61 protein-coding genes and 1 tRNA gene (1 of these 62 running past the window's edge) are annotated in these 54,195 nt (G+C 63.2%); 21 read left to right on the plus strand and 41 right to left on the minus strand.

Annotation, left to right across the window (positions count from 1 at the left end; all coding sequences use genetic code 11):
* The 5 genes in view from gatB to gatC are tightly spaced (at most 3 nt apart) and all read right to left on the minus strand, a layout consistent with a single transcriptional unit that may run on beyond the window.
* Positions 1-1,139, minus strand: partial view of an Asp-tRNA(Asn)/Glu-tRNA(Gln) amidotransferase subunit GatB gene (gene gatB, locus AWH62_RS12320; RefSeq protein WP_075190795.1) — the 5' portion only. 355 nt of this gene lie to the left of the window's left edge; the window shows 1,139 of its 1,494 coding nt (coding positions 1-1,139); the start codon lies at positions 1,137-1,139; its stop codon lies beyond the left edge, outside the window.
* Positions 1,132-1,410, minus strand: a complete 279-nt coding sequence (locus AWH62_RS12325) for a hypothetical protein (RefSeq protein WP_075190796.1) — start codon at positions 1,408-1,410, stop codon at positions 1,132-1,134. Before AWH62_RS12325 ends, gatB begins: the two co-directional genes overlap by 8 nt.
* Positions 1,397-1,681 carry a hypothetical protein gene (locus AWH62_RS12330; RefSeq protein WP_075190797.1) on the minus strand — a complete coding sequence of 95 codons (285 nt, stop codon included), beginning with the start codon at positions 1,679-1,681 and terminating at the stop codon, positions 1,397-1,399. The genes AWH62_RS12325 and AWH62_RS12330 overlap by 14 nt, the downstream gene beginning before the upstream one ends.
* Positions 1,681-3,156, minus strand: coding sequence for an Asp-tRNA(Asn)/Glu-tRNA(Gln) amidotransferase subunit GatA (gene gatA / locus AWH62_RS12335; protein WP_075190798.1), 1,476 nt, complete (start codon positions 3,154-3,156; stop codon positions 1,681-1,683). Before gatA ends, AWH62_RS12330 begins: the two co-directional genes overlap by 1 nt.
* A 3-nt stretch (positions 3,157-3,159) precedes the next feature.
* On the minus strand, positions 3,160-3,447 hold the full coding sequence (gene gatC, locus AWH62_RS12340) for an Asp-tRNA(Asn)/Glu-tRNA(Gln) amidotransferase subunit GatC (RefSeq protein ID WP_075190799.1): 288 nt from the start codon (positions 3,445-3,447) through the stop codon (positions 3,160-3,162).
* Between the two features lie 100 nt (positions 3,448-3,547).
* Between gatC and ruvX the strand changes: the two genes are divergently transcribed.
* The 3 genes from ruvX to AWH62_RS12355 all read left to right on the plus strand — a co-directional run bounded on the left by ruvX (position 3,548) and on the right by AWH62_RS12355 (position 5,772).
* On the plus strand, positions 3,548-4,003 hold the full coding sequence (ruvX, locus tag AWH62_RS12345; RefSeq protein WP_075190800.1) for a Holliday junction resolvase RuvX: 456 nt from the start codon (positions 3,548-3,550) through the stop codon (positions 4,001-4,003).
* 165 nt (positions 4,004-4,168) lie between these two features.
* Positions 4,169-5,083 carry an AEC family transporter gene (locus AWH62_RS12350; protein ID WP_075190801.1) on the plus strand — a complete coding sequence of 305 codons (915 nt, stop codon included), beginning with the start codon at positions 4,169-4,171 and terminating at the stop codon, positions 5,081-5,083.
* Positions 5,084-5,355: 272 nt separating this feature from the next.
* On the plus strand, positions 5,356-5,772 hold the full coding sequence (locus AWH62_RS12355; protein WP_075190802.1) for a hypothetical protein: 417 nt from the start codon (positions 5,356-5,358) through the stop codon (positions 5,770-5,772).
* On the opposite strand, the gene AWH62_RS12360 is transcribed toward AWH62_RS12355, so the two are convergent.
* The 4 genes from AWH62_RS12360 to kdsA form a co-directional block, all read right to left on the minus strand.
* Positions 5,769-6,734 carry an MBL fold metallo-hydrolase gene (locus AWH62_RS12360; protein WP_075190894.1) on the minus strand — a complete coding sequence of 322 codons (966 nt, stop codon included), beginning with the start codon at positions 6,732-6,734 and terminating at the stop codon, positions 5,769-5,771. The genes AWH62_RS12355 and AWH62_RS12360 overlap by 4 nt on opposite strands.
* 39 nt (positions 6,735-6,773) lie before the next feature.
* The gene (locus AWH62_RS12365; protein WP_075190803.1) at positions 6,774-7,217 is read right to left on the minus strand and encodes a hypothetical protein; all 444 of its coding nucleotides are present in this window, start codon (positions 7,215-7,217) and stop codon (positions 6,774-6,776) included.
* Positions 7,217-7,729, minus strand: coding sequence for a GNAT family N-acetyltransferase (locus tag AWH62_RS12370; protein WP_075190804.1), 513 nt, complete (start codon positions 7,727-7,729; stop codon positions 7,217-7,219). The genes AWH62_RS12365 and AWH62_RS12370 overlap by 1 nt, the downstream gene beginning before the upstream one ends.
* A 252-nt stretch (positions 7,730-7,981) precedes the next feature.
* On the minus strand, positions 7,982-8,827 hold the full coding sequence (gene kdsA / locus AWH62_RS12375) for a 3-deoxy-8-phosphooctulonate synthase (protein ID WP_075190895.1): 846 nt from the start codon (positions 8,825-8,827) through the stop codon (positions 7,982-7,984).
* 172 nt (positions 8,828-8,999) lie between these two features.
* Here kdsA and AWH62_RS12380 point away from each other — a divergent pair, with 172 nt between their 5' ends.
* From AWH62_RS12380 to dprA, 4 genes are read left to right on the plus strand one after another with little or no spacing between them, the layout of a single operon-like run.
* Positions 9,000-9,962, plus strand: coding sequence for an aspartate carbamoyltransferase catalytic subunit (locus tag AWH62_RS12380; protein WP_075190805.1), 963 nt, complete (start codon positions 9,000-9,002; stop codon positions 9,960-9,962).
* Positions 9,959-11,236, plus strand: a complete 1,278-nt coding sequence (locus AWH62_RS12385) for a dihydroorotase family protein (protein WP_075190806.1) — start codon at positions 9,959-9,961, stop codon at positions 11,234-11,236. Before AWH62_RS12380 ends, AWH62_RS12385 begins: the two co-directional genes overlap by 4 nt.
* Before the next feature lie 12 nt (positions 11,237-11,248).
* Positions 11,249-11,899: a glycerol-3-phosphate 1-O-acyltransferase PlsY gene (gene plsY / locus AWH62_RS12390; RefSeq protein WP_075190896.1), complete on the plus strand. Its 651-nt coding sequence runs from the start codon at positions 11,249-11,251 to the stop codon at positions 11,897-11,899.
* Positions 11,896-13,056, plus strand: a complete 1,161-nt coding sequence (dprA, locus tag AWH62_RS12395) for a DNA-processing protein DprA (RefSeq protein ID WP_075190807.1) — start codon at positions 11,896-11,898, stop codon at positions 13,054-13,056. Before plsY ends, dprA begins: the two co-directional genes overlap by 4 nt.
* Here the strand turns inward: dprA and AWH62_RS12400 are convergent.
* The 4 genes from AWH62_RS12400 to AWH62_RS12415 form a co-directional block, all read right to left on the minus strand.
* On the minus strand, positions 13,035-13,256 hold the full coding sequence (locus AWH62_RS12400) for a hypothetical protein (protein ID WP_075190808.1): 222 nt from the start codon (positions 13,254-13,256) through the stop codon (positions 13,035-13,037). The two genes, dprA and AWH62_RS12400, sit on opposite strands and share 22 nt — an antisense overlap.
* Before the next feature lie 73 nt (positions 13,257-13,329).
* The gene (locus tag AWH62_RS12405) at positions 13,330-13,707 is read right to left on the minus strand and encodes a DnaJ domain-containing protein (RefSeq protein ID WP_143743050.1); all 378 of its coding nucleotides are present in this window, start codon (positions 13,705-13,707) and stop codon (positions 13,330-13,332) included.
* 92 nt (positions 13,708-13,799) lie between these two features.
* Positions 13,800-14,687, minus strand: a complete 888-nt coding sequence (locus AWH62_RS12410; RefSeq protein ID WP_075190897.1) for a division plane positioning ATPase MipZ — start codon at positions 14,685-14,687, stop codon at positions 13,800-13,802.
* Between the two features lie 60 nt (positions 14,688-14,747).
* Entirely contained in the window at positions 14,748-15,368 is a 621-nt protein-coding gene (locus AWH62_RS12415; protein WP_075190810.1) for an SPOR domain-containing protein, read from the minus strand.
* An 84-nt stretch (positions 15,369-15,452) separates the two neighbouring features.
* Between AWH62_RS12415 and panC the strand changes: the two genes are divergently transcribed.
* From panC to AWH62_RS12430, 3 genes are read left to right on the plus strand one after another with little or no spacing between them, the layout of a single operon-like run.
* The gene (gene panC, locus AWH62_RS12420) at positions 15,453-16,319 is read left to right on the plus strand and encodes a pantoate--beta-alanine ligase (RefSeq protein WP_075190811.1); all 867 of its coding nucleotides are present in this window, start codon (positions 15,453-15,455) and stop codon (positions 16,317-16,319) included.
* Positions 16,320-16,372: 53 nt separating this feature from the next.
* Complete coding sequence (locus AWH62_RS12425) at positions 16,373-17,143, plus strand: glutaminyl-peptide cyclotransferase (RefSeq protein WP_075190812.1); 771 nt, start codon at positions 16,373-16,375, stop codon at positions 17,141-17,143.
* Positions 17,144-17,160: 17 nt separating this feature from the next.
* Entirely contained in the window at positions 17,161-17,592 is a 432-nt protein-coding gene (locus AWH62_RS12430) for a hypothetical protein (RefSeq protein ID WP_143743043.1), read from the plus strand.
* Positions 17,593-17,680: 88 nt separating this feature from the next.
* On the opposite strand, the gene AWH62_RS12435 is transcribed toward AWH62_RS12430, so the two are convergent.
* The 9 genes from AWH62_RS12435 to AWH62_RS12475 all read right to left on the minus strand — a co-directional run bounded on the left by AWH62_RS12435 (position 17,681) and on the right by AWH62_RS12475 (position 26,723).
* On the minus strand, positions 17,681-18,118 hold the full coding sequence (locus tag AWH62_RS12435) for a DUF1489 family protein (protein WP_075190814.1): 438 nt from the start codon (positions 18,116-18,118) through the stop codon (positions 17,681-17,683).
* A 64-nt stretch (positions 18,119-18,182) separates the two neighbouring features.
* On the minus strand, positions 18,183-18,902 hold the full coding sequence (locus AWH62_RS12440) for a hypothetical protein (RefSeq protein ID WP_075190815.1): 720 nt from the start codon (positions 18,900-18,902) through the stop codon (positions 18,183-18,185).
* 127 nt (positions 18,903-19,029) lie between these two features.
* Positions 19,030-19,983 carry a hypothetical protein gene (locus AWH62_RS12445; RefSeq protein WP_075190816.1) on the minus strand — a complete coding sequence of 318 codons (954 nt, stop codon included), beginning with the start codon at positions 19,981-19,983 and terminating at the stop codon, positions 19,030-19,032.
* A 301-nt stretch (positions 19,984-20,284) separates the two neighbouring features.
* Positions 20,285-22,291: a biotin carboxylase N-terminal domain-containing protein gene (locus AWH62_RS12450; RefSeq protein WP_075190817.1), complete on the minus strand. Its 2,007-nt coding sequence runs from the start codon at positions 22,289-22,291 to the stop codon at positions 20,285-20,287.
* A 7-nt stretch (positions 22,292-22,298) separates the two neighbouring features.
* Positions 22,299-23,108 carry a DUF817 domain-containing protein gene (locus AWH62_RS12455; RefSeq protein WP_075190818.1) on the minus strand — a complete coding sequence of 270 codons (810 nt, stop codon included), beginning with the start codon at positions 23,106-23,108 and terminating at the stop codon, positions 22,299-22,301.
* A gap of 62 nt (positions 23,109-23,170) precedes the next feature.
* Positions 23,171-23,965 carry an enoyl-CoA hydratase-related protein gene (locus tag AWH62_RS12460; protein ID WP_075190819.1) on the minus strand — a complete coding sequence of 265 codons (795 nt, stop codon included), beginning with the start codon at positions 23,963-23,965 and terminating at the stop codon, positions 23,171-23,173.
* 183 nt (positions 23,966-24,148) lie between these two features.
* On the minus strand, positions 24,149-24,541 hold the full coding sequence (locus AWH62_RS12465; protein ID WP_075190820.1) for a hypothetical protein: 393 nt from the start codon (positions 24,539-24,541) through the stop codon (positions 24,149-24,151).
* A gap of 121 nt (positions 24,542-24,662) precedes the next feature.
* Positions 24,663-24,983: a hypothetical protein gene (locus AWH62_RS12470; protein ID WP_075190821.1), complete on the minus strand. Its 321-nt coding sequence runs from the start codon at positions 24,981-24,983 to the stop codon at positions 24,663-24,665.
* A 132-nt stretch (positions 24,984-25,115) separates the two neighbouring features.
* A complete protein-coding gene (locus AWH62_RS12475) occupies positions 25,116-26,723 on the minus strand; it encodes a carboxyl transferase domain-containing protein (protein ID WP_075190822.1) in 1,608 nt (535 codons plus the stop codon).
* A 130-nt stretch (positions 26,724-26,853) separates the two neighbouring features.
* On the opposite strand from AWH62_RS12475, the gene AWH62_RS12480 reads away from it, so the two are divergent.
* From AWH62_RS12480 to AWH62_RS12490, 3 genes are all read left to right on the plus strand, one after another.
* Entirely contained in the window at positions 26,854-27,693 is an 840-nt protein-coding gene (locus AWH62_RS12480) for a DUF5694 domain-containing protein (protein WP_075190823.1), read from the plus strand.
* 189 nt (positions 27,694-27,882) lie between these two features.
* Positions 27,883-28,518 carry a hypothetical protein gene (locus AWH62_RS12485; RefSeq protein ID WP_143743044.1) on the plus strand — a complete coding sequence of 212 codons (636 nt, stop codon included), beginning with the start codon at positions 27,883-27,885 and terminating at the stop codon, positions 28,516-28,518.
* Positions 28,519-28,616: 98 nt separating this feature from the next.
* A complete protein-coding gene (locus tag AWH62_RS12490; protein WP_075190825.1) occupies positions 28,617-30,371 on the plus strand; it encodes a patatin-like phospholipase family protein in 1,755 nt (584 codons plus the stop codon).
* Here the strand turns inward: AWH62_RS12490 and AWH62_RS12495 are convergent.
* The 6 genes from AWH62_RS12495 to mgtE all read right to left on the minus strand — a co-directional run bounded on the left by AWH62_RS12495 (position 30,356) and on the right by mgtE (position 37,338).
* Positions 30,356-30,856, minus strand: a complete 501-nt coding sequence (locus tag AWH62_RS12495) for a lysozyme inhibitor LprI family protein (protein ID WP_075190826.1) — start codon at positions 30,854-30,856, stop codon at positions 30,356-30,358. The two genes, AWH62_RS12490 and AWH62_RS12495, sit on opposite strands and share 16 nt — an antisense overlap.
* Positions 30,857-30,886: 30 nt before the next feature.
* The gene (locus AWH62_RS12500) at positions 30,887-31,591 is read right to left on the minus strand and encodes a flavodoxin family protein (protein WP_075190827.1); all 705 of its coding nucleotides are present in this window, start codon (positions 31,589-31,591) and stop codon (positions 30,887-30,889) included.
* Between the two features lie 61 nt (positions 31,592-31,652).
* Positions 31,653-32,825 carry an isovaleryl-CoA dehydrogenase gene (locus tag AWH62_RS12505; protein WP_075190828.1) on the minus strand — a complete coding sequence of 391 codons (1,173 nt, stop codon included), beginning with the start codon at positions 32,823-32,825 and terminating at the stop codon, positions 31,653-31,655.
* Between the two features lie 78 nt (positions 32,826-32,903).
* A complete protein-coding gene (locus AWH62_RS12510) occupies positions 32,904-34,874 on the minus strand; it encodes a hypothetical protein (RefSeq protein ID WP_143743045.1) in 1,971 nt (656 codons plus the stop codon).
* 78 nt (positions 34,875-34,952) lie between these two features.
* Positions 34,953-35,897 carry a kelch repeat-containing protein gene (locus tag AWH62_RS12515; protein WP_158025627.1) on the minus strand — a complete coding sequence of 315 codons (945 nt, stop codon included), beginning with the start codon at positions 35,895-35,897 and terminating at the stop codon, positions 34,953-34,955.
* A gap of 49 nt (positions 35,898-35,946) precedes the next feature.
* A complete protein-coding gene (gene mgtE / locus AWH62_RS12520) occupies positions 35,947-37,338 on the minus strand; it encodes a magnesium transporter (RefSeq protein ID WP_075190831.1) in 1,392 nt (463 codons plus the stop codon).
* Positions 37,339-37,495: 157 nt separating this feature from the next.
* On the opposite strand from mgtE, the gene AWH62_RS12525 reads away from it, so the two are divergent.
* Positions 37,496-38,431, plus strand: a complete 936-nt coding sequence (locus tag AWH62_RS12525) for a hypothetical protein (RefSeq protein WP_075190832.1) — start codon at positions 37,496-37,498, stop codon at positions 38,429-38,431.
* Positions 38,432-38,471: 40 nt separating this feature from the next.
* Here the strand turns inward: AWH62_RS12525 and AWH62_RS12530 are convergent.
* Together AWH62_RS12530 and AWH62_RS12535 are read right to left on the minus strand one after the other, a co-directional pair.
* Positions 38,472-38,558: transfer RNA gene (locus AWH62_RS12530), tRNA-Leu, on the minus strand.
* 63 nt (positions 38,559-38,621) lie between these two features.
* Positions 38,622-38,870 (minus strand): FliM/FliN family flagellar motor switch protein, encoded by a 249-nt coding sequence (locus AWH62_RS12535; protein WP_041637474.1) that lies wholly within the window; start codon positions 38,868-38,870, stop codon positions 38,622-38,624.
* 82 nt (positions 38,871-38,952) lie between these two features.
* Between AWH62_RS12535 and lipB the strand changes: the two genes are divergently transcribed.
* Positions 38,953-39,639, plus strand: coding sequence for a lipoyl(octanoyl) transferase LipB (gene lipB, locus AWH62_RS12540; protein ID WP_075190833.1), 687 nt, complete (start codon positions 38,953-38,955; stop codon positions 39,637-39,639).
* Here the strand turns inward: lipB and AWH62_RS12545 are convergent.
* The 5 genes from AWH62_RS12545 to AWH62_RS12565 form a co-directional block, all read right to left on the minus strand.
* On the minus strand, positions 39,630-40,166 hold the full coding sequence (locus tag AWH62_RS12545; RefSeq protein WP_075190834.1) for a hypothetical protein: 537 nt from the start codon (positions 40,164-40,166) through the stop codon (positions 39,630-39,632). The genes lipB and AWH62_RS12545 overlap by 10 nt on opposite strands.
* Before the next feature lie 103 nt (positions 40,167-40,269).
* Complete coding sequence (locus AWH62_RS12550) at positions 40,270-40,722, minus strand: DUF805 domain-containing protein (RefSeq protein WP_075190835.1); 453 nt, start codon at positions 40,720-40,722, stop codon at positions 40,270-40,272.
* Positions 40,723-40,812: 90 nt separating this feature from the next.
* A complete protein-coding gene (locus AWH62_RS12555; protein WP_075190836.1) occupies positions 40,813-41,325 on the minus strand; it encodes a DUF805 domain-containing protein in 513 nt (170 codons plus the stop codon).
* A gap of 31 nt (positions 41,326-41,356) precedes the next feature.
* Entirely contained in the window at positions 41,357-43,366 is a 2,010-nt protein-coding gene (locus AWH62_RS12560; RefSeq protein ID WP_075190837.1) for an acetyl/propionyl/methylcrotonyl-CoA carboxylase subunit alpha, read from the minus strand.
* A gap of 109 nt (positions 43,367-43,475) precedes the next feature.
* On the minus strand, positions 43,476-43,928 hold the full coding sequence (locus tag AWH62_RS12565) for a potassium channel family protein (protein ID WP_075190838.1): 453 nt from the start codon (positions 43,926-43,928) through the stop codon (positions 43,476-43,478).
* A gap of 69 nt (positions 43,929-43,997) precedes the next feature.
* Between AWH62_RS12565 and AWH62_RS12570 the strand changes: the two genes are divergently transcribed.
* On the plus strand, positions 43,998-44,861 hold the full coding sequence (locus AWH62_RS12570) for a hypothetical protein (RefSeq protein WP_075190839.1): 864 nt from the start codon (positions 43,998-44,000) through the stop codon (positions 44,859-44,861).
* A gap of 93 nt (positions 44,862-44,954) precedes the next feature.
* The gene (locus AWH62_RS12575) at positions 44,955-45,863 is read left to right on the plus strand and encodes a fatty acid desaturase family protein (RefSeq protein WP_075190840.1); all 909 of its coding nucleotides are present in this window, start codon (positions 44,955-44,957) and stop codon (positions 45,861-45,863) included.
* Position 45,864: 1 nt separating this feature from the next.
* Here the strand turns inward: AWH62_RS12575 and AWH62_RS12580 are convergent, their stop codons facing one another.
* Positions 45,865-46,383 (minus strand): hypothetical protein, encoded by a 519-nt coding sequence (locus AWH62_RS12580; RefSeq protein ID WP_075190841.1) that lies wholly within the window; start codon positions 46,381-46,383, stop codon positions 45,865-45,867.
* A gap of 348 nt (positions 46,384-46,731) precedes the next feature.
* Between AWH62_RS12580 and AWH62_RS12585 the strand changes: the two genes are divergently transcribed.
* Complete coding sequence (locus tag AWH62_RS12585; protein WP_075190842.1) at positions 46,732-47,070, plus strand: type II toxin-antitoxin system Phd/YefM family antitoxin; 339 nt, start codon at positions 46,732-46,734, stop codon at positions 47,068-47,070.
* Positions 47,067-47,333, plus strand: coding sequence for a Txe/YoeB family addiction module toxin (locus AWH62_RS12590; RefSeq protein WP_075190843.1), 267 nt, complete (start codon positions 47,067-47,069; stop codon positions 47,331-47,333). Before AWH62_RS12585 ends, AWH62_RS12590 begins: the two co-directional genes overlap by 4 nt.
* 37 nt (positions 47,334-47,370) lie before the next feature.
* Here the strand turns inward: AWH62_RS12590 and AWH62_RS16865 are convergent, their stop codons facing one another.
* Both AWH62_RS16865 and AWH62_RS12595 read right to left on the minus strand, forming a co-directional pair.
* The gene (locus tag AWH62_RS16865; protein WP_143743046.1) at positions 47,371-48,279 is read right to left on the minus strand and encodes a hypothetical protein; all 909 of its coding nucleotides are present in this window, start codon (positions 48,277-48,279) and stop codon (positions 47,371-47,373) included.
* Between the two features lie 9 nt (positions 48,280-48,288).
* Positions 48,289-49,821: an acyl-CoA carboxylase subunit beta gene (locus tag AWH62_RS12595; protein WP_075190844.1), complete on the minus strand. Its 1,533-nt coding sequence runs from the start codon at positions 49,819-49,821 to the stop codon at positions 48,289-48,291.
* A 156-nt stretch (positions 49,822-49,977) separates the two neighbouring features.
* Between AWH62_RS12595 and AWH62_RS12600 the strand changes: the two genes are divergently transcribed.
* Together AWH62_RS12600 and AWH62_RS12605 are read left to right on the plus strand one after the other, a co-directional pair.
* Positions 49,978-51,072, plus strand: coding sequence for a GNAT family N-acetyltransferase (locus tag AWH62_RS12600; RefSeq protein ID WP_075190845.1), 1,095 nt, complete (start codon positions 49,978-49,980; stop codon positions 51,070-51,072).
* 13 nt (positions 51,073-51,085) lie between these two features.
* Complete coding sequence (locus AWH62_RS12605; RefSeq protein ID WP_075190846.1) at positions 51,086-51,874, plus strand: hypothetical protein; 789 nt, start codon at positions 51,086-51,088, stop codon at positions 51,872-51,874.
* A 33-nt stretch (positions 51,875-51,907) separates the two neighbouring features.
* Here AWH62_RS12605 and AWH62_RS12610 read toward each other — a convergent pair whose 3' ends face one another.
* The 3 genes from AWH62_RS12610 to AWH62_RS12620 are packed head-to-tail and all read right to left on the minus strand — an operon-like array spanning position 51,908 to position 54,104.
* Positions 51,908-52,576 (minus strand): 2OG-Fe(II) oxygenase, encoded by a 669-nt coding sequence (locus AWH62_RS12610; protein WP_075190847.1) that lies wholly within the window; start codon positions 52,574-52,576, stop codon positions 51,908-51,910.
* Positions 52,577-52,629: 53 nt separating this feature from the next.
* Positions 52,630-53,397, minus strand: coding sequence for an ATP12 family chaperone protein (locus tag AWH62_RS12615; RefSeq protein WP_075190848.1), 768 nt, complete (start codon positions 53,395-53,397; stop codon positions 52,630-52,632).
* Entirely contained in the window at positions 53,394-54,104 is a 711-nt protein-coding gene (locus tag AWH62_RS12620; protein WP_075190898.1) for an HAD-IA family hydrolase, read from the minus strand. The genes AWH62_RS12615 and AWH62_RS12620 overlap by 4 nt, the downstream gene beginning before the upstream one ends.
* Positions 54,105-54,195 lie beyond the last annotated feature (91 nt).

Consider the following 54,195-nt stretch of genomic DNA (forward strand, 5'->3'; position numbering starts at 1 on the left):
CCTTCCTTGTTGAGGCGGCCATAGAGCTCGTTATTGACCCAGGAGGAGGCCAGCTTGGCGTCCCGGCCCTCGGCCACGATCTCGAAATAATCGGCGCGGTCCTTGTCGGCGGACAGGACGGCGGCGTCATAATCGGACAGGCCGAGTTCGGAGACGAGGCGCACGCGCTTCTGGTCTGGCAGTTCGGGCAGGCCGGCCTTGATCTCGTCGACCCAGGTCTGCTGCAGCTCGAGCGGCAGCAGGTCGGGGTCGGGGAAGTAGCGGTAGTCGTGCGCTTCTTCCTTGGAGCGCATGGAGCGGGTCACACCGGTGCCTGCGTCGAACAGGCGGGTTTCCTGATCGATCTTGCCGCCCTCCTCGATGATGTCGATCTGGCGCTTGGCCTCGTATTCGATGGCCTGGCGGATGAAGCGCAGCGAGTTGACATTCTTGATCTCGCAGCGCGTTCCCAGATGCGAGAAATCACCGGTCTCGCGGAATTTCTCATACTGGCCCGGGCGGCAGACAGACACATTCACATCGGCGCGCAGCTGACCCTTCTCCATATCGCCGCCGCACGTGCCCAGATAGCGCAATATGGTGCGCAGCTTGGCGACATAGGCCGAGGCTTCCTCGGGCGAGCGGATATGCGGGCGCGAGACGATTTCCATCAGCGCGACGCCGGAGCGGTTGAGGTCGACATAGGTCGAATTGGGGTCGAGATCATGGATCGACTTGCCGGCATCCTGCTCGAGATGCAGGCGCTCGATACCGACGGTAAAGCGCGAGCCGTCATCACGCTCGCACTCGATCTCGCCCTCGCCGACGATCGGGAATTGGAACTGGCTGATCTGATAGCCCTGCGGCAGATCCGGGTAGAAATAATTCTTGCGATCAAAGCGGGACCAGAGATTGATCTGGGCATTGAGGCCAAGACCGGTCTTCACCGCCTGTTCGACCACGCGCTCATTGATCACCGGCAACATGCCCGGCATCGCCGCATCGACCAGGGAGACCTGGGTGTTGGGCGCCGCACCAAAAGCCGTCGCCGCGCCGGAGAACAGCTTGGCATTCGAGACCACCTGGGCATGGATCTCCAGACCCATGACAACTTCCCAGTCACCGGTCGCGCCCGGCAGGATATAGCTGTGATCACTCATCTCGATCTTCCTCGTCGTCATCCCAAGCGGGACGCTCGTCTTCCGGCGTGTTCATCGCCGCAACCAGGACCCGTCCCGCCATGGCGACGGTCAGGCCGAAAAACAAAAAACCGATGCCCGGTACGACCAGGAAAACGGTCCAGATGGTGCGCGGCTCCAGCGGCACGAGGCCGCGAAACACCACGACCGCCGCCAGCACGAAGAGCGCGCCAAGAAGAAAACTCGGGCGTGCGAGTTTCATGGCTGGGTGGGCGGGTTCAGCCTTGGCCATCGGACTTTCCCGCAAAGCTTTTCACCACGGCCAGCATCGCCGCCAGCCCGAAACCGGCCAGCATCAACCCCAGCGACAGTTGGATGATGAAGCCGATGGCCGGGAACTCGCCCGTCCCGAAAGCCTGCCCCACCATCACGCCGCCGGAATAAACAGTCGGCAGGCCGAAGGCGAGGCCAAGCACGGCCATCATGATCATGAAGCCGCGATTGGGCTTTTTCGGGCCTTCGGGTTGCGGCGTGTCAGGTGTCGGTGTTTCGGGCGTGCTCATCAGGACCACCAATTCTCCGGCTTGGCGACGAAGCCCGCCGAATCCTCGATCGCCGCGCCGACCTTGAACATGGTTTCCTCGTCCAGCGCCGGGGTGATGATCTGCAACCCCAGCGGCAGGCCGTCCTTGTCGACGCCGGCCGGGACCGACATGGCCGGCAGGCCGGCCAAATTGGCGGTGACGGTGAAGACGTCATTGAGATACATGGCGATCGGATCGTCCGACTTGGAACCCAGTTCGAACGCCGCCGATGGCGCTGACGGCGTCAGCACGGCATCGACCTTTTCAAACGCCTGTTCGAAATCCTGCAGGATGCGCGTGCGCACTTTCTGGGCGCGCAGATAATAGGCATCGTAATAGCCGGCAGAGAGCACATAGGTGCCGATCATGATGCGGCGCTGCACCTCATGGCCGAAACCGGCACCGCGCGTGTTTTCATAGGTCGCATTGAGGTTTTCCCCCTCGACGCGATTGCCATAGCGCATGCCGTCATAGCGGGCGAGGTTGGACGAGGCTTCCGCCGGCGCGACGATGTAATAGGCCGGCAGGGCGTATTTGGTGTGCGGCAGGGAGATGTCGACGATCTCGCAGCCGGCGGCCTTGAGCCAGTCAATGCCCTTTTGCCAGGCCTCATCGATCTCGGCCGGCATGCCGTCGACCCGATATTCCTTGGGCACACCGATGCGCAGGCCCTTCACCGAACCGCCCACGGCGGCGACAAAGTCCGGCACGTCGTTTGGCAAGGATGTCGAATCCTTGGGGTCATGGCCCGACATGGCCTGCAGCATCAAGGCCGAGTCCTTCACCGTCTTGGCAAACGGGCCCGGATGGTCGAGCGAGGAGGCAAAGGCCACCGTGCCCCAGCGCGAGGTGCGGCCATAGGTGGCTTTGACGCCGACCGTACCGGTGAAGGCGGCCGGTTGGCGGATCGAACCGCCGGTATCGGTACCGGTCGCGCCGAAGCAGAGATCAGCCGCCACAGCCGCTGCAGACCCGCCCGAGGAGCCGCCCGGCGTCAGCATTTCGCCGTTCGGACCCTTCCAGGGATTGTTGACCGGGCCGGTGTTCGAGGTCTCGTTCGACGAGCCCATGGCGAACTCGTCCATCGAGGTCTTGCACAGGAAGACGCCGCCATTTTCCCACAGCTTGGCTGTGACGCTGGACTCATAGGTCGGCTTGAAGCCCTTGAGGATGTTCGAGGAGGCCGCCGTGTCGACGCCCTCGACCGCGAACAAGTCCTTGATCGCCAAAGGCGCGCCCTCGATGAGACCGCCCTCGCCGCGTGCGAGTTTCTCGTCCGAGGCCTTCGCCATGGCCAGCGTCTTGTCGGCATCAAAGGCGGTAAAGGCATTCAGCTTGGGCTGCGCCGCTTCGCACAGGGCGAGGCCTTCGGTGGCCAGTTCGACCGCGGAAACCTCACGCGCCTTCAGCTTGGCGGTGATGTCGGACAGGGTGAGTTTGAAAAGCTCGCTCATGACCTACTCCACCGATTTGGGAACAACGAAGAAGCCTTCGTCGGAGCTGGGCGCATTGGCCAGGACCTTGTCGCGGCAATTGCCGTCGGTGACTTCGTCGGCGCGCTGCGGCAGCGGGAATTTCACCGGTGTGGTCATGGCTTCGACGCCCTCGACATCCACTTCATTGAGCTGTTCGATCCAGCTCAGAATGCCATTGAGTTCGCCAACCAGCGCCTCGACGCGGTCAGTGGGTTCGGCAATGCGGGCGAGACGCGCGATGCGGCGCACATCATCAGCGGTGACGGACATGGGAAATCACTCCGGATAGTCGAAGCCGCTTGAGTAGCAATCGCCTTTCGCAGGTGCAAGAAAGCTTGACGGTGGCGCGTGCAAGGCGCATCCCGCAATCATGCCGATTGTAACGCTGGAAGACCTGCCCGATGGCCCGTTGATCGCTCTTGATCCGGGCAGCAAGACCATCGGGGTCGCCGCCTGCGGTGCTTCGCGCGGTCTTTCGACACCGGTGGAAACCATCAAGCGGACCAAGTTCACCAACGACGCGGAACGCATCTTCGCCCTGCTGGACGAGCGCCAGGCCACCGCCATCGTGCTGGGACTGCCGGTCAATATGGACGGGTCGGAAGGCCCGCGCGTGCAGTCCGTCCGCGCCATGGCCCGCAATCTGATGCGCCTGCGCGATCTGCCGATTGTCTTCCAGGACGAACGCCTGTCGACCTTTGAGGCCGAGGAAAAGCTGATCGCCGTCGGCGTGCGCCGCGACAAGCGCAAGGACATCATCGACGCCCACGCCGCCGCCAACATATTGCAAAGCGCCCTCGATCGGCTGGAGATGCTGGGTGAGTAGCGCCACCATCTTCCTTCTCCCTTGGGAGAAGGTCCCCGCAGGGGGGATGAGGGGGTTCGGCGAGACACCCGATCAAGACCGGGCTTTTCCCCTCACCCTTGATCCCTCTCCCCGGGGAGAGGGAAAACAGCGCCTGCCCTTTTTGACGACGCGAGGCTGTTCCGCATGAACCCCATCATCTCCGCCCTCGTGCCGGTCTTCGGCGTGATCTTTGTCGGCTGGCTGCTGCGCCGCTCCAATCTTCTGCCGGATGACAGCTGGGGCCCGATCTCGCGGCTGGCCTATCTCGGCCTGTCGCCGGCCCTGCTGTTTTCCTCGATCAGTCATGCCGACCTGTCGGATATCCAGCTGGGCAGCTTCATGGGGGCGGCGATGCTGGGCTTTCTCGGCATGGCGGCGATCACGCTGGCGATCAAGCCGCTGCTGAAAATCCCCGACCCGACCTATACCAGCCTCTTCCAGGCGACCTGCCGCTGGAATGGCCTTTTGATCCTCGCCCTAGGCATTGCCCTCTTCGGCGAGGAGGGTGAGATCCTGGTGGCGCTGATCATGGTCGCCTCCATCCCGCTGGTGAACATGGAGTGCGTCGCCACCCTGTCGATCTGGGGCGATGGCGCAGCGCCGAACTGGCGGTCGATCATCTATCGCATCCTGACCAATCCGCTCATCCTCGGCTCGGCGGCGGGCGGCATCGTCAATCTCGGCGGCATCCCGCTGCCCGGCATGCTGACCGACACGGTCGACCTGATCGGCCAGGCCGCCCTGCCGCTGATCCTGCTGGCTGTGGGCGCCGGTCTCAACTTCACCGCCATGAAAGCCCGGCCGCGCCTTCTGGGACTGTCGGTCTTCATCAAGCTGATGATCGGACCGCTGGTGTTTTACGGGATCGGCGTCGCCATGGGGATTGACGGCGTACCGCTGACCATCCTCTTGCTGACGGGTGCCTCACCGGGTGCCGCCTCGGCCTATGTGCTGGCCAAGCAGATGGGCGGCGACGCGCCCTACTCCGCTGGCGACATAACCGCGAGCGCGCTCTTCTGCTTCATCACGATCCCGTTCTGGCTGTGGCTTTTGGGGTAGCGAGTATTTTGCACGCAACGCCGCGGCGCACACCGGCCCATTATTGTCTTGTCGAGACCAAGCCTCAGTCGGTTTTCAAGCTCAAGGGGCATGCCCGCGAAGCGGCGCCTGCGGCGCCCTTGACCTTGAAAACCGACTGAGGCCGACTGGCTGCCAAGACAACAATGACGGGTCATGCGCGAATGCGCGCAAGTCGTTCATCTCGAGGTCAGGCCAGCTTCACCCATACTCACCATCCCTGATCAGTGTTCACACCTCACCGGAGGCAGAAAATGCGGCACGTCATTCTGGCCACACTCCTCATCAGCATCGCGACGCCCGCGGTCGAGGCTCAGGACCTGCCGGGTTGGGCGGACAGCCTGAATGCTAACCTTCCTGAGGACACGAGCGAATTCTACGCCTCGGACGCCGTGATCCTGCCACCGGGGACGGCGCCGAGTGGCGGGCGCGACGCCATCGCCCGGTATTGGAGCCATTTGATGACGGTCGGACTGTCCGACGTCGACATCCTGTCGCGCGAAACACTCGCGGCCGGGCCGGACCGGATTTACGAGACAGCCCTGATATTCTGGCGCGGCGCTGATGGCGCTCGACGGCTCCAGCGCTCGGTCATTCTCTGGGAATTGCGATCAGGCGAATGGCAAATCTTGAGACATACCTGGAATTACGGCCCACAACGGTTCGACTAATCCGCTAGGCAATACCGCTCCCCCTCATCCGCCAGCCCGAAACCGGCCTCGATCACCACATCCCGCTCCGGCGCGTCGGGATAGCGGACCGGGTTGGTGTGGTTGAAATGGATAAAGCGGATCTTGGCCCGCTCGCTGGCGGGCAGATCGGCGAAACGTTCCATGGAATGGGTGATGAAGGGATGCGGGAAACCTGACATGTCGCGGCCCGGGATTTCGCCATTGGCGTAGAAAGTCGCATCGACATAGGCGATATCGACGGTGGCGATGAGATCCTCGATCCGCATGGCCTCGCCATCCTCCCACGTCTCCCACTCTTCCCAGCTGTCGATGTCCGGCAGGAAGATCGCCGAACGGGTCGGCCCGGCGATATGATAGCCCACAACCTCGGTGTATTCCTGGCGGTGCGGCACCTCAAAGGCCGTCACACGGACATCACCCAGCTCGACCGGCTGGCCAGCCCAAATCTCTTCCAGCTCGATATTGTCATAGCGGACCAGCTGGTCCCAGGGACCATTGGAGAAGAGGAAGGCCGACATGGAGGGCATGGCGTAGACCGGTACATCCTGCGCGCCCATGCTTTCATGCCCAAGGAACATCAGGCCGGTATAATGGCCGATATGACCATGGGTCAGGAAGATACCGTCCAGCCCGGGCTGCGCCTCGCTCGGCATGGCCTGGTCGAGCCGATAAAGCTGTTCGCGCATATCCGGCGTCGCTTCGAAGAGATAGCGGGCGCCTGCCTCACGGTCGAGCACGGCAATCGAAGTCGCCAAGCGTCGCAGGGACGGGTCTTCCCAGGCCGGGTCCGCGCTGTTGCCCAATTGCGGTGCACCGGCATCCTGGCTGACGCCGAGGACGACGAGTTCTAGCGTGCAGGATTCGGTTTCAGTGACGGACTGAGCAGCGGCTGGGGCCGCGGCGAGAATCAGGGCGCCGAGCGCCAAGCTGCATGTTTTCATGACCAAACGAAACGAGAGCTGGGCGCACACGTCAAGCATTCATCGTTTCAATAACTTCAGATCGGGCAAGGACCACAGCGACGTGTTTCCGTCAAAATCCTCATACCTCAAGCCTTCAGGCGCGACCGACCAATTATTTGGAATGTCACCCGGCATCGCCGACGCCAATTCGGCACCCTCATATGAGAATGTGCGTAACCCCAACTCCTCGACGACCAGGATGCTCCCATTGGCACTCGCCGCGCCCCAAATGGGAAAATCACCATGGACCACCCAAATGGCTTCGCTGGTGGCGAGTACCATTCGCCTTCCAAATACAAGCGCCTCGAACTTTGCGTCCGAGATGATCTGGGGGTCCCCACTACTCGCGAGATCGCGGGTTGACCATGTCTCCTCAATCTCTCCCAAGGACACCAATGCGACGTCCTGATAGAGCTCGAACGAGAAACCGAAGCGCTTGGAGCAGAACCTCAACCCGGCCATCAATCAACACCCACAAGGTCACTCCGGCGCTCCATCTGGACCACATCGCGCCATTGCCCGGCCATGGGGCCATGGCCCATCTTGCCAAGCCCGCGCCTGACGCCAAGCCGCTCGAACCCGCACTGCTCGTGCAAGCGGATGGAGGCGGTGTTCTCGGCGAAGATGCCGGCGGTCAGCGTCCACAGGCCTTCGGCCTCGGAGGCTTCGATCAAGGCCTGCAATAGCGTCCGACCGAGCCCTTGGCCACGCGCGGCTTCCGCGACATAGACCGAGACCTCACCCACTCCGCCATAGACACAGCGCGAAGACACCGGGCTGAGCGCCGCCCAGCCGGTCACTGCGCCGTCAGCGTCCAGCGCAACCAGGCGCGGCGCGGCAAGCTTGCTGTCATCGAAATGAACCCAGTCCGGCGCGGCGCTCTCGAAGCTCGCGTGACCGGTGGCGATGCCCTCGGCATAGATTGCGAGGACGTCTGCCGCGTCGGCGGGTGTCATGGTGCGCAGTGTGGTCATGGCGTGTCGTTGAGCAGGCGCGCGAGCGGAATGATCCATGGATCACGTGTCAGCCAGCAGGCCGCAGGTCGCTTCGCACGTCAAGGGTGGAACCGCGAAGCGGCGCGTCGCGCCCTTGACGTGCGAAGCGACCTGCGGCGCCATCCCGGCAAGTGATGAATGGGCGAGTGGGCGCCAAGGCGCCGTCAGCGACTCCCGTACCGTGCCCCGGGGTGCGAAGGAGTGTCGTCGTGAACGTCGCCAAGACGCCCGCTACAAAACAGACCTTATGTCCCGCAATTGCCGCAGCAGGCCGGCAGCCGCATCCAGCGGCAGGCAGGATGGCCCGTCACACAGGGCCGCGTCGGGATCGGGGTGAAACTCCAGGAAGACGCCGTCGGCACCGGCAGCAACAGCCGCTCTGGCGATAATCGGGACGCCCTCGCGGCGGCCGCCGGTGGACGCCCCTGCCGTACGGGCATCCGCGCCGGGCAGCTGCACCGCATGCGTGGCATCAATGGTGACCGGCACACCGAGCGCGCGCATCGCCTGGATGCCAAGCATGTCGACGATCAAGTTGTTGTAGCCGAAACTGGCGCCCCGCTCGCACATGATGACGCCGGGCGAGGTTGTGACTTCACCAATCTTCGCGAGGATATTGCGCGTATCCCACGGTGCCATGAATTGCGCCTTCTTCACGTGAATGAGCGAGCCGCGTGCGTCCGCCGCCCGGGCAATCGCGGTCACAAGGTCGGTCTGCCGGCACAGGAAGGCCGGAATCTGGACGATCTCGGCAATCTCGGCGACCGGCCCGGCCTGGTCGATCTCGTGCACATCCGTGCAAATCGGTACATCCAGCTCGGCCTTCACCTTGGCCAACATCTCCAGACCCGCGTCCAGCCCCGGCCCGCGATAGGATTTCACCGAGGAACGGTTGGCCTTGTCGAAGCTTGCCTTGAATGCGTAAGGCAGGCCGAGCTCCTCACAGACTGCCTTGAGATGAGCACCAACCTTCAGGGCCAGGTCCAGGTCCTCCAGGACATTCAAGCCGGCGATGACGGCGAGCGGCTGGTCATCTCCGATGGCCCAGGAGGCGCGAGCGGACTGCAATTGAATCATGAGCGGCATCCTCGATGTGAACGGCATCAGGCGTGGCATTGCGCGATGGGCGCGTCAATATCGCAACATGGCAGCGCCCTTGCCTCCGCGCACCCTCCCTTGCTCACGCCCCCAACTCCCCCTATACCGCCGAACACTTTATCTGTGTGCCCTTGGCGACCCAGGAGACGGGATGAGCCGCGCGGAATTTTCCTACGACTTCCCCCACCGCCACCTCGTTTCGGTGGCCGACCTCAACCCCGTTGATATCCAGATCATTTTCGAGCGCGCCGCGCATCATCTGGCGACCAACCGGACGCCGGACAAGCGCTCTGACGTGCTGCGCGGCCTGACCGTGCTCAACCTCTTCTTCGAGGCGTCAACGCGAACGCAAGGCTCGTTCGAGATGGCCGGCAAGCGACTCGGCGCCGATGTAGTCAATTTCGCGGTGGCCCACTCATCCGCGTCCAAGGGCGAAAGCCTGTCCGACACGGCGCGGACCCTGGCCGCCATGAAGCCCGACATCATGGTCGTGCGGCATTCGGCGACCGGGGCGCCGCAGTTTCTCGCCGATCATACCGGCCTGTCCGTGGTCAATGCCGGCGACGGCATGCACGAGCACCCGACCCAGGCCCTGCTCGACAGTTTCACCCTAGCCCAGCATTGGGGCTCGGTCGGCGGACGGCGCATCCTGATCGTCGGCGATATCCTGCATTCGCGGGTCGCCCGCTCGAATATCGGCCTGCTCAATATTCTCGGCGCCGAAATCCGCCTGTGCGCCCCGCCGACACTGTTGCCGTCCGATGTCGACCAGTGGGGCTGCGACGTCTTCCACGATCTCGACGAGGCCCTGAAAGGCTGCGACGCGGTCATGGCATTGCGCCAGCAACGCGAACGCATGACCGGCGGTTTCGTGCCGTCCGAGCGCGAGTTCTTCCATCTCTTCGGCCTGACCCATGAACGGCTGGAAGCCGCCTCGCCCGACGTGCTGGTCATGCATCCCGGACCGATGAATCGCGGCGTCGAAATCCATACCAAGCTGGCCGATGACCCCGACAAGAGTGTGATCCTCGACCAGGTCGAAAGCGGCGTGGCCGTCCGCATGGCAATCCTCGAGCTGATCGGCGGCAATATCCGCAAGGAGGCTGCGGCATGAGTACGACCCGCGCCATCATCAATGCCCGCTTGGTCGACCCCGCCTCCGGCCATGACGGCCCCGGCGGGGTCCTCATCGAGGACGGTTTGATCGCCCAGACCGGCAACGAGCTGGACCTGGATGCCGCCGATGACGTGATCGACGCCAGGGGTTGCATCCTCGCCCCGGCGCTCATTGACCTGCGCTGCGCCAAGGAAGCCGCCCTCACCCCGGACGGCGAGACCCTGGACACGCTGTGCGCCTCGGCCATGACCGGCGGGTTCGGAACGATCGTGCTGGCGCCCAATGCGCGCAGCCCGCTCGACAAGGCGGACGGGTTTGCCGGCATGAACCGGGGCCTCGCCCAGCGTGGTGTGCGGGTTCTTTCGGCCTGCGGCGCGACCCAGGGCCTGGCGGGTGAGCAGATGGCCGAGATCGGCCTGATGGTGCGTGGCGGCGCGATCTATGCCGGTTGCGGCGACGCCCCCATCCACGACGCCCGACTGATGCGCCGCCTGTTGAGCTATACCAGCCAGTTCGATGTCTGGCTGGCCTGCCGCCCGGCCGATGCCCATCTCACCAAGGGCGCTGTGGCGCTTGAGAGCGACTGGTCAGCCCGTTTCGGCCTGCCTGCCGAACCGGCGGTATCGGAACGCATTGCCATCGAACGCGATGCGGCGCTGGCAGAACTCTCGGGCGGCAAGCTGATGATTGACCGGCTGTCGACCGCGGCCGGCCTGGATGCGCTGCGCCATGTCCGCAGCCGCGATCTCGAGATCGCCACCACCGTCGCCATCGCCCATCTCACCCTCAACGAGGTTGATGCCGGGGGGCTGGACAGTGCCTTCCGCATGGACCCGCCCCTGAGAAGTGAAGCCGACCGACTGGCCCTGGTCGACGCCATCATCTCCGGCGAGATCGACGCGGTGGTTTCCGATCACCGGCCGACACCGTTTGACGACAAGGGCGAACCCTTTGCCCTGGCCATTGCCGGCACGCTGAGCCTCGAGACCATGCTCGGCGCCATGCTGGGCCTGGTGCATGACGACGAGCTCGAACTGGTTGACGCGCTGCGCGTGATGACCAGCGGCCCGGCTGACCTCATCGGTCTGCCGCAGGGTCGCATCGCGGTCGGCGCCCCGGCCGATCTCATCCTCATCGATGGCGACAAGCCCTGGGTCTGCCAGCCCGACGCTTTTGCCTCGGCACGGGGCAATTCGGCCTGGGCCGGACGCCGTTTCCAGGGACGGGTCTTGCAAACCATCGTCGCCGGAGACACATTATACAACTCTTAGGTGCAAATTGACATGGCCAGCCTCTTGATCGTGCTTGCCGCCGCCGGTGGCTATCTCTTCGGCTCCATTCCCTTCGGACTGGTGCTGACACGCATGGCCGGGCTGGGCGATATCCGTGCCATCGGCTCGGGCAATATCGGCGCCACCAATGTGCTGCGCACGGGCCGCAAGGACCTAGCGGCCCTCACCCTCATCCTCGACGCCGGCAAGGCCGGGATCGCGGCGGCGGTGTTGGGCTATTTTCTGGGTACCACGGCGGGTCTTGTGGCGGGCGGATTCGCCTTCGCCGGCCATTGCTTCCCGGTCTGGCTGGGTTTCAAGGGCGGCAAGGGTGTGGCCACCTTTGTCGGCACCATGCTGGCCGTGTTCTGGCCGGTCGGTCTGACCGTGATCGCAACCTGGCTGATCATGGCCGCGATCTTCCGCATCTCCTCGCTTGCGGCGCTGGCCGCCGCCCTGGTGGCGCCCTTTGCCGCCTATGCCTGGGGGCGACCGGATGTTGCCATCATGGCCGCTGTGTTGACCGTGCTGATCTACTGGCTGCACCGCGCCAATATCCAGCGCCTGCTCAAGGGCGATGAACCGCGCATCGGCGGCAAGAAGGACAAGGCCGAAACTGACGCCTCGGCCGACAGCGAAGACCCGGACACACCTGTGACATGACCGATGCCGGGGCCAGCCACACCGACAGGGTGATGTGGCTGCGCCTCGCGCGGACGAGGGGGCTGGGCGCAACCGGTTTTGCCCGCGCCATCGCCCGCTATGGCAGCGCCGAAGACGCGCTCGATGACCTGCCGGCCCGCGCCCGCGCGGCCGGGCGACGCAATCTCGACATTCCGCCGGTCGACCGGGTCGAGGCCGAGCTTGAACAGGTCAACCGGGCCGGCGCCCGGCTCATCTGCGGTTTCGAACCGGATTATCCGGCCCTGCTGACGGCCATCCCCGATCCGCCGCCCGCCATCATCGTCCGCGGTGACACAAGGCTTTTCCAGCGCCCGGCCTGTGCCCTGGTCGGCGCCCGCAATGCCTCGGCGGTGGGATTGCGTTTCGCCCGCGAGCTGGCCAACGGGCTGGGACGCGAGGATGTGGTGATCGTCTCCGGCCTGGCCCGCGGGATTGACGGCGCGGCCCATGCCGGCGCGCTCAGCAGCGGTACGATCGCCGTCCTGGCGGGCGGGATCGATCATGTCTATCCGCCGGAACACGCGGCCCTGCATGCACAAATCGCCGAACGCGGCCTGCTGCTCTCGGAAATGCCGCTGGGCCGGACCCCGACAGCGCGCGACTTCCCGCGCCGCAACCGGATCATTTCCGGCCTGTCGCTCGGCTCGCTGGTGGTCGAGGCGGCGCTGCGTTCGGGGTCGCTGATTACAGCGCGCTATGCCGGCGAACAGGGCCGCGAGGTAATGTCGGTGCCGGGCTCCCCGCTCGACCCGCGTGCCCGCGGCTCGAACCAGCTTCTGCGAGATGGCGCCCACCTGATTGAAACCGTCGATGATGTGCTCGCCGTCCTGGCTGAGGCCCGGCCACCTTCGACGCCAACCCGGCATGTTGAGGATTGCAGCCCCCCCGATCCTGACGATTTTTTTGACGAAGCGACGGAGGAGATCGAGATGTCGATGGAAGCGGTACCGGCCCGGGCCAATCCACTCGACCGGCTGCGCGCCCTGTTGTCGCCCGCGCCTGTCTCAAGCGACGAGCTGGCCCGCGCCGCGTCCCTGCCGGCGGGACAGGTCCAGGCGTTGCTGATGGAAATGGAGATGCGCGGCGAGATTGCCAGCCTGCCAGGCGGGCTGGTTCAGCGTCGCCGCCGCAGCTGATCGAGGCGTGCCGATTCCATTTCGATGTAATTGGCCGCGAGTTCAATCAGACAGGCACTTTGGCCATAGCCATGATGGAAGGCATCCTCGCTCAGCCCGCGCAGCGCCCGGGACAAGCGGTCCGATTCCTCGCTGAGCGGCAGGGTGCCGGGCAAGGGATGGCCGAACAGGTCATGGCCGGGTCGGATTTTTCGCCGCATTCCCCCCTCCCTCGACACCCGGACGATAGGTCAGGATTGATGCAAATACAACCTTGGGTGAAAACCCTGCCTGTCAACCCAATTGCGCGAGCAAAAGATCACGGGCTTCCTGGACCTGACGAGCCAGGGCCGCCGAGCCTTCGCCGGTATCGGGATGGAGCTTTTTCATCAAACGGCGATGGGCGGCGCGGATGGTTTCGGCATCCGCGCCGGCATCGACACCGAGTATTTCACGCGCTTCTTGCACACTCATATCGCCCCGGCTTGGCGGTGTGGCGCTGCCGGAGCCATGCCCCTTGCCAGCGTCCGCCCCGGACGGTCGCGGCCGCAGCACATCCCCCAGCAGACCAAGGCCGAACAGACCGATCGGCCCGCCCAGAATAACTCCGCCGCGCAGACTGATGATCACCCCGGCCAGCAAGGCACCGCCGCCGAGAATGATCCGGACCATGCGCGCCGCCTTGGCGGTCTTCTGTCGCGAAAACCACCACGCCGCCCCCAAAAGGGCGATCAGGGCGAGGGTTCCAAGGACAAAGGGCGCCATTAAAACGGAATGGTTTCGCCCTGCAGACCGGGCAATTTGAGCACGATCAACAGGTCACGCAGCTCCTGGCGGGCCGCCACATGGCTCATGGTGAAAGTCACCGTGGAGCCGCTTTCAGTGAGGTCGAGCAAGGTCAGCCCAAGCGGGAAAAGCTCGCGGTAGATCACCCGCTCCGCAAAACCCGGCGCCAGACGGAAGCCGATCCGCTGCGACAGCATTTTCAGCCCGTCGCCGACGCGCCGCTTATTGCGGGCATCGAGCATGGAAATGCGATTGCGCATGACGACCCAGTCGATCGAGCGCTTCTCCAGCTGGGCCTTGCGCTTGCGGCACTCCCACAGCATTTCCGAGTAAACGCTCGGCGTGCCGACCTGGAAGGTCTCCGGGTCGATCTCGGCAAGCAGGTCAAAATCGACGAAACTGTCATTGACCGGCGTGATCACCGTGTCGGCACAGGAATGGGCCAAACGCGAATACAGCGTGTCAGCACCCGGCGCATCGATGATGATGAAGTCGCAATTGGTCTTCAGCCGGCTCAGGGCCTCGGAAAAGCGCTCGGTCTCCTCGTCCTCGACAAGATCGAGATCGCGCTGGGCGCTCGGCGTAAGAACCGCCTCTTCCGGTCGCGGCAGGGACAGGCGATGGCGCTCGCACCAGCGTTCACGATTGGCAAGATAGCGGCCGAAACTGCGCTGGCGCAGGTCGAGATCAATGGCACCGACACTCTTGCCCATCCGCAGCAGCGCGACGGCGAGGTGCATGGCCACGGTCGACTTGCCGGCCCCACCCTTCTCATTGCCAACCACAATGATGTGCGCCGCGCGGACACCGTCGCGGACCCGGCCAAGCGGCCGTGTTGGCAAACGAAAACCGGTCTGACTTGTCATCTTGCCCCAATTCTGGACCACGGTCCCGGCACATGAAACTCACGCGCGGGCACGGCGATTCTATTCGCCCGCAGCCGACGCCATATCCGCCATGCGCAGACCGGAGAAGTCAACCACGGCACAGTAATCGCCGCTGTTCGTGATCTGCTGACACACCGCCTGCGCGGCGGCGGCGCTGTCGAACGGCCCCGCTTTCAAACGCAGATACTGTCCCTGTCCGGCAATCTCGGCCTGGCTGAGGCGCGGCTCAAGCCCGGTCAGGACATCGCCGTGCGCAACCATCAATGCGTGCCAGCCACTCTGCGCGGTCTCGACGCGGCGGTAGGAGGCCAGATGAATGGCATGCTGCAGGCTCGGCGCGTCGAGCATGTCGGCCGGTGGCGGCGGCAGGTGATGCTGCGCCGGGACTGGCGTGACCGGCAGATCCGGTGCGTCACCAGGATCATTGAGGCCGACGATCGCTGTCGCCAAGGCGCGCAATTCCGGCGCCACACGCTCAACCGCATCCGGATCGAAGCGGGCCAGATGCGCCAATTCCCGCGACATGGCCTCGGCCAGCTGGGCATTGCGGGTCGGCGCCACCATCGCTTCCGGTTCGCCGGCAGCGGCTGATGGTTCCCGGCTCGTCGTCGCGCAACCGCAAAGCGCCAGGGCGGCAAGAAAAACAGTCAGTTGTTTCATGTCATTGTCTCTGACGGGATCGGATCGCTTGCCTGTATCATCGCATGAGATTATCCCCAAGCGACCCGTTTTGTGGACCCTTTCATGATTACCCAGCAAATTCCCCACGCCACCACGATTTCCGCGCTGCGCACGCGGGTGCGAACTTGGCGCGACGACCGCCTGAGTGTTGGCTTCGTGCCGACCATGGGCGCGCTGCACGATGGGCATCTGTCCCTCGTCCGGCTGGCCAAGGCACAATGTGATCGCGTGGTGACGAGTATTTTCGTCAATCCAAAACAATTCGCCGCCGGCGAAGATCTCGACGCTTATCCGCGCACGCTGATTCCCGACGCGGAAAAACTCACGGACGCGAAATGCGACCTCATCTATCTGCCGACACCGGAGATCATGTATCCCGAGGGCTATAGTGCCAATCTCATCTTGAAGGGGCCGGCCATCGGGCTGGAAGCGGCCGTGCGGCCGCACTTTTTCGACGGCGTCGCGACCGTGGTCGCCAAATTATTCAACCAGGTCCGGCCGGACATGGCCTTCTTCGGCGAGAAGGATTACCAGCAATTATTGGTAATCCGGCAATTGGTGAAGGATCTGGACTTCCCGGTCGAGATCCTGGCCGGCGAAACCGGTCGCGACAAAGATGGCCTCGCCCTGTCCTCACGCAATGTCTATCTCGATGCCGATCAACGCGCCCGTGCCGGCCAGCTCAACCTGATCCTGAAGGATTTCGCGGCGGCGCTCAGCGCCGGCAGCACGGTGTCGGCGTCGCAGGCGACAGCGCTTGCCAAGGCCAATGATGTATTCGACGCGGTTGACTACGTCGAAGCGCGTTGCGCTACCAGCCTGGCCGAATTGGGTGACGGCGTGATCGATCGCCCGACCCGCGTGCTGGCGGCAGTCAGGCTGGGTTCAACCCGGCTGATCGACAACATGGCAGCAAAACCGCCTTCTTGACGCCGGATTTCCCGCTAAGCTGGCCAACGCACCCACAGGGGGAGACCCGCTTGATGATTGCCCGCACTCTCACCGCTCTTGCCCTTTGGGCAACTCTGCCACTGGTTGCGTGCGCGCAAGCGCCCGAGATCATCCGGCCGGAAGTGGTGGCCCGCTATCCGCACGATGCCAATGCCTTCACCCAGGGCCTGTTCATCCATGAAGGCGAGCTGTTCGAGAGCACCGGCCGGGTCGGCCAGTCGAGCCTGCGCCGGGTGGCACTGGAAACCGGGATTGTTGAACAGAGCGTCGCCATTGCCCCGCCGATCTTCGGCGAGGGGTCGGCCCGGATCGGCGACCACATCTACATGCTCAGCTGGGTGTCGGAACGCGGCTTCATCTTTGATGCCGACACGTTCGAACAGGTCGACAGCTTCACTTATCCCGGTGAGGGCTGGGGGCTGACCCATGACGGCACTCATCTCATCCTGTCGGACGGCACACCGGAGCTGCGCTTCCTCGACCCCGAAACGATGACGCTCGCGCACTCGATCCAAGTCACACTGAACGGGCGCCCGGTGCGCCGGCTCAACGAGCTGGAATGGATTGACGGCCGCATCTGGGCGAATATCTGGGAAACACGCTCCATTGTGCGTATCGATCCGGAGACCGGGATCGTCGATGCCATGATCGACCTTGCCGCCCTGATCCCGGCCGAGGTTGCCGGGCGCCGCGACGCCGTCGCCAACGGGATTGCGTGGAATGCACAGACAGGCCAGATTTATGTCACCGGCAAGTTATGGCCCACCCTGTTTGAAATTCGTTTGCCGGAATCGACTGAATAAGCCGGCCAGGACCGTCAATGACACGCGCAGCATCGGCCAGATACAGGCATCCCCGACGGGTCGAGATCGCCGCGCACGTGCTGGCAACGCTTTTCAGTCTCTACGCCGCCGCCTGGTTGCTCGGTGTGACCCTCACCCAGTCAGGCATAGGCGGCGGAATTTTCTTCGGTATCAATATCCGCGTCGCCCTCAACCATATAGGCCTCTTCGAACTCGTACTCTTCTATATGTTATGCGCGTTGGGCTTTGCGGCCCAAGCCCTGCTGATCCTGCGCAACAAGGCGGCCGTGCTGGCTATCGGCGGGGCTGTCGTCAGCCATCTGGTTCTCTGGGTTCGGATGGGGGACAATCCGGCCTGGGACAGCCCGATCGGCCTAGTTGTCATTTCCATCGAAGCCTTGATCCTGGTCTTGATGCTGCGGCTACAACACGCCGGAGCGCTGCGTTGACAAGGTCCGGCGCGAGTTCCGGACACGTGCGGCGACGACTGTCCCTCTGACAAGGCCCAACGGCGCCATCGACATGCTGGCACAGGCCCTACCAGGCGCCGAGCTCCAACAATTTCGCACGCAATTCCCCAGGCAGTCCGTCGCCACCCTCGCCGCCGCCACTGATGTCACGCGGGGCATCCTCGGATTTGAGATAACGCCAGCCCTGAAAAGGACGGCGCGGCGCCGCGGCGGTCCGGATGATCTGCGGTGACATGATGATAGCGCAACGCTTGATACCGTCATCGCCGGTCACCGCCTCCAGGGCAATAATCTCGGAGCGGCACTGGATGGCCCCGGACATCACCCAGTAGAGCGATCCACCGGCCTCGACGTCGTCCTTGCGGGCTGGGAACATGCGGGTGACATGCATGGCGACTTCCGGCTCGCCAGCGGCCCGACGCGCCGCCATTTCGCGGTCGCGATGGGCTTCCAGCTCCTCAACCGAAGCGACGCCGACGCAGAGTTTGACGATGTGAATGGTCATGGGGAGCAAGTAGGGCGACTCCGCGCCGCGGTCAAAACCGCAGCGCGGCGCCCACGCTTCAGCTCTAGTCGACGGTCACCGTCCCCAGATACTCGATATCGGTGAAGGTGAGCTCGAAGCTCTGCTCGAATGTCTGGAAGGCGGCGCGGCCACTGATTTCCTGCGACATGCGCGTCAGCACCGGCGCTGGCAGACCGTCGAGCTGGTCGAATTGCTGCACCATCTCGAACCGGTTGAGACGCACCGCAAAATGCGGCTTGAAACTCTCGGGCGCCCAGACCCGCAATTGCGTCACGGCGAGCTGGTCTCGCGATACGGTGAGCGCCCCCTGGACATGATCGGCCATCGCCTGGTCGTCCTCATCGAGTTGGGGATCAAAATTGAAGACCAGCCTGTCGCCGGCCTCGTCGGCCAAGGTCAGGGATCCCGGCACGATGTCACTCCCGTCGGCCGAGAAGAACAGCCCGGAGTCATCCTCATCCTCATCAGGTTCCTGCAGTCCGGTCCACATGCCCGACTGCATCTCGGACAAATCATCGAGCGCCGGAGAAACGAGCTGCCAGCGTTCGGCTTCGGGCCGGGTACCGTCGAATCGACCGACCATGACCCCGTCCTCATTGGTCATGGTGATGGTGAAGCGCCACTCGGACTTGTCGGTCGGGACGGCGCTTCGGGACAGCGTGGCGTCAAGGACGGGATGTACCGGGGCCATGCCCGATTGGCCCAGTGCAGGCGCGCTGAAAAGCACGCTGGCAGCGGCAAGCAAAACAGAAACAGATTTCATGGTTTTTGTTCCAGACAGGTTGGTTGCAACAATCACCCCCGCCCCAACCCTGTGCCACAAACGGACACGCGAGGGGACTGCAATCCCCTCGCCTTACAACATTGTCATGCTGATGAATGCGCCCTGCTCAGGCCGCTTGGCGATCGACGAAACCGTCCGGCGCGTCGGGATCGATATCGAAGGTCCGCTCGGACTTCGGCATCACCCGCACCGGCTCGCCCAGAAGTTTGAACTTCAACTTCACGGCAAAGCTCAAAACCCGCTTCATCAATGCGCCAAGCCCATCGGTCCGGGTCTCTTTCGGCACATAACCGAACTGGCGTCGCAGCACGCCATTGGCGTAGAGGATCGAGTTCTGGAGCCGCGATTGCGGGGTCGAAATCTCGAATGGCACGGAGACATTCACGCCCGACTGGTTTTCAATCCGGTGCGGCCCGTGCAAGGGCCAATTTGTTGCCATGCCCGGATGCAGATCAACCGTGAAGGCGTCCTTGTCCCAGGCCGGATCAAAATGGATATCCTCGGTCTTGTCCTTGTGCAGGACGCCCTCGACATCATCGTGATTCAAATAAGGCAACCTCGCCGGATAGGTCCGAAAACGCTTCACACCGCGCATGTGCCACAACATGGTTTCGGACACATCCGAATGGGCGAACACCTGGGCGGACGGCGAGGAAATCAGGATGCCGGCCTCGGCCACCAGCGGCCGGAAAGACGGATCGGCCTTTTTCATGTCGGCCAGCATCGCGTCGTAGATCGGGCGATACTCCGGATCAGTATCCATGGCGTGGCGCAGATTGATCCAAAGCCTGCCCTTGCGGACGGCCTCGATCAGTTCCAGCCCGCTCAGGGCACCCGGGTCACCCGCTCGCCAGCTGTCATGGTCGGTCGCATCGTCACCCATGGTGCAAAAATCGATCATGTCACGCGGATGGCGTTCAATCAGGGCCGCCAGGGCGACGTCGGAGAAGGCATGATGTTCGTGGTAGTTGTGACGTACCGTCATCGGCTCATGACGAAACTTGCGCTTGGCGTCATCCGACCAAGTCGACCCGAACTGATCCATATAGGTGTCACGCATTGATCCATCTCCCGTGATGTCACCGGGAAAAGAGCAAGAGATGTGCCGGTTTCGCGTGTGGGGGGATAAGTGCGAGTGTGAACCGTCCTGTCCCGTCGAAGATCGACCTTCGGTCGGTCCTCCCCATTCATGGCTTGCGGGCAGAAGGCCGTAACCAGGAAATCAGCTCAAGGGTGAAACCGCACAGCGGCGCTTCGCGCCCTTGACCTGATTTCCTGGTTACGGCGGAATCTCGGCAAGCTATCAATGGTGACTTGCGCTCACGCACAGGTCCAAGGCATGAGCGAGGCGAGCCGACGCGTCAGGCGGCTACCACCTCTTCCAGCGCCTCGAGCGCGACCAGCACATCGCCCTCGGCAACCTGGCCGCCCGTCTCGACCGCCAGCTCGCCGATCACGCCGTCGCGCGGCGCGGCCAGGGCATGCTCCATCTTCATCGCTTCCAGCACGACGAGGGCCTGGCCCTTCTTCACGCTGTCACCGGCCTTCACATTGACCGCCAACACCTTGCCCGGCATCGGCGCCTTGATCACATCGCCCGCCTCCAGCGCGTCGGCAGCGGCTTCGGGGTTTTCGAAGGCGTAGACCGTGGCCCGGCCTTGGCAAGCCACCAGAACACCGCCCTCGACCGGTTCACATACAGCGTGCAGGTCGACCCCATCGGCGCGGGCGGCAAAGGCGTAGCCCCGCGCCGTGTCTTCGATGCCGAGATCACGGATATCGGTGATCTCATCACCAATACGGACCGTCAGTCCGCGTCCGGCCCGGGTGAGGACGACCGTGATGATCTCGTCGGCGACGTCGAAACGATGCTCGATCCGCGGCTGCGCATTGAGGCGCCAGCCATCGGCGCTCTCGAACGGGTCAAGGGCACCGCCAAGGATCGGACGCAAGTCGAGCGCCCCCAACAGGGCCAAGGCACCATCGACCGGACGTACGACGGTCGGAACCAGCGTCTCGAGATTGGCCTCGATAAAGCCGGTGGATAGACGAGCAGCAAGAAAATCCTCATGCACGGCCGCCCGACGCAGGAAGGCGGCATTGGTGCGGACCGGATAGACCACCAGCTCATCAATCATGTCGGCCAGGATGTGGGCAGACTCGCGGCGGGTCTCAGCGTGAGCGATCAGCTTGGCGATCATCGGATCATAATGGAGCGACACCTCGCCGCCCTCCTCCACGCCGGTATCAACGCGGCGCCCCGGCCCTGTCTGCGGGAATTCAAGACGCTCCAGCGGACCCGTCGACGGCAGGAATCCGGCCACCGGGTCCTCGGCATAGAGCCGAGCTTCCATGGCATGGCCGGTCAGCCCGATCGTATCCTGCTGCGGCACCGAGCCGCCCGCCGCGACCTTCAGCTGCAACTCGACGAGATCGAGGCCGGTGACCATTTCGGTGACCGGGTGTTCGACCTGGAGGCGGGTATTCATCTCCATGAAGAAGAAGCCGTCCTCGCGCAGATCGCCGGAGCCGTCGACGATGAATTCGACCGTGCCGGCGCCGACATAATCGACCGCCTTGGCCGCATTGATCGCGGCGGAACACATGGCCTGGCGCACATTCGGCGTCATGCCCGGCGCCGGCGCTTCCTCGATCACCTTTTGGTGACGGCGCTGCAGCGAGCAGTCGCGCTCATAGAGATGGATCACCCGGCCACGGCTGTCGCCGAAGACCTGGACTTCGATATGGCGCGGATTGGTGATGAATTTCTCGATCAGGACGCGGTCATCGCCAAAACTCTTGGAGCTTTCGCGCTTGCAGCTGTCCAGCGCCGCAAGGAAGTCCTCGGCCGCATCGACCTTGCGCATGCCCTTGCCACCACCACCGGCGACGGCCTTGATGAGGACCGGATAGCCGATCCGGCCAGCCTCGGCCTCGAGATGGGCGGGGTCCTGATTGTCGCCATGATAGCCCGGTGTGACCGGCACGCCGGCCTTTTCCATCAGCGCCTTGGCCTGATCCTTGAGCCCCATGGCGCGGATCGCTTCCGGTGACGGGCCGACAAAGATAATGTTGTTTTTGGCGCAGGTCTCGGCGAAGGCCGCATTTTCCGACAGGAAGCCATAGCCGGGATGGATCGCGTCGGCGCCGGTGACGATGGCGGCCTCGATGATCTTCTCGCCCAGCAGATAGCTTTCCGAGGCCGGGGCCGGACCGAGCAGGATCGACTCATCCGCCTCGCGCACATGCGGCGCGTCGGCATCGGCTTCGGAATAGACGGCGACGGTGCGGATACCCATCCGTTTGGCCGTCCGCATCACGCGGCGAGCAATCTCGCCGCGATTGGCGATCAGAAGCGTCTTGATCATGAGCCTGTCATCCCCGTGATTTGGTCTCGTCCCGTGAAGGATCTTCGCGCCGGTATTGCACAGCGGCGACCAGCACGAAACTGATGATCATCAGAAGATACCATGAGCCGAGCTTGGCGAGGGAGACCACGTGCCAGCTCACCTCCTGTCCCGGATAGGACCAGGCGCGGGCGAAGGTTCCCAGGTTCTCGGCAAACCAGATAAAGAGCGCGACCAGCAGAAAACCGACCACCAGCGGCATCGGCCGATGCGCCTCATCCGGCCGGAACCAAACCACGCAGCGGCCATAGATCACGACCGTCGCGATGAAAAGAAAAAGACGGATGTCCGGCCCGTAGTGATGCGCGAAGAAGTTTATGTAAACCGCTGTCGCCAAAGCAAATTGCAGCCATAAATTTGGGAATCGGTCGAATCGGAATTCGAAAATGCGCCAGACCCGCGCGAGATAGGATCCGACCGCCGCATACATGAAGCCGGAGAAGAGCGGCACACCGGCAATCCGCAGGAAACTCTCCTCCGGATAGACCCAGCTGCCGGCATAAGTCTTGAAGATTTCCATCACCGTGCCGACGACATGGAAGATGGCAATGACCTTCGCCTCCTCCAGCGTTTCCAGCCGGGTGACCAGCAGGGCGATCTGGATGCCGAGCGCCGCCAGGGTGATGAAGTCATAGCGCGTCAGCGCGGCATCGGCCGGGTACCAGAGGAAGGTCGCCAGCAGCAGGGCCAGCATCAGCCCGCCGAACAGGCAAGCCCAGGCCTGCTTGATCCCGAAACTGACAAATTCGAAAACGCCCAGCGTCCATGGGCCGCGCACGAACCAGGCCCGAAGCGCGGCGCGGCGGGCGTGCAGGAAGGCACGAGGACTGGACAGGTTGCTTACTCCGCCCAGCGCGGCTTGCGGCGCTCGAGGAAGGCGGCCAGCCCTTCCTGCCCCTCCTCCGAGGCGCGGCGCTTGGCAATCGCCTTGGCGGTGTGCACCGCGAGACCGTGATTGATCTCCTGGTCGGTCACATCATCGACCAGCTTCTTGGCATCCGCGACGGCGCCCGGCGCGGCGGAGAAAGCCAGCTTGGCGAGATACTCTTCCATCTCCGCCATCTCGTCAGCATTCTCGACGACATATTGGGCAAGCCCGATCTGGTGCGCGAAATTGCCGTCAAAGCCTTCGCCCGAGGCGAACAGGGCGCGGGCCCAGCGCGGACCGATGGCGCGGATGACGAAGGGCGAGATGGTGGCCGGGGTCAGCCCGAGGCGCACTTCGGAAAAGCGGATCTTCGCGTCTTTCATGACAATGCCGACATCACAGGCCGCCAGCAGTCCGGCACCGCCGCCCATCGCCGCGCCCTGGACCAGGGCGACGGTCATCTGCGGCAGGTCGTAGAGGCGCTTGAGCATGGTGGCGAGCGCCATCGCATCCTCTTCATTGTCGGCCTCGGTGTAATGCGCGGCCGCCTTCATCCAGTCGAGGTCGGCGCCGGCGGAAAAACTGCCGCCATTGCCGCGCAGGAAGACAATGCGGACCGCATCGCCATTGGCCCGCAACGTCTCGAACGTGTCGGAGAGCTGGGCGATCACCTCGGCATTGAAGGCATTGTGCTTGTCGGGCCGGTTGAGCGTGACCACGGCCACGCCGGCCGGGCTGACATCGAGCAGGACGGGGGCGTCGGTCATGGCAATCTCCGCAGGCAGGACTGTATGAAATCAGTCCCCTAGCCTTAAGCCTCCGGGCGCCGCGCAACAAGCCGCCAGATCATTTTCGCCATGGCCCGGACAGAAAAACGGGCCGACGGTTTCCCGCCAGCCCGCTTTTGCCCCCAGCCCGACAGCGCCCCTACGCCGCCGGTATCGCCGCGATCAATCGCCGCGGAAGACCAAGCCCTTGATCATCGACAGGATGATGATGGCCACGAAATAGCCGATCGCCAAGGCGCCGAGATAAAGCAGATACGGCGTCTGGGTGAATTGTCCACCGAAGGCGGCAATGTCGAAATCGCCGGCTCCGCCACCACGCACCATCGGCATCACCACATCGACGATGACATGAATGATCACGCCGACAACGGTAAAGATCAGGATGGCGCCAAATTCCCGCATCAGGAGAGCCAGCACGAGCGCAATCACGCCCAGCTGAATGCCCAGCGGCATCCAGTTCACCACCGTGCCGTCGCCGGCATAGGCCGCAAGGCCCGGCATGAAGAAGTCAATAGCGGGCTGGATATAGCCCATGATCTGGTCGAGAAATTCCATTACGCGGTCCCCTTCCGCAAACAAACGCTGCGCTCACCTTACCCCAAGACAAGTGCACAGTGTTAACGTTCTAGTGAAATTTTCGTCTTGGAAAGCGGGTTCTCCTGACAGGCGAGTTTTCTTAACTTTTTGTGACAACCCGTTTGATCGCGAACAGGATTCCGATCACCACGAGATAGCCGACAAACAAGACGCCGACATAGCGCCAGAAATGCGCTTCCAGAAGTGGCGGAAGGTGAAAGCCGCCAACCTCTGCAATCACGGGCGCAAGCCGTTCCAGGATGATATGGGCAATAACGGCGCCGCCGGCCACGACAATGAGACGCGACCATTTTGACAGGATGAGCGTGCCCACGGCTGCGACCAGCAGGCCGAGCACGGCATTGACCTCGGCAAAGCCCTCGCGGGCGAAGCTGAGAAATTGTTCGACAAACTCCGGCATGCACTCCCCCTCCGCCATGTTCTGGCGGGTTCAACACAACCAGCCTTAACAGGAATTAACCCGTTGTCACGCCGGAAAGTCGAGGAGTTGTTCGCCGCAACGCTTTGAAATTACGCGCTTTGCCGGTAGGCGCTACATCCGGAACAGACCAAATTTCGTCTTCTCGATCGGCGCATTCAGCGCGGCTGACAGCGACAGACCCAAAACCCGCCGCGTATCCGACGGAGCGATGATGCCGTCATCCCACATCCGGGCGGTCGAGAAATAGGGATTGCCTTCGGCTTCATAGGCGTCGCGGACCGGCGCCTTGAAGGCGGCCTCGTCTTCCAGCGACCAGTCCTCGCCGCGCGCTTCCATGCCGTCGCGCTTGACGGTGGCCAGCACGGCAGCGGCCTGCTCGCCGCCCATCACCGAGATGCGGGCGTTGGGCCACATGAAGAGGAAGCGCGGGCTGTAGGCACGTCCACACATGCCGTAATTGCCGGCGCCATAGGAGCCGCCAATGATCACGGTGAATTTCGGTCCGCGATAGGTCGAGACGGCGGTGACCAGCTTGGCACCATCCTTGGCAATGCCGCCCGCCTCGTATTTCGAGCCGACCATGAAGCCGGTGATGTTCTGCAGGAAGACCAGCGGGATGCCGCGCTGGGCGCACAGCTGGATGAAATGGGCCCCCTTCTGGGCGCTTTCCGAGAACAATATGCCGTTATTGGCGATGATGCCGACCGGCATGCCGTAGAGCCTGGCAAAACCGGTGACCAGGGTCTCGCCATAGAGTTTCTTGAACTCGTCAAACTCCGAACCATCGACCAGTCGGGCAATCACTTCGCGGACATCGTAAGGCGCCCGGATATCGGCCGGCACGACCCCATTCAGCTCGGCGGTGTCATAGGCGGGTTCGCGCGGCTCGGACAGATCGAGATCAACCTGTTTGACACTGTTCAGCGTGCCAACAATGCGGCGCGCCGTGTGCAGGGCGTGTTCGTCATTGGCGGCGTAATGGTCGGCCACGCCCGAGGTCCGGGCATGGACATCGGCACCGCCGAGATCCTCGGCTGAAATGACCTCGCCGGTCGCGGCCTTCACCAGGGGCGGTCCGGCGAGAAAGATGGTGCCCTGCTTGCGCACGATGACCGTCTCGTCCGACATGGCCGGCACATAGGCACCGCCAGCCGTGCACGACCCCATCACCACGGCAATCTGCGGAATGCCCTCGGCCGACATATTGGCCTGGTTGTAGAAGATGCGCCCGAAATGGTCGCGATCGGGGAAGACGTCGGCCTGGTGCGGCAGGTTGGCGCCGCCGCTATCGACCAGATAGACACAAGGCAGCCGGTTCTGCATGGCGATTTCCTGCGCCCGCAGATGCTTTTTCACCGTCATCGGGTAGTAGGCACCGCCCTTGATGGTCGGGTCATTGCAGACCACCATCACTTCGCGTCCGGAGACCCGGCCAATGCCGGCGATCATGCCGGCACCGTGGACATTGCCCTCATACATGCCATTCGCCGCCAGGGCGCCGATTTCCAGGAAGGGCGAGCCGGGATCCAGCAGGCGCTCAACGCGCTCGCGGGGCAGAAGCTTGCCGCGCGACAGGTGTTTCTCGCGCGAACGTTCCGAACCGCCGACGGCAGCAGCGGCCGTACGCACCTGCAGGTCTGCGACCAGTTCCGCCATCGCGTCGGCATTTTCCCGGTACGCGGCAGAGTTGGTGTCGAGCGCGGAAACGAGCTTGGTCATGAAGGCCCCGAAAGCTGCAATCGTGCTGGCTGATTAACCCGCGCACGGCGTCGATGGCAAACAATCATGCATCCGAACCGGTTTCCCGGCGCATCATGATGCCGACAAATCCAGTCGAGGGGAGAATATCATGCGCGCCACACTTGCCGCCTTCACCATAGCCATCGCCTGCGCCACCGCGCCGGCCGCCAGCGCCGGTGCTGATGACAGCCCGCCCCCGGGACAAGTCATGGTGCTGGGAACATTTCATTTCACCGGCGGCGGCAGCGATATGATCAACCCCGAAGTCGACGACTTCCTGGCACCGCACCGACAGGCCGAGATCGCCATCGTGCTCGACCGACTCGAAACCTTCGCGCCGACACGTATCGCGGTCGAACTGACGCCCGAACACGAAGCCGGCTTCAATGCCCGCTATCTGGAATTCGTCGGAGGCGAACGGGAATTGGGCGTCAATGAAAGGCAGCAAATCGGCATGCGCCTGGCCGCGCGGCTCGGCCATGACCGCCTTTACGCGGTCGACCATCCCGGCGGGATGGATTTCGACGCCATGCTGTCGGCCGCCCAGACCGCTGGTCAGACCGACCTCCTGGCGACGTGGGAAAGCTATATCGGCGAGGTCCGCACGATACTCGCCGAACGGGACTCGCTGGACCGGTCGATCCTGCAACGGCTTGTCTCGGAGAATTCGCAACCCACCCGCGATATGCACAATCTCTATCTGCTGCTCGCCCAGATGGGCGGCGCCAATGACCCGACCGGGGCACGGGAAATGACGAATTGGTGGGGCCGAAATCTGCACATTTTCTCAAATATCGCGGAAATTGCGGAACCGGGTGAGCGCGTCCTCGTTATTTACGGAGCCGGGCACAAGGCCCTGCTCGACGCCTACATCCAGGGGGCGCCGAATATCGATTGGATAGAACCCCTTGATTATCTTGCGCCAACGAACCTGGAGGCAATGGAATAGGCCAAGTCGGCTCTCGCTCTGCTTGGCACACCGGGCCGGACCGCGTATGGTTGCAAGGTCGAACCGGCTTGTTGGATTCTTAATGAGTCACGCGACCGGTTAAGACATGATTCAGTCCTCCCTTGCAGGCTGATGGGGATTGAAGGCGGATTGCGGTACACTGGGTCCGGTTTCTTGTGGGAGGTGCATATGCGCGTGCAAGCATTTGTTATCGCCACGCTTTTCGTGGCGGCAACGGGCCAGGCCCAAGCCCGGCAGTCGGCCGATTCGGCCGCCTGGATGACGGGAATCGGTGAGGCCAACACGGCATCGACCGTGCGCTGGCGCGTTAATACTTCCTCCGCCTCGAATGTGGCCATCCTGGCCGACCACGCCGCGTCCGACCACGCCGATATCGCCGCCGTCTCCGGACAAGTCGACATCCACCCATTCGGCGATGAGTTCTATCTATCGGCCGGCACGATCGCCCAGCGCCGCGACCGCGCTATCCCGGCCTGGATGCGCCAGGGCGATGCCCCGGCCTGGTCCGCCTTTCCGCACGCCGAACTGTCGGAAGAACTGACGCGGTCCAATCTCGACGCGCTGACCCGCTATTTCGGTGCCGGCATCACGGTGCGCACCATGGATGCCTGGAGCATCACGATGGAAGGCGGTGCCTATTTCCAGGATACCAGCGAAGACCAGATGATTCTGTTCGATCCGGAAACCGGCGAACGCATGCCGCTGCTGGACGACCTCGACCGTATCGACGCCGATGCGATCGGTGAGAGCCAATCCCGCTCGGTCCGTCCGGTCGGTCATCTGGTCCTGCGTCGTCGTTTCTGATTATTATCCCTGGTGGACCGGCGCCACCGAGCATCCCCCTTCATAACCCAGCGACCGGGTTCTAGAGTGGCCACTGATTCAAGCCGCTGACAGGTCCCATGCCTCTCAATCTTTCCTTCCTGCCCTTCCTGAACCGGGTCGAAAAATCGGTTCTGGATGCTGTCGAGCACGAGGTGGAATGGTTTTGCCTACCGGCCGGCCAACTCCTTTTTCGGGAGGGTGATGAGGCGGACGCCATCTATCTGGTCCGCTCCGGGGCCCTGGCGGCCTTCCGCAACGGGGCGCTCGGGCGACCCGACCTGATCGGCTATATCCGCGCCGGCGAGCCGGTCGGCGAGATGTCCATGCTCGACGAGACCCCGCATTCGGCCAGCGTCTATGCCTTGCGTGACAGCGAGCTGGTGCGCCTGCCCAAGGCGAGCTTCGAACGCCTGACCAACAAGCATGCCAGTCTGATGCGAGAATTATCGCGCATGATGCTGACGCGCCTGCGGGGGCCGCGGCGCGCCTCCGGGTCCGAGCCGAAAGTCTTCGCCCTTATTGGCACTTCACCGACCATTGATCTCGACTACCGGGCCAAGGAGCTGGCGGCGACGCTCACCGGCATGGGCGCGAGCTGCGGGATCGCCGACGAGGCCTGCGCTGATTGGAGTGGCCAAAAGCTGGACGCGCTGGAGCGCGAGCACGACATTGTGCTGATGACCGCCCGTTTCTCGGATCCCGCCTGGGCCCGCCGCGCGATGGGCCGGGCCGACCGGATGTGGTTGTTCGCCCGCGCCGATGCGCGACCGTCAACGCCCTTGCTGCCGGACGATCCCTCGCCCGCCATGCGGCTGAAACTGCTGGATGTCGTGCTGCTCCACCCGGGCGGTGTAAGCGCCGCCTCGCGACCGCAGGATTGGGCCAATGCTGCCGATGCATCGCGTGTCTTCCACTGGCGCCAGAACCAGCACGTCGCCGACACGGCCCGCCTCGCCCGCACCCTGTCCGGTCGCTCGGTCGGCCTGGTTGTCTCCGGCGGCGGCGCCCGCGCCTATGCCCATATGGGCGCGATCCGCGCCCTGCGCGAAGCGGGCCTGCCGTTTGATTTTGTCGGCGGCGCCTCGATGGGCGCCATCATCGCGGCCGGCGTGGCGCTGGACTGGTCCGATGATGAGCTGGAGCAGCGCATCCGCAAGGCCTTCGTCGATTCCAACCCGCTGGACGACTGGACCCTGCCGGTGGTCTCGCTGGCCAAGGGCGAAAAGGTCGATACCCGCCTGAAGGAGCATTTCGGCGATGTCGAGATCGCGGAAATGGTGCGGCCCTATTTCTGCCTGTCGTCAAACCTCGCCAGTGGCCGCCCGCAAGTGCACCGTTCCGGCTCGCTGAGACATGCGCTGCGCGCCTCGATCGCCATTCCGGGCCTGTTGCCGCCGGTCGTGGTCAATGGCCAGATCCTGGTCGATGGTGCCGTCTTCACCAATTTCCCGGCCCGCGAGATGCGCGCCTTCCACCGCGGCGCCGTCGTGGGCGTTGATGTGACCCGGGCGCAGGGCCTCAACCCGGCCGACTTCGAAAACCCGCCCGGCTTTCTCGAATGGGTGCGCAAGAACGGGCTGAAATCACCACCACCGATTGCCTCCCTGTTGATGCGCGCCGCCACGATCGGAGTTGCCGACCACCGCGACATCGGACGCGAGGCCGCCGACCTGCTGATCCTGCCGGAGACCTCAGTCGATATCCGCGAATGGGAACGTTTCGAGGAAGTCCGCGATGCCGGCTATGACGCGGCGCAAGGCATGCTGGCCGGCATTGATGACGAGATGCGGGTCACGCTGGGCCTGACGGCGGCGGTTCAGAAGGGCGGATAAACCGCATCCCAATGCATCAGCTCGATGGCACGTTCAGCCGTCTTGCTGGTCAGGCAGCCCGCTCGCTCGAGCCCTTCCATCGACCCGCCCGCATAAAGGCCTGACAGGAAGAGACAGTCCTGGTCGCGATGCGCCATCCAGCCGCGCTGGGCCTCGCGCAGGTTGACGACGGCATCTTCCGGCAGGCTTTCGCGCAAATCCCGATAGGCTTCATTCAGCCAGCGATCCCAAGCCTCATACTCTTCGCCGACGCACATCATCATACCGACCATGGTCTCACCGTCGGCGGACAGCGTTTCGCAGGCCGTGCGGTATTCGCCGATGCAGGCTTGGCGATCAACCGGGCCGGCTTCGCGATAGAGGCAGGCATCGATCGTGTCATAGGCCGACAGACGATCCATGCCGCCCGGCTGGGCGCCCGCGGGTTCGGCGGTGCAGCTCACCGCCAGAAACGCCAGAGCGAGCAGTGTTGGGGGATAGATCATGCACAATTCCTTGTCGTGGCAGCGAAGACGTCAACGATACTCCGGATTGGGGTGGTCAAAGCGTGCACCCGCGTCCCAAGCCTTGCGCGAATTGCCGTCGGCAGGCAAGCCGCCGGCCCGCTTCAGCATCGCCGCCATATGCATCAAATTCCAGCTCATGAATGTGGTATTGCGCTGGGTGAAATCATTCTGCGGACCGCCCGAATTCTCATCAAGATAGGATGGGCCCGGGCCTGCCTCGCCGATCCAGCCGGCATCGGCTTGCGGCGGAATGGTGTAGCCGACATGCTGGAGTGCATAGAGCACGCTCATCGCGACATGTTTGATGCCGTCTTCATTGCCGGTCACCAGACAGCCGCCCACCTTGCCGTAGACGCCGTACTGGCCCTTGTCATTCATGTCGCCAGACTGGGCGTAAAGGCGTTCTATCAGCACCCGCGCCACCGAGCTTTCCTCACCCAGCCAGATCGGCGTGCCAACGACCAGGATGTCCGCCGCCTCGATGCGCTGCCACAGCTGCGGCCAGTCATCGGATGACCAGCCATGCTCGGTCATGTCGGGATAGACGCCGGGCGGGACGTCGTGGTCGACCAGGCGGATGAGGTCGGTCGTGACGCCTTGTTTCTCCATGATCGCGCGCGACACTGCCATCAGACCTTCGGTATTGGAGGTCTCGGGCGAGCGCTTGAGCGTGCAATTGACGAAAACGGCTTTGAGATCGGAATAATCAGCCATGAAAAAGGCTCCAGGCAGCGATTGCCCGGAGCCTAACATGTCTGGCGCCCGTGTCGGGAGCCTAGTTCGTCTCGTCGAACAATTCGCGCCCGATCAGCCAGCGGCGGATCTCCGACGTGCCGGCCCCGATCTCGTAGAGTTTGGCATCGCGCAGCAAGCGGCCGGCCGGGAATTCATTGATATAGCCATTGCCGCCCAAGAGCTGGATCGCGTCCAGCGCCATCTGGGTCGCGCCCTCGGCGGCGTAGAGGATGGCACCGGCAGCGTCCTTGCGCGTGGTCTGACCACGATCGCAAGCCTGGGCCACGGCATAGACATAGGCCCGCGTGGCATTCATCCGCACATACATGTCGGCCAGCTTGCCCTGGACGAGCTGGAATTCGCCGATCGATTTGCCGAACTGCTTGCGCTCGCGGATATAGGGCATCACCACATCCATGCAGGACTGCATGATGCCGACCGGGCCGGAGGCAAGAACGGCGCGCTCATAGTCGAGGCCGGACATCAGGATTTCGACACCCTTGCCCTCCTCACCCATCATGTTTTCGACCGGGACTTCGCAGTCCTCGAACACCAGTTCACCGGTTTCGGATCCGCGCATGCCCAACTTGTCGAGCTTCTGAGCGACCGAGAAGCCCGTCATGCCGCGCTCAATGATGAAGGCGGAAATGCCGCGCGAGCCGGCGCTGGTATCGGTCTTGGCGTAGACGATCAGCGTATTGGCGGCCGGCGCATTGGTGATCCACATTTTCGAGCCATTGAGCACGAAATGATCGCCCTTGCGCTCCGCCTTGAGCTTCATCGAGACAACATCAGAACCGGCGCCCGGCTCGGACATGGCCAGAGAACCGACATGCTCGCCGGAGATCAGCTTGGGCAGGTATTTGGTTTTCTGCTCGGGATTGCCCCAGCGTCGCATCTGGTTGACGCAGAGATTGGAGTGGGCGCCATAGGACAGGCCGACCGAAGCAGACGCACGGGAGATTTCCTCCATCGCGATGACGTGCTCGAGATAGCCAAGCCCGGTACCACCGTCTTCTTCGCTGACGGTGATGCCCAACAGGCCCAGATCCCCCATCTTCTTCCACAGATCGGCCGGGAAGATGTCGGTCTTGTCGATCTCGGCCGCACGCGGCGCGATCTCGTCGCTGGCAAAGGAACGGACGGTGTCACGGATCATTTCGGCCGTGTCACCGAGGTTGAAATCGAGCGAGGGATATTGGTTCGGTATCATGCCGCGCGATGTAGCACGGCCCGCGACCGGGTCAAGAGAGACCGGTGCGGGCCGCGAAACAGAATGGCGCGAAAAAGGCTAGTTACCGGCCTTTTGTTTCAACTTGGACAGCCAAATCGAAGCGAGTTGCCACCCGGCAACGATGACGAGGAAAAATCCGGCGATGGCCATTCCGAAATTCAGCGTCATTTCACGCTGTGCGATGATATAATCCCATTCGGACGCGGCCAGCACGCTGCCGAAACCCGCCAGCAAACCACCGGCGATCAGGACGGCAAGAAATGTCCACAATCCGTCATCCGAACGCGGCCCGGGACGGTCCTGCGTGGTGTGGACATCGGCGGCCAGATCACTTGGCGAAAAATCATCGCCGGTGTCGGACATCGGATCATGGCCGCTGGTCATCGGGTCATCCCCGAGATCATCATCCTGCGCGACGTGCATCGTCTGATCAGCGGCGACCGGCTCGCCGGCGACCTCGCCAATCGCGCCATTGGCCTCGGCCGGCGTTTCGGCGGGGTGCGGCGGCGGTGTGTCGTCCCCACCGAGGCTGACCGGGCGCTCGACGACTTCGGCATCTGATTCGACGGTCGGTGTTTCGGTTTCGGCGTCGGCGGCGATTTCCGCGTCAAGTTCAGGCTCAGGCGTGGCTTCAGGCTCAGGCGCAGTCCCGTCCGCAGTCCCGGCGTTGATCGTGTCAACGACCTCCTCGACAGGCGCCGTTTCCGGCTCTGCGTCGGCCCGGAAGCTCCCCTGCATGATGCTGGTCAAGGCATAGCCAAGGCCGGTGCCGCTGGGCAGGTCGAGCGAATAACGCTCCGGCAATTCAGCCGGCCCTTGGGATGCAACGTCAGCCTGTTCGGCAACCGTCTGTGCATCCACTTCGGGTTCAGTGACGGCGACCGGCTGGCGATTAGTCAGCACAAAGCCCAGCCCCATGCCGTCCGGCAGGTCAAAGGCAGCGACGGGCGCGGGCATCGAAGTCGGCGCAGCCCGTTCCTCGGCCTCGGCTGCGGTGTCGCCCTGGGCAGACGCATCGACAGTGTCAGTTGCCTCCGCCGCAGACGGGTCATCTGCCACATCATCACCGATTTCCTCGGCCATGCGGGCGATCACACGCTCTGCCGCAGACTCGGGATCGGTCGCCGGGGCGTCATGCGTGTCATGCGCGGCCACGCCATCACGGTCTTCGCCTGGGTCTGTGTTGGCCTCGGTAGGGGCCTCGGCTTCAACCGCCACGTCATCGGCAGTCATCGCCTCGGATGACGCATCAGGCCCGGTTTCGGCCTCCAGCTCTTCGACAGCCTCGAAACGGGCATCGACCGGATCATCGCGCATGTCCGAAACAGCCTCGGCGACCGGCGCCATGGCTTCATCGGTAAGATCCTGACGGACTTCCGGCGGCAGGGCCTGGACGGCGGCCAGGATGCGGGCGATTTCGTCTTCCGCTTCACGGCGCCGGACCTGACCGGCATCAAGCGGCGGCGGTGGCGGCGGCAGATCGGAATAGGCTTCCGGCGGAGGCGGCGAGTCAGCACCGGCGATCGCGCCTTCCAGCACGCGCTCTTCCGTCGGGTGTTCAATCTTGATGACCAGCTCGACCGGCTCGGACTTGCGCGCCCGTCCCGGCTGGGCGGGCATCAACGCATCAAGGAAGAGCGTGCTCTCGGCCTCGCGCCGCGGCGATGTTCCATCGCCAAAAGCGGCGAGTGCCTCGCCAGCGGCGCGGGCGCGACCTTCGAAGAGATAGCGCGCGACATCGGATCCACGGAAGCGGTCGACGCCGACGTCATGGACAAAGGAGGTGAGCGCGTCGCGCTGATCCCGCGACAGGGGACCGGTGATGCTGTCGTCGACGACTTCCTCAGCCCGCATCACATCATAGATCAGCAGAAGCGAGGCTTCATCCTCGGTGACACGGACACCGGGTTTGGCGGCGGCACGGTGGCCATAGCCGACAACCCATCGTCCATCATCGCCGCGTTCGGCTTCGGATCGGAAGGGCTCGAACCGCTTGATGAGTTCGCGGGCAGCCGGAGAAGTTTTCAATCGCGGTTTCATGCGTGTTCCGTTTCAGGACGGCGCGCCAGACATTGGGCTGTCCCCTGCAAGCCTGACGCCGCGCCCCTAATCGTTGCCCGGATCAAACACATCTGTCGTGTCCAGGGCGGTGAACGGTGCCAGGAAACCACCGCCGGATCCGCCCCCGATCAAATAGATTTCATCAGCCAGCACCGCCGCACCGCCGCCGGTGCGCGGCGCCGGCAACGCGGCCTCCTCGCGCCAGTCGGCATCACCGGGCTGCCAGGACACATGTGTCTGCAACGTCTCGCGGGTGTCAGCACCGCGGCCGCCGAGCAGATGGATGCGCCCGTCAAGCACCGCCACGGCGGCGCCGGAACGCGGTGTCGGCAGGTCCGGGGCTCGATCCCAGTCACCGGTCTGTGGGTCAAAGACATCGACGCGGGTCAGCACTTCGGCGTCCTGCCGTCCACCCGCCAGATAGATCCGGCCATCGACCACGGCGGCAGCTGCCGCCCGGCGCGTGACGCCTTGGGGAACGGCAAGCGTATCCCATTCGCGAGCCTCGGGATCAAAGACGAAGGCTTCCCGGTCGTCACGAAGTCCGCCAAAGGCATAGAGCGACGTATCAACCGTCACCAGGACGAGGTCTGCCTTGGCCGCCGGCATCGCGGCCTCGCTCTGCCAGATATTGCCGTCGAAGGACCAGGACCAGACGCCTGCGCTCGGCGCGACACCGTCCTCGCCGCGCGCATAACCGCCGGCGACATAGATGCGGCCATTGACCGACGCCATCCCGAACCGCTCCAGCCCGCGCGGCAGGGCGGTCTCCGGGAACCAGCGATCAAGCTCGATGTCATAGCTTTCAAATTCACTGCGCGGATCCGTTAGGCCGGCGCCGCCGGCGGCATAAATACGACCATCATGGGCGACCACGGCGAGACCGGCGCGCGAAGCGTCGAGCCGGGCCGCCGTCTCCCAGACGCCCTGCGCGGCCGCCGGAGCACCCATCGCAGCGAAAAGGCTCAGGATCAGGACAGAAAAACGCACATTCTCACCATTCGATTGCCGGGCCTTGCCAACCCGAAGCGGAATATCATCACAACAGGACGAGTGTCGCCAGCCCCAGGAATGCCAGAAAGCCGACGACATCGGTCACCGTGGTCACGAAAACCGAGGAGGCAACAGCCGGGTCGGCGCCGGCCCGGACCATCCCCAGCGGGATGAGAATGCCTGACAGGCCGGCACAGGCCAGATTGAGGACCATGGCGATGGCAATTACCGCCGCCAATTCCCAGTCGCGGAACCACAGGACGGTCACAAGCCCCATGATGACGGCGAAAATCAGGCCGTTGACCATGCCGGTTGCCAGTTCGCGCCAGATAACACGCACCGCATTGGCGGCGGTCAGATCGCGTTCAGCGATCGAGCGCACGGCGACGGCCAGCGACTGGGTGCCGGCATTGCCACCCATCGAGGCGACGATCGGCATCAGGACGGCGAGCGCCACGATCTGCGAGATCGCGCCCTCGAACAGGGCAATCACACCCGACGCCAGAATCGCCGTGCCCAGATTGACCAGCAGCCAGGGCGCACGGGAACGCACAGAGCGAACAACGGTGTCGGCAAGACCGGCATCATTCACGCCGGCCAGGGCGAGCAGGTCTTCCTTGTTCTCGTCCTGGATGACGTGGACGATATCGTCCAGGGTCAGCATGCCGGTCAGTCGACCGGCACTGTCGACCACCGGCGCCGAGACCAGGTGGTATTTCTGGAACAGGTAGGCGACCTCTTCCTGGTCGGTCTCGGGATCGACCAGGATACGTGGCGTTTCCATCAGATCACTCAGGGCGACATCCCGCCGGGCGCTCAACAGGCGACAGACCGGGATCTCGCCAACCGGGCGGAAGCCTGTATCGATCACGAACAGGTCGTGGAATTTGTCGGGCAGGTCATCGGCCGCATTGCGCATGTGGTCGAGCGCGTGCCCGACCGACCAGAATTCCGGCGCGGCGACGAATTCGCGCTGCATGAGACGACCGGCCGTCTCATCCTCGAAGGACAGGCTCTGCTCGACCGCTTCACGATCACTGTCGGAGATTTCCGCGAGCACCGCGGTCCGCGTTGCCGCGTCCATTTCCTCGACGACTTCGGTGGCATCGTCTGAGTCGAGTTCCTGGATCGCCGCAGCAAGATGCGCGGTATCCAGATACTCCATCACCACTTCGCGTGAATCCGGCTCGAGCTCGGCCAGCACTTCACCGGTAATGATATCGGGCGCGAGTTCCGCCAGCGCGCCCTGCTGGCTGGCCGAGAGCTGCTCGACCACGTCAGCGATATCGGCCTCGTGCAACGGCACCAGCATGCGCCGCACGAGATCGCCATCGGCGTCGGCAATGGCCTGCCGCAGATTGGCAACGAATTCCGGATCGGTATCGGCCCGGGCAGGCGAGTCGATCAGGACGTCGTCATCATAAGCGGCTTCGCCCATTCACGCCTCCATAAGGGGATATGATCGAGTGCACCGTCGGCCGACAAGACAGGCACCATACGTGCCTCTCTTAGCCGTCCCGACCGGCAACCTCAATCGCATTGACCTGAAATACCGACGCTTTATGACGTTTACTGGGAGAAATGGGGGCGAAGACGTGTTCAGTATCACGGGTGAGGAAAACCTGCCGGTCCTGGCCGGGCTGGCGATCGGCGGGACAATCGGCCTGATCATCCTGTTCGGGCTCGGCTTTACCCGCATCGGCGGAAGCGAAGAGCGCGTCACCGCCGGCCGTATACTCCGGCAGGCTGCCGCGACATTTGGCGCCCGCGCCGGCGCCCTGGTGACCTTGTGGATCGGAGTCAGCCTCGCCTACACCATCGTCACCCTGTTTGCGCAACTGGTCGGACGAACCACGAATATTTTCGAAGGCGCGATGGCCGCTGCCCTGATTTTTCTCGGCCACAAGACCATGCTGGAACGGCCGGCCCGGAGCGTCGGCATCGAGGTGCCACAAACCGGCTTCTGGCGCATCCTGATGCGTTCTCTGGCGCTGGGCCTCACGGTACTCGCCACGGCTGCGGTCGTTTTCGTTCTGGCGGCCTTACTGGTCGCGCTGGCTGAAATCGCCGGACTGGTTGGCAATACGCCACGCATCGTGGTCGGCGCCCTCTCCGGCGGGATTGCAATCTGGCTGAGCCCGCTGTTCGCGCGCCTCTCCTTCATCTACCCGTCCAGCGTCCTTGGCGGGCGGGACTGGTACGGCACCGCGCTCAATCGGGCCCGCCCGGCGGCGCTCGGCCTCGGCGCCGGACTGTGGCTGGTCGCCCTGGCATCCCTGGCCCTTATCGTGCCGCTGATCATCTGGTCAAACACGCTTGTGCTCGCGATCGCCACCGACCTGCCCTCGCAGCCCGGAGACCTGCCGGACGATATCGGCACGCCGCTGTTCTGGCTCAGTCTGGTGATGGAGGAATTGCCGCTGCGACTGTTGCTGGTGGCCTATTCACTGGCCAGCATTGCCTGCGTCTCGGCGGCCTACAGGCTCACCGTTCTGACACCGGAAAAGCCCGGCTCGCACGATCAGGTCTGAGTGAGGGTTTCTTCCGATCTCGCCCCCTGAAGGAGAGAGATGGTGCGGTCGAGAAGACTCGAACTTCCACGGGTTTTACCCCACAGCGACCTCAACGCTGCGCGTCTACCAATTCCGCCACGACCGCACGTCATGGAGGCGCGGGAGATAGCAACATCCCCGCACCTTGTGAAGAGGGTATTGCAACGCTTTATGCAGCTGCGAAGAATTCGTTGGCATCGGCCGGTCCAGTGATGGACACGGCGATACGGTCGCCCTGGATGACAACATCGCCGCGGGCGATGGGATGATTGTTGGCCAGGATCCACACTTGGTCGTCCTCGCCCGAATCGAGCGGGATCACCGCACCGCGTCCCATGCGGAGGAATTGCTGGATCGGCATCTTGGACCGGCCCAACAGGACTGAAATTTCCACTTCCACCGAACTGATCTGACTCACGTCGCACTCCAGGACTTGCGGATCATCATCGCGGGCCTGATGTTTGGCCAATACGGTTTCCGCAGCGTTAAGACTTCAGGATATGGCATTACAAAACGTCGAATGGGCTGTTTCGCCCGGCCTGACGCCCTATCAACCCGCCCTCGCCTTCATGGAAGCGCGGGCGGCAGCGATTGCGGCGGGCGGGGCCAATGAGCTGGTCTGGCTGCTGGAACACCCGCCGCTCTACACGGCAGGGACGAGCGCCAAGGCCGGTGACCTGCTGTCGCCGGACCGTTTCCCGGTTTACGAGACCGGGCGTGGCGGCGAGTACACCTATCACGGGCCGGGCCAGCGCGTGGCCTATGTCATGCTGGATCTGACGCGGCGCGGCCGCGATGTGCGCAAATTCATCCAGTCGCTGGAAGACTGGCTGATCGGGGCCGCGGCGCAGTTCGGCATCGAAGCCGGCATTCGCGACGGCCGGGTCGGTGTCTGGGTCGACCGGTCAGGCGGACGCGAGGACAAGATTGCCGCGATCGGCGTGCGCCTTCGCCGCTGGGTCTCCTTCCACGGCATCGCCTTCAACGTTGATCCGGATCTCAGCCATTTCACCGGCATCACGCCCTGTGGCATCTCGGATCCGCTCTACGGCGTCACCTCATTGGCCGATCTGGGACACGTGGTGACGATGGCGGATTTCGACGTCGCCCTGCACCTCGCCTGGACACAGGCCTTCGGGGACGTGACCCGTGCCGACCCGCCGCGACTGGAAGCCGCTCAGCCCTGATTAGTGGATGCGCTGTTGCGCTGCATGGTGGCGAACCACAGCACGAAGACCGCGAGCACGCCCCAGAACCCGACATAGGACGGCCACGCCGTTTGCGAGAACATTTCCATCGCCCGTTGGGTGTCCGATTCGATCCAGGTCGAGAAAGCTTCCTGGAAACCCGGATCCGAAACCGCTTCGTTGAATGCCACCGTATCGGAGGTGTCGACACCCTGCTCCTCGGCAAAGGTGATCATCGCCTGGAAGGAGGCAAGACCGACACCGATCAGCGCACCAATGCCCTTGGCGACGACCGATAGGCTAAGCGGCAGGAATGCCAAGCCGATATCACGGCCGGCATGGCGGCGGCGGTTGGCGAACAAGGAAAAACAGCAAAACCAGATCACCGCCATCGGAATGATGCCCGGCACCGGAGCCGTGCCGAAAGCGAGCCGGATCGCGTCCAGGGCAGCCAGAATGGCGATGCCGAGGATGAAAGCCGAAACAGACGCGCGGTGGTTGGGCAGCAGGAGGGCAAGCGGATTCATGAAGTCGTCCTCTGGACAGTGAAATGGCCGGTCCCCGTATCTACCCGGGAACCGGCCATATTCAAGCAGGATTCGACCCGGACGCGTCCCGGCCGGTCAGTGATCAGACTGTTGGCATCTTGTAGACGAAATAACCGACTACCGCATTCCCGACCAGACTGCTGACGATACCAGCAAGAACACTGCTGACCGTGACAACCGGCATCGTGGTACCCCCGGCCATGTTCACCCCCAACACGGGCATGAGGATGACATTCGCCACGATCACGATGACCAGGACCGCGACCACGGCTGCCGCCGCAAGCCAACCGGACTTGCCCGCATCGTGGAAACGTTTGGCATAGACGCACACCCAGGCAAAGGCGAGCACGAGGCCGCCGACAAAGCTGAGTAACAAGCCCAAAGCCGGCATCAGGCTGATGAATTGCAACACGATATAGGCCGCCATGATGGCGACGATGCCCTGGGCGAATTCCTGGGGTGACAACTTGCCAGACGCCCCGAACAGGATCCGTGTGGCATCGGCCGGATTAAGAATGAAATTATTGAGCGACATGGCTTTGACTCTCCCCTGTCATTGGCGGGCAAAGCCTAGGCGGATTCCAGGAATTCTCCAGCCGTTTTTCGCCCCTGACGGGAAATGGCCTCATCCGGGCCTATCGTCGTCCTTGCCTGCTGTCGGCTGCGGATCCACCGTGACAGGCCCGGACTCGATCGCCGGTGCGGCGCCATAGAGGTTGTCGCCACCCTGACCGGGTGCCATGCCCAGCCAAACCGTGTAGCCGGCCCAGATCAACGTCCCCAAGCCGCCAAGCGTGAGTAATCCGCCACCGGCCGACAGGAACATCGCCGGCCCGATATCGCCGCCCGACAGCACAGCGGACAGGATGGCGCCGCCCACCATCATCACGGCAACAATGGCGAGCGCGAAACTTACCAACCATGGGAGGGCGTGAATGGCGGCACTGCGACCGGTATCGTGCAGGCGTTTGCCGTAGACGCACAGGCCGACCCAGATCAGCCCCAGCCAGATCAAGCCACCCAGTATCGAGATGATGTCGGCCAGGATATTGCCGCCGATGATGATCGCGACGCCGATCCAGTAGTCCCGCGCCGCGATGCGGCCATTGGGGTTCAACAACAGGAATTGCCAGTCCATCGCGTCTGCCTTCCCCGGGTGGGCCCCGGACCTATTCGAATTCGACAAGAAGCTCATCAGCGGCGACCGAGGCGCCGGCCTCGACCTTGATTGACTTGATCGTGCCATCGGTTTCGGCGCGCAGCACGTTTTCCATCTTCATGGCCTCGACAATGACCAGCGGTTCACCGGTCTTGACGCTCTGACCTTCCTCGACCTCGAGCGAGACCACAAGGCCCGGCATTGGCGAGACGACCAGCTTCGCCATGTCCGGCTTTTCCTTCTCCGGCAGCATGGCGTGCAGTTCGGCGGACCGGGTGGTGCAGACCAGCGCAACGGCGGAGAAGCCGCGATGGCGCAAATGATAGCCTTCGGTGCGGTCGGCGAATTCAAGCGCGACCGGTTGCCCGTTGATATTGGCCTCGAAAAGATGTTGTCCGGCGCGCCAACCGGTTTCGACCTCCAGACGCTCCGACGCCAGCGACGGTGCCCACAGCGAGGCCCGGCCGGGACCGGTCATCTCGATCTCGACCGGAATGCGGCGCTTGTCGAGCAGGACGACCCATTCGCGCATTTTTGGTTCCTCGACAGGCCGCATGCGGCCTTCGATCAGACCGGCACGGCGCACGAAGGTCTCATGCACAAACGCCGCAGCACAGGTCATCGCGATCAGTTGTTCCTCGCGCGGCGCCGTGCCGTGAAACCCTTCCGGGAAATGTTCGGCGATATATCCGGTGTGGATACGGCCGGCGCGGAACTCGGCCTCGTCGAGCACGGCCGACAGGAAGGGCGCATTCGATTGCAGGCCTTCGATATGCAGCCGGTCGAGGGCGGCGGCGAGCGTGTCGATCGCGGTCTCGCGATCCTTGCCATAGCCGATCACCTTGGCGATCATCGGATCGTAGAAGAGCGAAATCTCATCGCCTTCGCGGACACCCGCATCAATACGCAGCTCACCCTTGCCCAGCTTGCCCTCAGCCGGCTCCTGGAAACGCTTCAGGCGACCGATGGACGGCAGGAAACCGCGATAGGGGTCTTCAGCGTAGAGCCGCGCCTCGACGGCCCAGCCCTTGATCGGGACATCGCGCTGGGTGAGGCCCAGTTTCTCACCCGCGGCCGAGCGGATCATCAGCTCGACCAGGTCGACATCGGTCGTCAGCTCGGTGACCGGATGTTCGACCTGCAGCCGGGTATTCATCTCGAGGAAATAGAATTTCTTGTCCTTGTCGACAATGAACTCGACCGTGCCGGCGCTGTCATAGTCAACCGCGGCCGCCAGGGCGACGGCCTGGGCCCCCATGGCCTCGCGGGTCTTCTTGTCGAGGAAGGGCGATGGTGCCTCTTCCAGGACTTTCTGGTTGCGGCGCTGGATCGAGCATTCGCGTTCGTTGAGATGGATGACATGGCCATGCTTGTCGCCCATCACCTGGATCTCGATATGGCGCGGCTCTTCGATGAATTTCTCGATCAGGATGCGATCATCACCGAAGGAGGACTTGGCCTCATTGCGGGCCGCCTTGAAGCCTTCCGTGACCTCGGCGTCCGAGCGCGCAATCCGCATCCCCTTGCCGCCGCCACCGGCCGACGCCTTGAGCATGACCGGATAACCGATCGCCTTGGACGCGGCGAGCGCGGTATCGGCATCGGCGATCTCGCCATCGGCACCGGGAATGGTCGACACGCCCGCCTTGGCGGCTAGCTGCTTGGAGCGGATCTTGTCGCCCATCGCGTCGATGGCGTGGATGTTCGGCCCGATCCAGGCCACGCCGACCTCTTCCAGCGCCTTGGGAAAAGCTGCGTTCTCGGACAGGAATCCGAAACCGGGATGCACCGCATCGGCGCCGGTCTGCTTGATCGCGTCGAGAATTTTTTCGAGAACCAGATAGCTTTCGCCGGGCGCCGGCGGGCCGATGAAGACGGCCTCATCAGCCATTTCGACCGCCAGGCTGTCGGCATCAGCTTCGGAATAAACCGCCACCGTGGCGATACCCAGGCGTTTGCAGGTCTTGATGACGCGAACCGCGATCTCGCCCCGATTGGCGATCAGGATCTTCTTGAACATGCTGGCCCCTTGATCCGGGTGCGGGTGATTACCGCACAGGTGTCACGGGTTTAGCGTGGCTTGGCCGGGGGCGGCAAGCGGTGGCGGCGGCGCGTCTCAGTCGCTGCACTCACTCCGCATCGCGCGGCCGCTCCAGCCAGTCCGCCTCCAGGGCCCGCAGCTTGCCGACGATCGAGACCAGGAAGGCCGTCGACCAGCCGATCATCAGGAAGCCGGTAAACCCTTCCATCGCCGCAACAAGACGCCACTCATTGTCGATGATGACATCGCCATAGCCGAGCGTGGTGAAGGTCGAGGTCGAAAAGTACAGCGCCTCCTCGAGGCCGGAGACCACCCCCAGCGCCAGATAGGCCAGGGCAAAGCTCCAGATTTCGATCGCGTGCACGACGAACAGACCCAAAACGACAAACAGGATGAACAAGGCCTGCCGCAGGTTCGAGCCGTGCGGGTCGATCCGACCGCTCCGCAGGCGCGCCAGGGCCAGCAGGGCGCCAAGGCCCACCATGTGGACCAGCACGGTCCAGACGGCCATTCCGGCCGAAACGAGCAGGGCTTCCATCATGCGCAATCCCTCCGAGGCTGGCAGCGAGCGCGATTCGCCATAGTCTCCGGCGCAAAGGGGAATCGATCAATGAGCAAAGCCGTCTACCGCCTGTCCTCCATCGCCCGTCCGCTGGAAGCCAAATATCCGACCAATCTGGCCGTCCTGGTCGCCCTGCCGCTGATCGGGACCGGGCTTGGCCTGTATGCCTATCTCTCCGCCGGAGGCGGCGCAGTGAATGCGCTGATCACCGGGCTGGAGGGCATGGTGATCATCTTTCTCGGCTGGGCCCTGGGCCGCGAAGCCGATCCCGACCGCAATCTGACCGCCTTTATGGCCGCAGCCCTCATCCTCTACGGGCTGGTCATGGGCCTGCCGACCTCGGTCTGGACACTCGCCTTCGTCCTGATGGCGGCGCGCACGGTCAACCGCACCGTGGGGCAACCGGCCAAGCCGGGCGATCTTGGCATCGTCCTCGTTCTGGCCGGGCTGTCAGTCTTCAGCGACGGCTATGCGTTGATGGGACTGGTCGCCGCGATTGCCATCGCCATCGACGTCAATCTCGACCGCTCCCGCAGCCTCGCCCTGATCGCCGCCCTGATCGCCCTCGCCTTCACGGTCTGGCAGCTGATCACGCTGGAGGGTGATTTCACGGCACTGTTGATCCCGCAGGGCGTGTCGACCACGTTGATGGCGGTGATTGGCGGGCTGGGCGTGATCGGCCTCCTGACCGCCCTCCTCTGCCCCGTCCCGACCAGCGTCTGCGATGCCCGCGGCGAAGCGCTCAGCCATGCCCGGGTGCGCGGCGGACGGCTGGTGATCAGCCTCGCCCTGCTCGCCGGCATGGCCGAGGGCAATGCCCTCGCCCACGCCCTCTACCCGCTGGCGTGCGTCCTGCTGGTAACCTTCATCGTGCGCTTCATTCCAACCGGTCGTGGCGCCGTCAAGACCTGACGCCGCGCGCCCTCTTTCGCCAAACCGGCTTCTGCGAGACAATGGGCGCCAAGAGACCCGCCCGGCGGGCAAGGCACGGAAGGTCGACAGAGCATGAGCCAGCAGCACGCCGGAAATGATCGCCGCCTGTCCGATTGCGTGAGCCGTGAGGAATTGCGCGCGCTGTCACGCACGACGAACTGGCAGGGCACGCTGATGCTGGCCGGTGACATCGCCCTGCTGGCCGCCGCCTTCGCGCTGGCCATCATCTGGCCCAACCCGCTGACCCTGATCATCGCCGTGCCAATCATCGCCGGGCGCCAGCTGGCCCTTGCCATCGTGCTGCATGACTGTGCCCACAAGGCGCTGTTCCGCACGCCCTGGCTCAACGAATTCGTTGGCCGCTGGATCGGCGGTGCGGCGGTCGATGTGCCGTTGCAGCTCTATCGCGATTATCATCTCGACCATCACCGCCATGCCGGCACCGACAAGGACCCCGACCAGGGCCTGGTCAAAGCTTATCCGGTGACGCGCGACAGCCTGCGCCGCAAATTCACCCGCGACCTGACCGGTCAGACCGGTTTCAAGGAAATGGTGATGAGCTGGCGCAAGCCTGACTGGCGCGCCAAACTCCCCTTCCTCGCCTTCCAGCTGGTCCTGATCATTGCCCTCGCCGCCGCCGGGGCGATCTGGGCTTACGCGCTGTGGTGGGTGGCCCGCCTTTTCCTCTATCCGGCGATCATGCGGCTGCGGAATATCGGCGAGCACGGCGTCGCCATCGACCGCTATGACACCGAGCCGCGCCTCAACACCCACACCACGGTTGCGCGCTGGTTTGAGCGCCTGCTGGTGGCGCCCAATAACGTCAATTTCCACCTCGAACACCACATGTTCGCCGCCGTCCCGCCCTATAATCTCCCGCGCCTGCACAAGCTGCTGGCGAGCCGGGGCTATTACGAGGGCCATACCTGCATCACGCGCGGCTATCCGGCGATGCTGGCGAAGGCGGTACGGGTGGCCTGAACTACGCTGCGGCCATGCCGCCGACGACATAGATCAGGATGACCAGCCAAACTGTGATGAATGAGAGAGGAACGATCCTGGGTTTACCAACGACCCAGTAGATTGGGGCGCGCCATCCGGTGATCCAGGTTTCGTTTTCATCGCCGTAGGGTGTCGGCCAATGCAGCGCATTGAACGCGTCCGCCTTGGCAAGATAAGCCGTACGCAGGACTTGAAACTGTTCAGAAGCCGCTTCGATGGCGAAAAAGAAATAGCTCGTCGAGAGTATCCCCGCGAAACTGATCAACAAGAGGACCACAGCCTCCGGGTTGAAGACGTTTCCGTCATTTGCGGCGTTCACGAGCTGGTCAAAATCCAAATTCACCATCGCGGCGAAAAGCGCCGCATTGACAATCACCAGTATGGTCAACCAGCTATAGATCAAGCCGGCTTCCTTCTGAATCTGGCCACTGATCTGCTCCCAGATCACGCGCAGCCGGGCCTCTTCCAAAGGCAGGTCTGTGTTCGAAACCTCGTTCACCGGCTAGCCTCCCAATTGAAATCATGCTGATGGCGGGCGATCGCGCCTCGGCGGCTTCACAAGCTTAGAATCTGCCGCACGCCGCCACAAGAAAAGCGTCAATTCGCGGAAAGCGGAAAAGCGTGTCCTTTGTTGCATTTCGGCCATCGTAGGCAGACCGACCCATACATCGCTTGTCAGCCAGCAGGCCGTATCCGATTCTTTCGGTCAAGGGCCCGAAGGGCCGCGAAGCGGGCATGCCCTTTGACCGAAAGAATCGGATACGGCGACGTCTCGGCAAGCGGTTTATGGATGATTGGGCGCGCGGCGCCGACTTGATAAACGTACGAAAATTTGTACAATCAGTCCATGAGCAAACTCCCCCGCATCCTCTCCATTTCCGAAGCGCGCGCGGCGTTGAAGGATTTGGTCGAGCGTGTCACCGCTGACAAGGCGCCGGCGATCATCACCCGTCAGGGCGGCGAGCCGGTGGTGATGGTGGCGTTGTCGGAGTGGGAAGCCTTGCAGGAGACCAATTACCTGCTGGAAAGCCCGGCCAATGCCCGCCGCCTGCGCGACAGTATCGCCGCCGCCGAGGCCGGCGAGACCCGCTCGCTGACGCCGGACACGCTGCGCCGCCTCGCCGAAGACCCGGCAGCCTTCATCGGCTGGGCCGGGGACGAAACCGGTCCTGACCCGGCATCATGAATGCCGAGCTGACGCCCCAGGCGCTCGACGACCTCGCCTGGCTGGTCCACCACGAAACCCGCCTCGCCAAACGCACCCTCCAGCTCATCGAAGACATCCGCCGCGACCCGTTCGACGGCCCGGGCAAACCGGAACCCCTCAAGGGCGAACTCTCAGACTGGTGGTCGCGCCGCATCGATAGCAAGCACAGGCTGGTCTATCGGGTTGTAGGGGTCGGGGATGGGCAGCGGGTGGAGGTGGTTCAGTGTCGACGAGGGCATTGAGGAGCGATTATGGACTACTGCCACCCCATCAGCGTCATCAATCGAGTTGAGAGGTGACGTAGTGCTTCTCGATGTTTTCTAGAACAACCCGCTTTACGAGTCGCTCCGTCCGGTCTGGTAGATCACAAAACAGAGATACTTTTTCAGAAACTTCACCCGACTCTAAACACACCGCATATCCAGTTCGACACCCCGGCAGCAACATTTCCATTTTTTCTATCGCGGACCTATAATTTTGGTCGCTGGCTTTATATTCTTCGCGTATAAATTTTCTGATTTTGTTGTGAATTCTACCTAACTCACTAAACCCTTTCCGAACTACAATAAAAAGGTTTATCTTTTCACCATATTTTTCACGAAGATTTTTACAACCCTCAATTTTTCGCTTTTCTTCTAAGAGAAATCGTTCCAGTTCATCCACCGAAAACTTGAAATGCGTATATGCTTCATGACGCTCTCTAGCTTCGTCCCAGCTCCCGCCAGACGCCATCAATTGGATTGATGAGCCATGATGGATCGCAAAATGTCTGAGATGTTCGCATGCCCAAAACTCCGGGCAATCTAGAAGAGATTGGTCCCAGGTCGACATCAATTTTGCATAAGCACTGCCTGGTCTTGTTTGACCGTTGAATTTTGGAAAACGGTCCCTGTACGATCGAAACGCGGCTAGAAATGCCAACGATTTCAGATCTTTTTGAAGTATCGAATCTTGTCTATCGTCGTAACTATAGTTGCGAAACAACAGGCTTTTTAGCGTCTCGTCATTCGAGTTTCGTTCGAGCTCGAAATACGCTTTTAGGACTAGGAGGTAATTTTCCTCAAATTGTAGCGCATCGAGGATATACCGCTTGGCAGAGCCAATTCGTCGATACTCATGCTCTTCCAAATTCAGTTCAACCGCCTCCCCGAACGGTTGAAGGCCAAATTTACGGTCTGGCTCATCCATCCCCACCCCCTAAAGCGGAATATTATCGTGCTTCTTCCACGGGTTCTCCGCCTTCTTGTTCTTCAGCGTTCTTAGCGCCGAGATCAGGCGTTTGCGGGTGCCGTGGGGCATGATGACGTCGTCGATATAGCCGCGGCCGGCGGCGACGAAGGGGTTGGCGAAGCGGTCTTCGTATTCTTTCGCGTGGGCGGCCATCTTGTCGGGGTCGGCGGCATCCTTGCGGTGGATGATCTCGGCAGCGCCCTTGGCGCCCATCACGGCGATCTCGGCGGTCGGCCAGGCGTAATTGACGTCGCCGCGCAGATGTTTCGAGCTCATCACGTCATAGGCGCCGCCATAGGCCTTGCGGGTGATGACGGTGAGCTTGGGCACGGTGGCCTCGGCATAGGCGAAGAGGAGTTTGGCGCCGTGCTTGATCAGGCCGCCATATTCCTGCTTGGTGCCGGGCAGGAAACCGGGCACGTCGACGAAGGTGACGATCGGGATGTTGAAAGCGTCGCAAAAGCGCACGAAACGGCCGGCCTTGCGGCTGGCATCGCTGTCGAGCACGCCGGCCAGTGACATCGGCTGATTGGCAACAAAGCCGACCGGTTGACCGTCGAGGCGGCCGAAACCGGTGACGATATTGGCGGCATAGTCCGGCGCGATCTCGAAGAAATCGCCCTCATCCGCCACCTTCTCGATCAGCTCCTTGATGTCATAGGGCTTGTTCGGATTGGACGGGACCAGCGTATCGAGGCTGGGTTCGATGCGCTCGGCATTGTCATGGGTCGGACGTTTGGGCGGGGTTTCGCGATTGGAGAGCGGCAGGAAGTCGATCAGGCGGCGCAATTGCACCAGCGCCTCGATATCATTCTCGAAGGCGCCATCGGCAACGCCGGACTTCTTGGCATGGATCGAGGCGCCGCCGAGCTCTTCATGGGTGACGGTCTCATTGGTGACGGTCTTCACCACGTCGGGGCCGGTCACATACATGTAGGACGTGTCCTTCACCATGAAGATGAAGTCGGTGATGGCCGGCGAGTAGACATCACCGCCAGCGCACGGCCCCATGATCATGGAGATTTGCGGCACGACTCCGGACGCCAATGTGTTCTGCAGGAAAATGTCGGCATAACCGCCCAGGGACGCCACGCCTTCCTGGATACGGGCACCACCGGCGTCAAAAATCCCGATGATCGGCGCGCCGTTCTGGATGGCGGCCTTCTGGATCTTGACGATCTTCTGGGCGTGGGTCTCGGACAGTGAGCCGCCGAAGACGGTGAAGTCCTTGGAGAAGAGATAGACCAGGCGGCCATTGATCGTGCCATGGCCGGTGACCACGCCGTCGCCGGGGATTTTCTTGTCGGCCATGCCGAAATCGACGCAGCGATGCTCGACAAACATGTCCCACTCTTCAAACGAGCCATCATCGAGCAGGAGTTCGATGCGTTCGCGCGCCGACAGCTTGCCCTTGCCATGCTGCGCGGCGATGCGCGCTTCTCCGCCGCCCATCCGGGCGGCTGCGCGTTTGGCTTCCAGCTGCTCGAGCACGTCTTTCATGACAGGTCCTTCCCCACGGGATTCTTGTTATGCGCCAGATAGCAGACCCGCGAATGCTTGTGCAATCAAGCCGGTGCGCCAGCTCCCCGACGACGGGGGGCGCTGCGGGCGCATCCCTTGCAGGGTAAACCGCGAAACCGGATTGGGGATTGGCGCATGGGCGGCCAGGGACTGCGGACAGACATTGTTAGCGTGGGCGGGATTGGCGCCGCCGAGCGCCAGGCCTGGAACGGCTTTCGCGCGCAAAACCGGGCCCTGGCCTCGCCCTATTTCTCGCTGGAATTCACGAAATCCGTCGCCCGCCGCCGCTTGGACACCCGAATCGCGATTTTGCACCAGAACGGCACAATTGCCGGTTTTCTGCCGCTGCACCTGTCCCGTTCGGGCGTGGCCCGGCCGATCGGCGGCCCGTTGGGCGATCATCATGGCCTGATCACCACAACGCCCGATCTCGATGTCGAAGCCGCGCTTGCCGGCAGTGGATTCGGTATCCTCAATTATCACGGCGCCCTCGCCGACCAAGCCAGCTTCGCCCGCGGCAGCACGGCGCCGGCCGAGATTTCCTGGGTTTCCGACCTGTCGTCCGGATATGACAGTTTTCTCGACGATTGCGCCCGCGAAGACGCCAAGGCGATGCGCAATATCCGCGCCCGTCAGCGCAAGCTGGCGGAGCTGGGCGACCGGGTTGTCTTCCGTCTTGACGACCGGCGCCCCGACGCCCTGCGCGCCGTGATCGAAACCAAGCGCGAGCAATATCGCCGCACCAACGCCCTTGATGTCTTTGTCGCCAGCTGGGCCCGCCACCTGATCGAGGACCTGTTCGACACCGACACGCCGGAATTTGCCGGCATGCTGTCGACCGTCGAGATCGACGGCCAGCTCGCCGCCGCCCATTTCGGCATGCGCTCGGACACGGTGCTGCACTATTGGTTCCCGGTCTACTGGCCGGAATTTTCCAAGCTCGGCCCGGGCCTGACGCTTTATCTCGAAATCGCCCGCCACCTCGCGGACCAGGGCGTGCGCGAAATCCATCTCGGACCAGGCGATTATGACTTCAAGCGGCGTCTCTCGAATGCCGGCTTCGGTGTGGTGGGCGGGCGGCTGCAACGCCCGTCCCTCGCCCACGCGCTGGTGCGGACCGGCCAGCTGATCGACGGCATGGCCCAAGCCCTGCCGCTGGGCCGCGTGTCGAACTGGCCCGGCAAGGCCTTCCGCCGGCTCGACCGTTGGGCCGCCGTGCACGCGCTTTAGGAGGATCGGCAACATGCCAGCCCTGTTTTCGCCCGACGGCAGTATTGATGCCCCGCTGCAGGCGCTCGGCCTGTTGCTGGCCGGCCTTTTGAGCTTGGCGGTGGCCGGCAAGATCATGATCCGCGGCACACATCGCCTGGGTGTCGCCGGCATGGCCCGGCAATTCGCCAGCCTCGACATCCTCGCGCTCGTCGCGCTGGTCCAGTTGGCCGCCCTCAACCTGTTCGACCACACCATGCGTCCACTGGCTGGCGTGTTCCGCCCGGACGTCGGCGATGGCGGGCTGATCGAGAACCTCACCATCCTGCTGATGTTGTTCCCGGTCGCGCTGGTGATAGACCGCGCCCGTCAACGCAATCGGGACACCGCTTTCGGCCCGGTCAGTCTCGCCGTGACAATCCTGGTCCTGGTTTTCGCCTTTGGTGAGGAAATCAGTTGGGGGCAGCACTGGCTGGGTTTTACGCCACCGGACGCGATCGCGCAGAGCAATCTCCAGGAAGAATTCAATCTCCACAATTACATCACGCCGTCGACCATGGAGGCGGTCTACTACGCGCTTGGCATTACGTTGATCGTGTTGGGAGCCCGCTTGGGCTCGCTGGTATCCGCGCGCCACGGCGATAATGTCCTGCTGCCCTTGCGCGCCTTGTTGATCCTCAGCGGCGTTCTGATGTGTCACCACATCTTCCAGGAACTGGCGGAACTCGCGGTTGTCACCACCGGGTTCTTGATCTGGAACCGCCTCGACCAGGGCCGCCTGACCTTCACGCCGTCAGCCTTGCGAACACTCGCGGCAATCTAGGCCTGCCCAATCCAGGCCAGCCCAATCGCGTCGCTACTGAAACGGGTTCAGCTTCTTGAGGAAATACTGCAACCCGCCGCGGTTTTCCTTGCGGTCGAGCTCTTCCTGCGAGGTCAGGAAAGTCGTCTGCACGACATAGCGCTCGCCCTCGAAGGGCAGATGGCCGTGCCAGGAATTGTCGGCACGCAGGAAGGCGAAGACATAGCCGGCCAGCGGCGGGACTTCCTCGGTGAAATCCTCGAAATCTTTCGGCCCGTTGAGCACGCGGATACAGCCGGCACCCGTGCCGTCCCACTCGGCATTGAGATAGGTCAGCATGGTCAGGATTTTCGACTTCGAGTCGTTATGGATCGGCCCGTCCGACAGCTGGGAGACCTTGCGCACGGTGATCATGCGCGGCTTGTCGGTGAAATCGACGCCAAACTTGTCGCTCAGGACCTGCGCCAGCTCGGCGGAGTTGAGATCGTCCATCAGGCGCTTGAACTCGCCGGTGGCTTCCAGCTTGGAGAGCGGCAGATAGCCCGGCTTGTCGATGGCGGGATAATCACGGCGCACGTCCGCCGCCTCGCGCTCGCTGAGCGCGGCTTCGGCGACGAAATAATTGTATGGCTCGGTCCGCACGCTGGCCTTGCGCAGGACGTCAAAGTCCAGCAGCCCGCCGGGGCCGGTCTTGCCAGCTTGCACAGGGGCGGTGTCAGCCATGGTCCAGTCTCCGCAACATCAAGGGATGCAGGTTAATCGTCTGGCGCCTGGCATCAAGCCGCAGACGCCGCGTCCAATGCACGCAGGACTTCGCCCATCACCACCAATTCGGTGCGCAAGCGGGCCAGACGGTCGGCGGCTTCATGGTCTTCGCCCCACTGGCTGATCTGGAAATGCTCATCCAGGGTAGAGAGGACGAAGGCTTTCTCGCCGTCAATCTCACCGCCAAGCAAGGCCAGCGCAATCAGGGCCGAACCGCAGACAGCGGTAACATGGGCCAGTGTCGTCAAACGCCAGTCATCGAGCTCGCCGGCCCGCTGCATGACACGCTGCAGGGCGACCGGATCCTGGTCGAGCGGCATCAGCCCGGTGGCCGGCACGAAATGCGCGCCGAGGGCACTTTCAGCCCATGCGATGATCGGGTCCCAGGCGGCGGCTTGCGATGCGGCCAGTGCGGGCGGTTCCGGCGCACGGAAACAGACGAGATCAGTCGAGGCATATTTCGTCACCTCGGCCACGGTCTCCGCACGCGCATCGGGGATCAGATCCAGCGCCACGAAGCACAGCCGCGTTGCCGGCATGGACGGCGCATCAATGCGCTCGCCCTGGGCCGCCCATTCAGCGGCAACCAGCTCGGCCAGCGCCCGCGTCGGCAGCGCCAGCGCCTGCTTGGCCGGTGATTTGACCGGGCGCCCGTCGAGATGCACGGCAAAGACCTCGCCGTCCGCGACCACGGTCACATCGGTGTAGAAACGCTTGGGCAGTGCACTCTCGCGGCTTGGGATTTTCACGCCCGGCTTGGTTTCATAGGTCTGGCTCATGTGCCTGTCTCCTGCCCGGCGGCACTGTCAATCGCGGCGGCGAACCGGTCCAGCGCGGCATCAAGGCTTGCGAAATCATGATGGATGCTGTGGGCGCCACCTTCGGCAATCTCGTCAGCGGTGTGGAAACCCCAGCCGACACCGAGCGTATGCACGCCGGCATTGCGACCCATCTCCATGTCAAACCGCGTATCGCCGATCATCACCGTCTGGACGGCATCAGCGCCGGTCTCACGCATCGCGTCCAGCACCATGCGCGGATGCGGCTTGCCAGCGCCGCCATCGACGGTCTGCAGCGTGTCGAAATAGCGATGCAGGCCGTGATGCTCGAACACGATGTCGAGGCCGCGACGGGCCTTGCCGGTCGCCACGCCCATCAACCAGCCGGCATCGACCAGTCGCTCGATCGTGTCGCGCACGCCGTCATAGAGCGGTTCGGAAAAGCCGGCCTCGGCGCGCTGCTCGACAAAGGCTTCCTTGTAGAAGGTGGCGAGCTGAACGGCTTGCACGGCGGAATAATCCGGCGGCGCCAGGCGGGTGACCGCTTCGGTCAGTTCGAGCCCGACAATGGTGCGGGTACGGTCATAATCGATCCCGCCAAGCCCGGCGCGACGAAAGGCGCGGTCCATGGCTTTCTGGATCACCTGGCGACTGTCGACGATGGTGCCGTCGACATCCCAGATCGCGAGTTTGAGTGGGGTGCTCACGCCGCGAGGCTCCTTCTGCTTGGCCGCGACATAGGCGGCTGCGCCGGGCTTGGCAAGCAGGCCCCGCCTCATGCTACCCATGCATCACACG

The sequence above is a fragment of the Maricaulis sp. W15 genome, assembly GCF_001924955.1.
Classification (GTDB): Bacteria; Pseudomonadota; Alphaproteobacteria; order Caulobacterales; family Maricaulaceae; genus Maricaulis; species Maricaulis maris.

Coding starts and splice junctions, on each gene's coding strand:
- AWH62_RS12585 (WP_075190842.1), top strand. CDS start 46,732: ATGAGCAAACTCCCCCGCATCCTCTCCATTTCCGAAGCGCGCGCGGCG.
- mgtE (WP_075190831.1), bottom strand. CDS start 37,338: ATGGGCGAAGCCGCTTATGATGACGACGTCCTGATCGACTCGCCTGCC.
- AWH62_RS12360 (WP_075190894.1), bottom strand. CDS start 6,734: ATGAAAACATGCAGCTTGGCGCTCGGCGCCCTGATTCTCGCCGCGGCC.
- AWH62_RS12600 (WP_075190845.1), top strand. CDS start 49,978: ATGGGCGGCCAGGGACTGCGGACAGACATTGTTAGCGTGGGCGGGATT.
- gatC (WP_075190799.1), bottom strand. CDS start 3,447: ATGTCCGTCACCGCTGATGATGTGCGCCGCATCGCGCGTCTCGCCCGC.
- AWH62_RS12505 (WP_075190828.1), bottom strand. CDS start 32,825: ATGATACCGAACCAATATCCCTCGCTCGATTTCAACCTCGGTGACACG.
- AWH62_RS12595 (WP_075190844.1), bottom strand. CDS start 49,821: ATGAAAGACGTGCTCGAGCAGCTGGAAGCCAAACGCGCAGCCGCCCGG.
- AWH62_RS12380 (WP_075190805.1), top strand. CDS start 9,000: ATGAGCCGCGCGGAATTTTCCTACGACTTCCCCCACCGCCACCTCGTT.
- AWH62_RS12405 (WP_143743050.1), bottom strand. CDS start 13,707: ATGGTCCGGATCATTCTCGGCGGCGGTGCCTTGCTGGCCGGGGTGATC.
- AWH62_RS12495 (WP_075190826.1), bottom strand. CDS start 30,856: ATGATCTATCCCCCAACACTGCTCGCTCTGGCGTTTCTGGCGGTGAGC.
- AWH62_RS12365 (WP_075190803.1), bottom strand. CDS start 7,217: ATGGCCGGGTTGAGGTTCTGCTCCAAGCGCTTCGGTTTCTCGTTCGAG.
- AWH62_RS12590 (WP_075190843.1), top strand. CDS start 47,067: ATGAATGCCGAGCTGACGCCCCAGGCGCTCGACGACCTCGCCTGGCTG.
- AWH62_RS12605 (WP_075190846.1), top strand. CDS start 51,086: ATGCCAGCCCTGTTTTCGCCCGACGGCAGTATTGATGCCCCGCTGCAG.
- AWH62_RS12355 (WP_075190802.1), top strand. CDS start 5,356: ATGCGGCACGTCATTCTGGCCACACTCCTCATCAGCATCGCGACGCCC.
- lipB (WP_075190833.1), top strand. CDS start 38,953: ATGGCATTACAAAACGTCGAATGGGCTGTTTCGCCCGGCCTGACGCCC.
- AWH62_RS12480 (WP_075190823.1), top strand. CDS start 26,854: ATGCGCGCCACACTTGCCGCCTTCACCATAGCCATCGCCTGCGCCACC.
- panC (WP_075190811.1), top strand. CDS start 15,453: ATGATTACCCAGCAAATTCCCCACGCCACCACGATTTCCGCGCTGCGC.
- AWH62_RS12400 (WP_075190808.1), bottom strand. CDS start 13,256: ATGCGGCGAAAAATCCGACCCGGCCATGACCTGTTCGGCCATCCCTTG.
- ruvX (WP_075190800.1), top strand. CDS start 3,548: ATGCCGATTGTAACGCTGGAAGACCTGCCCGATGGCCCGTTGATCGCT.
- AWH62_RS12610 (WP_075190847.1), bottom strand. CDS start 52,576: ATGGCTGACACCGCCCCTGTGCAAGCTGGCAAGACCGGCCCCGGCGGG.
- AWH62_RS12330 (WP_075190797.1), bottom strand. CDS start 1,681: ATGAGCACGCCCGAAACACCGACACCTGACACGCCGCAACCCGAAGGC.
- AWH62_RS12475 (WP_075190822.1), bottom strand. CDS start 26,723: ATGACCAAGCTCGTTTCCGCGCTCGACACCAACTCTGCCGCGTACCGG.
- AWH62_RS12350 (WP_075190801.1), top strand. CDS start 4,169: ATGAACCCCATCATCTCCGCCCTCGTGCCGGTCTTCGGCGTGATCTTT.
- AWH62_RS12440 (WP_075190815.1), bottom strand. CDS start 18,902: ATGAAATCTGTTTCTGTTTTGCTTGCCGCTGCCAGCGTGCTTTTCAGC.
- AWH62_RS12410 (WP_075190897.1), bottom strand. CDS start 14,687: ATGACAAGTCAGACCGGTTTTCGTTTGCCAACACGGCCGCTTGGCCGG.
- AWH62_RS12325 (WP_075190796.1), bottom strand. CDS start 1,410: ATGGCCAAGGCTGAACCCGCCCACCCAGCCATGAAACTCGCACGCCCG.
- AWH62_RS12615 (WP_075190848.1), bottom strand. CDS start 53,397: ATGAGCCAGACCTATGAAACCAAGCCGGGCGTGAAAATCCCAAGCCGC.
- AWH62_RS12555 (WP_075190836.1), bottom strand. CDS start 41,325: ATGGACTGGCAATTCCTGTTGTTGAACCCCAATGGCCGCATCGCGGCG.
- kdsA (WP_075190895.1), bottom strand. CDS start 8,827: ATGATTCAATTGCAGTCCGCTCGCGCCTCCTGGGCCATCGGAGATGAC.
- AWH62_RS12570 (WP_075190839.1), top strand. CDS start 43,998: ATGAGCAAAGCCGTCTACCGCCTGTCCTCCATCGCCCGTCCGCTGGAA.
- AWH62_RS12560 (WP_075190837.1), bottom strand. CDS start 43,366: ATGTTCAAGAAGATCCTGATCGCCAATCGGGGCGAGATCGCGGTTCGC.
- AWH62_RS12435 (WP_075190814.1), bottom strand. CDS start 18,118: ATGACCATTCACATCGTCAAACTCTGCGTCGGCGTCGCTTCGGTTGAG.
- AWH62_RS12500 (WP_075190827.1), bottom strand. CDS start 31,591: ATGGCTGATTATTCCGATCTCAAAGCCGTTTTCGTCAATTGCACGCTC.
- AWH62_RS12465 (WP_075190820.1), bottom strand. CDS start 24,541: ATGGAATTTCTCGACCAGATCATGGGCTATATCCAGCCCGCTATTGAC.
- AWH62_RS12575 (WP_075190840.1), top strand. CDS start 44,955: ATGAGCCAGCAGCACGCCGGAAATGATCGCCGCCTGTCCGATTGCGTG.
- AWH62_RS12430 (WP_143743043.1), top strand. CDS start 17,161: ATGACACGCGCAGCATCGGCCAGATACAGGCATCCCCGACGGGTCGAG.
- AWH62_RS12460 (WP_075190819.1), bottom strand. CDS start 23,965: ATGACCGACGCCCCCGTCCTGCTCGATGTCAGCCCGGCCGGCGTGGCC.
- AWH62_RS16865 (WP_143743046.1), bottom strand. CDS start 48,279: ATGGATGAGCCAGACCGTAAATTTGGCCTTCAACCGTTCGGGGAGGCG.
- AWH62_RS12370 (WP_075190804.1), bottom strand. CDS start 7,729: ATGACCACACTGCGCACCATGACACCCGCCGACGCGGCAGACGTCCTC.
- AWH62_RS12485 (WP_143743044.1), top strand. CDS start 27,883: ATGCGCGTGCAAGCATTTGTTATCGCCACGCTTTTCGTGGCGGCAACG.
- AWH62_RS12385 (WP_075190806.1), top strand. CDS start 9,959: ATGAGTACGACCCGCGCCATCATCAATGCCCGCTTGGTCGACCCCGCC.
- AWH62_RS12470 (WP_075190821.1), bottom strand. CDS start 24,983: ATGCCGGAGTTTGTCGAACAATTTCTCAGCTTCGCCCGCGAGGGCTTT.
- AWH62_RS12425 (WP_075190812.1), top strand. CDS start 16,373: ATGATTGCCCGCACTCTCACCGCTCTTGCCCTTTGGGCAACTCTGCCA.
- AWH62_RS12545 (WP_075190834.1), bottom strand. CDS start 40,166: ATGAATCCGCTTGCCCTCCTGCTGCCCAACCACCGCGCGTCTGTTTCG.
- AWH62_RS12450 (WP_075190817.1), bottom strand. CDS start 22,291: ATGATCAAGACGCTTCTGATCGCCAATCGCGGCGAGATTGCTCGCCGC.
- AWH62_RS12415 (WP_075190810.1), bottom strand. CDS start 15,368: ATGAAACAACTGACTGTTTTTCTTGCCGCCCTGGCGCTTTGCGGTTGC.
- AWH62_RS12550 (WP_075190835.1), bottom strand. CDS start 40,722: ATGTCGCTCAATAATTTCATTCTTAATCCGGCCGATGCCACACGGATC.
- AWH62_RS12565 (WP_075190838.1), bottom strand. CDS start 43,928: ATGATGGAAGCCCTGCTCGTTTCGGCCGGAATGGCCGTCTGGACCGTG.
- dprA (WP_075190807.1), top strand. CDS start 11,896: ATGACCGATGCCGGGGCCAGCCACACCGACAGGGTGATGTGGCTGCGC.
- AWH62_RS12445 (WP_075190816.1), bottom strand. CDS start 19,983: ATGCGTGACACCTATATGGATCAGTTCGGGTCGACTTGGTCGGATGAC.
- AWH62_RS12490 (WP_075190825.1), top strand. CDS start 28,617: ATGCCTCTCAATCTTTCCTTCCTGCCCTTCCTGAACCGGGTCGAAAAA.
- gatA (WP_075190798.1), bottom strand. CDS start 3,156: ATGAGCGAGCTTTTCAAACTCACCCTGTCCGACATCACCGCCAAGCTG.
- plsY (WP_075190896.1), top strand. CDS start 11,249: ATGGCCAGCCTCTTGATCGTGCTTGCCGCCGCCGGTGGCTATCTCTTC.